Consider the following 57671-nt stretch of genomic DNA (forward strand, 5'->3'; position numbering starts at 1 on the left):
CATCATTAAAGAAAATCGCTCTTGCTATTGGTGTAGAGCCACAATACTTGGAAAAATTGAAATCTGGGCGATATGGCTATGATAACTGTTTGGCTTATTTAGTTCATGCAAAAGATGAATCAAAATATCAATACCATCCAGAGGAAGTTATAACATTGTTAGGCGAAGATTATACAAGTTTATATCATCGTAACATGAAAACTTGGGTCAAAGGTCGAGCGACTAAAAAAGCGAAAGAAACAAACCTTAGCATAGATTGGTTAATTGAAAAAATATTGGCTGGAGAAGTCACAAAAAGCAATATTATGTTGACTGATGATTACTATACCATTTATGGTCAGCATAAACGAAAAATAAATGAAGCTTTAGATACTGCTGGCGAAAGAAAAAGTTTTCAAGCAATTGAAGATATTGATTCAGGCAAATTCAAAAAAACTATAATTTTCTTACAAGGCGAAAGCGGGCAAGGAAAAACTAAACTCAGTAAATCTATAATCAACATTTCTCAACGAATTGCCTTTAACAATGGATATCCTTGGGATTCCTGCTCTACTGCTTCTACCAATGCATTTGATGAATACAATGGTCAAGATGTTCTATTTCTAGATGATATGCGCGGAGATAGTTTAACAGTATCTGATTGGCTTAAGCTATTAGATCCCTACACAATCAGTCCTATATCAGCTCGTTATCATAACAAAATGGGAGCAGCTAAGCTCATTATCATTACTTCAACAAAAGCACCCTTAGAATTTTTTAGCCTAGCAAAAGGTAATTTCGGAGAAGACTTAGGACAATTTGTTAGAAGAATTGATTTGTTAGCTGAAGTTGGTGACAATATAAAATTATCTAAACCAGTAAAATTGGAATCTATGACCTCGCCATTTTCTATACCACTATCCACATTATCTTCTCACTCATTCAATTTTCAAAACTTTGAAGTTTTTAATAGAAATATGGCTATTGATTACATTATAAAAACCATTATCCGCAATATGCAATGGAACAAAAAAGAACGTATCACTCACACCGACCAAAGTACGAAAGATACGCTCACTCAACCGAAATAGCAACAAATCTACTATCTCTGTTGCTATTATCTCAAAATACTAAAAAATAAACAAGAGGTGACAGCATGCAGGTCATTTTACCAGACGAGCAAATACATCAAATACAGCTTTTAATATCCGATTTAATCAAACAAGAAATTGAAAACAGACTAAATAATAGCAATCTCGAAAGTCCGTTTTTAAATAAACAACAAACTTGTATTTACTTAGGAATTTCCAATAACACGCTTGATAGTTGGATTCAAAAAGGATTACCAACAATTCGTATAGGAAAGACTGTTCGATTTGATAAAAATGAAATCAATCGTTGGATGCAAAAACAGTAGAAATTTTGCCGTGGTTTGTTTATAATAAAATCACGGTATTTTTCTAGCTCAATTCACGAGGAGAATACTATGTCAATTAAAAAAACCAAAAATGGAACTTATCGTTTACGAATCTATATTCCTGAAGAAGTCAAAACTTCTCTTGGAATTGATAAAAAAGTGATAGAAAAACGCTTCAAGTTAAGGAGTGAGGCTAAAAAATATGAACTCGAACTACAAAATAAAATAGATAAAATTCTAAGTGGCGATTCTACTTCACAACTTGAAAGAACTGGTTCTATACAATTCAAAGAGTTTTATCATCAAGTGTGGTGGGAATCCTACAAGGTAGGGCAGACAACCTCAACCTTAAAACCACCGTCACAAGCAACAATTGACGGAACAGAAATTGTCTTTAGAAAACATATCTTACCTATACTTGGAAATTATTCTATTGATTTTCTCAACCAGAACAAGCAAGTTGTTTTGAATCTATTAACCCAAAAAGCAGAAGAATATGCAAACTTCAAGGCCATTAGAAGCTATGTTAATTCTATCTTTGACTGGGCAGAAGAATTGGAATACATCGAAACTAACCGTATTTCTAAAACTATTAAACGTATCAAAGCTACTAAAAAAATTAAGTTACAAGAAGCCAAGAACGAGGAAGATTTATATCTTTCACAATCTGAACTTCAGGCTTGGTTTACTGCTTTTGAAGAAGACCTTGAAACAGATAAAATATCATTTAAAGATTATGTATTATTCTATACCACTTTCTTTCTAGGCGATAGAAAATCCGAAAGCTATGCCTTGCAGTGGAAACATATCAACACCAAGCAACAAGAAATTAAATTAGTCCAAGCTTTGGATAAGTATAAAACTGCAAAATCAACTAAAGGAAATAAAAAGACAACTTTCCACATTCCTAATGAATTAGCAGAATTGCTTAAAGCATGGAAAAAACAGCAGAAAGTTGAATTAGCAAAATTTGGCATTATCCAATCTGATGAACAATACGTATTTACCTATATTGATATGAAAGGCAATGTGAATAGTCCTTTACATGCTGATTATCTCAATAATAAGATGAAGTCTGTCAAACGCCGACACAAGGGGCTGACACACGCTACACCGCATAAGCTCCGCCACACGGGAGCAACTTTAGCTAAACAAGCGGGAACATCACTAGAAGCCATCTCAGAGGCTCTAACACATAGCGACACCTTTACTACCAAAACTTATGTTAATACTTCAAATGTTATTCCAATGGCAGTTGGCGAAATCGCCTACCGTAACCTAAAATAAATAATGGTGTGAATTTGGTGTGAAAAGTGGTGTGAATTTTGCTAAAAATCATCAAAAAAACACCCCATGGTGTGAACCATGAAGTGTTGTAAATGCTGTATTGTAGCTGGTTCTTAACGTTTTGAGAACTGGCTAGCTTTACGTGCTTTCTTAAGACCTGGTTTCTTACGTTCAACCATACGGGCATCACGAGTAAGGAGACCAGCGCGTTTGAGTGAATCGCGGAAGTCTGGATCTACTTGAAGAAGGGCACGAGAGATACCATGACGGATAGCTCCTGCTTGACCAGCGTAACCACCACCGATAACGTTTACAAGAACGTCGTATTGACCAACAGTTGAAGTAACTGCAAATGGTTGGTTGATGACAAGGCGAAGGTCAGCGTGTGGGATGTACTCTTCAACATCTTTTTTGTTTACAGTGATTTTACCAGTTCCTGGAACAAGGCGAACGCGTGCAACAGCGTTTTTACGACGTCCAGTACCTGCATATTGTGCTTGTGACATAGCTTATTTGTTCCTTTCCTTAGATAAGTCCTGAAATATCAAGAACTTCTGGTTGTTGTGCAGCATGAGTGTGCTCAGCACCTACAAATACTTTCAATTTCATACCTTGAGCACGGCCAAGAGTATTGTGTGGAAGCATACCCTTAACTGATTTTTCGATCAAACGAACAGCGTTCTTAGAGCGAAGTTCACCAGCAGTGATAGACTTCAAACCACCTGGGTACATTGAGTGAGTGTAGTAAACTTTATCAGTTGCTTTTTTACCAGTCAATTTAACTTTTTCAGCGTTGATAACGATTACGAAGTCACCTGTATCAGTGTGTGGTGTGAATGTTGGTTTGTTTTTTCCACGAAGTACGCTTGCTACAACTGCAGAAAGGCGTCCAAGAGGTACATCAGTAGCGTCTACTACATACCATTTACGTTCAACTTCACCTGGCTTAGCCATGTATGTTGTTTTGTTCATGATTTCTCCTATATGAATATCGTTTTTGTTTACAGGGCGGATGTTCCGGTCCGCGGGTTATTTGAAAGGTTCCGGGGCCTTACAAATGGGGTAAACAATACCGCCTACTATCATACCAAATTTTAGGGGTAAAAGTCAATATATTTGGTAAATTATTTATGAAAGAACGGTTTCATTCCGTTTAATCTTGATTTTCATGGGCAATACTAAATAATCCCAAAGTTCCAGGACCAGTATGGGTGGCAATAACGGGCCCTAATGATAGGATTAAAACCTCATTAACCTGATCTGACAGAAGAAGTTGCTCTTTTAATACTTGAGCCACATCCTGACTGTTTGACCCTGCATAAGCAATTACCACACGTGGATCAGAAATACCTTCCAAAGTCATGCGCACTACTTCAGCATGAGCTTTTTTCTTGCCACGAACTTTAGCCACAGAATCTAGCCTACCATCTGCTTTAACGGCAATAATCGGCTTGATATTGACCAAATTCCCCATGAGAGCTGCCGTTTTTGAAATCCGTCCGCCTCGCATGAGATGGTTCAAATCATCCACGAGGAAATAAGTACGCACTTTTGGCAGTAAGGATTCTATCAAGGTTACTACCTGTTCTAAACTTTGCCCAGCAGCTTTTGCTTCTACCGCTTTCATCACTAAAAGACCTTCTCCCATAGATGCAGCCTTGGTATCTATCATTTGGATGACAGCTTCTGGAAAATCTTCTAAAACTATATCCCGTGCCATGACTGCACTCTGATAAGTGCCTGATAAAAGAGATGCAAAAGCAATATAAAGGATTGGCATGCCAATCTCAGCATAGTGACGAAAGATAGCTTCAAACTGGCCAACATTGATTTGACTAGTTGTCGGCTGGCTACCAGCTTCCATTTTAGAAAGAAGCTGCTCACTCGTTAGTTTCTTATCTCCGACTGTTTCATACGTCTCTCCATCCAGCTGAATGGTCAAACCGAGAATTTGAACATCATTTTCTAAAGCCCAGCTTTCTGGAAGATCTGCTGTTGAATCCGTTAAAATCTTAAAAGTCATCTTTCTTTTTTCTCCATCATTTTCTGTAAATTGCGTAATTTTGCCTTACCCATAGGGTCACAAAGTGGGTTTCCGAATTTACATACCCAAACACGTAAAGTCCCTTAGGTAAAATTATCCCACTGCTCATTTAAATTGCTCATTACCACAGATGATTGAGCTCGTGGTTTGCTACTTCATATTCAATGCCATCATCTACCATTTCGTTCTCATCAATCAAAACGACTGTCACACTGAATAAGTTCTGACGAACACTAAGCATATCTTGAGCATTGAAGTCACAAATTCTTTCCAAATCTTAAAAATCAGCCTCATTCCTCAACTTATCAGGAAAAAATTTCGTTCTACACTCCGTTCGCTCTGGTTTAAAAATGGACCAATTTCCTTTCAAAAGGCAGTCATCTGGCAAGCATAAACTAGTAAAATTTGTCTTTTCATAAGCGATTTCTAAACACTTCATACATGAGAATGGCTGCAGCCACACTAGCATTAAGGCTCTGCACATGTCCATTCATAGGAATGGTAATCATTTCATCTACATGCTTTTTAATATTAGCAGAAATGCCTTTACCTTCGTTGCCGATAATCAGAGCGAGTTTGCCTGCTGTATTCCACTTAGTAGACGGAGTTCCATTCATATCCGTTCCAAAAATCCAAAAACCTGCATTTTTCAGCTTGTCCAAAGTTTGGCTGAGGTTGGTCACCCGAGCGATCGGAACGTGCTCTACAGCTCCTGTAGAGGTCTTAGCAACGACCGGCGTGACACCAACTGCTCGATGTTTCGGAATAATGATGCCTGTAACATTTGTCGCATCAGCCGTCCGTAAAATAGAGCCTAAATTATGCGGATCTGTTAGACCATCTAAAATGAGCAAGAGAGGATTGTCTTCCTGAGTTGCCATTTTCAACATCGCCTCAAAATCCGTATAAGCAAATTCTGAAACACGCAAGACAAAACCTTGATGAACGGCACCATCTGTCATTTCTTGTAGTATTTTTTTGGTAGTCCAAGAAATGGAAACCTTTTTTTCTGCTGCCAAATCTTTCATCTTAGCAACATTTTTCCCACGTAGATCATCTTGAATATAGAGTTTATTTCCAGTATTGGCCATGAGAGCTTCCGTCACAGCATGTACACCGTATACAATATCGTTATTTTCCATGACTTTAGTATAACATAAAATTTAAAACGCTTCTTCTTATTTTATAAATCACTTTACCGTTAAATCCAAATTTTCTTCTATAAAAAATGCAGGAGTCTTGTATTAAAAACAAGGCATCCTGCATTCTCTTATTAGTTATTCTAAAGGCATTGTAAATTAATAAACTGTCTTTTCTGTTTCTGGATCAAAGAAGTGTGCTTTGTTCAAGTCAAAGCCAAGGTCAATACCTGCTCCAGCTTTGAGGTAATCACGAGCATCTACTTTAGCAATAAATTCATTGTCAGCCACTTGGCAATACAAATGAGATTCCGAACCAAGCAATTCGGATACAGAGATTTTAGCATGTACTACTGAATCTGGGAAGGTTTCAAGGAAAGCAGCTTCTGTATTGATGTCTTCTGGACGAATACCAAAAATGAGTTTCTTGCCTTCATAGCCTTTTTCACGAAGTACCTTCAAGGCACCTTCTGGTACTTTCAGAGAAAGGTCTTGGGCTACAATTTCATCACCTTTCAAAGTTACATTGATGAAGTTCATCGCTGGGCTTCCGATAAAGCCTGCAACAAATTTATTAACTGGGTTTTTGTAAACTTCTTGTGGGGTACCGATTTGTTCTATACGTCCAATTGTACCCGTTCCTGAAGGATTCTTTGTTGCAGACATGATAACGATACGATCAGCCAAAGTCATTGCTTCTGTTTGGTCATGGGTAACATAGATAGTGGTTGCCCCAATACGACGGTGGATTTTAGCAATTTCTGCCCGCATAGATACCCGCAATTTAGCATCCAAGTTAGAAAGCGGTTCATCCATAAGAAATACTTTTGCATCACGAACAATAGCACGTCCCATCGCTACACGTTGACGTTGCCCACCAGAAAGGTCTGCAGGTTTACGATCTAAAAATTCTTTCAAGCCAAGAATCTCTGCTGCTTCATTTACACGTTTTTCAATATCATCCTTGCTGTATTTACGAAGTTTCAAACCAAAAGCCATATTATCATGCACAGTCATGTGTGGATACAAAGCGTAGTTTTGGAAAACCATGGCAATGTCACGATCTTTTGGCGCAACATCATTGACCACGCGACTATCAATTGAACATTCACCTTCCGTGATATCTTCAAGTCCAGCAATCATACGAAGTGTAGTAGATTTCCCACATCCTGAAGGACCAACGAAAACGATAAATTCCTTATCTTTTATATTCAAGTTGAAGTCTTCTACAGAGTAATGTTCGCTGTTTGGATATTTTTTGTAAATATTTTTTAAATTTAATTCTACCATAAAATAGAACTCCTTTGTTGTTATGATTTCATTCTATATGAAAACGCTTTATTTTTCTATGGCAATGTGAACAAATTTAAAAGAAAATGTCTTGTGCAGGGTGCACAAAACATTAGAATAAATCAGTTAAAATAACATGATAACATAGCGTCAAATCTGTTAGGTCTTTTAGCTGTAAACCCGTCAATTCTTCCCATTTATCGATGTGATATTGTAACGTGTTCCGATGAATATACAACTGCTGAGCAGCTTTTGTCACAACCGCTGTATTTTCCCACAAAGCGGCAATAATATCAACGAGCTGATCCTGACTTTCAATCAATTGATGAAGTTTCTTCGTTAAGATTGGCAATATGAAATCCTTTTGGCTAATCCCCCATAAAAAGAGTTGGGAAAAAGAATGGACATTAGAATGCTGAGCTTGTTCCCACCATTTAGCAAAAAGGGTATTCTCTGCTCGAAATAGCTCAGAGTAGCTTTCTTCAAACATTCTAGTCCAAATCTGTCCTATTTGAATTGTGAGAGCTAGGCTAAAGTCATATTCGATGGCTGATAAAGTATCATGAAGGACAGCTTTTACGGGGATAAGTTGCGTTTGATCTAGTACAAAGATATAATCCTGAGAAGACAGCTGAAAATCTGCTATTCTATTGGGCAGTATGGTCCGCATCATTTCTAACCAAGATCCGATTGTTTCATTTTCATAATGGAATAAATGACAATGAACAAATTGTATCTTTTGTACACTTTTTGGCAATTTGCCACGACTATGAACCAGATAATCGTACCAAGGTCCACCATCAAACGCTGACTCTTCTCCAGTCAGTAAAGAAACAAGCTGTTGTTCTCTTTCTGTCAAGCTACTCATTTTTAATAACAGCCATTGATTTTTTGATAAGGGAATTGCCACTTCATCTTCTTTTACGCTCGGATTGGATTGAAACTTCCCTTGAGGAAACCATTCTAACAAATTACTTTTTATCATGATTTGTGCTCTCCACTCTGACAATGCACCAGTCAATTAACTCTTCTAAGCGCTCAATAGCTCCCGTCATATGTAGGTAGCCCATAATAGCCTCAAATCCTGTAGACATGCGATAAGTAATGATATCGGCATTTTTAGCTTTTGTATGACTATTGGCATTGCGTCCACGCTTGTAGATTTCTTCTTCCTTTTCTGTCAGAAGTTTATCTTCACGCATTTGCGAAATGAGATTAGCCTGCGCACGTGCCGATACATATTTGGTCGCCTCTCTATGCAGCTGGTTGGGCTTGGTCAGTCCCTGAAAAATTAGGTGACGTCGGATATACATGGAGTAGACAGCATCTCCCTCAAAAGCGAGGGCGATGCCGTTAATCAAATTGACATCAGTCACGGGTCCACCTCACTCCGTCCTTCCCATCTAATAGCTTGATTCCTTGTGCTGCCAATTCATCACGGATCTTATCAGCTGTCGCAAAATCCTTGGCAGCACGCGCTGTTTGGCGCTCCTCAATCAAGCGTTCAATGTCCGCATCCAAGACTTCTTCTACAAAGACGATGCCAAAAACTTCCAAAAGCTTGGCAAAGGCTTCCTTGACTTCAGCGGTGTAGTTGCCTGAGTTGATCCACTTGGCTAGCTCGAAGACAACCGTGATGCCATTAGCTGCATTGAAATCTTCGTCCATAGCGGCAGTGAACTTATCCAGCAAGACTTGAAGCTGAGCTGAATCTGCCTGATCAGTGAAAGGCTGCTCATAGGTATTCTTCAAATATTTGAGATTAATCGCTGCATCATGGACAGCTTTTTCCGTGAAATTAATCGGCTTGCGATAATGCTGGGTAGCAAAGAAGAAACGCAGCACCTGACCGTCAATGGTCTTAAGAGCATCATGAACGGTGATAAAATTGCCTAGAGATTTGGACATCTTAACGTCGTCGATATTGACAAAGCCATTGTGCATCCAGTAGTTGGCAAAAGTCTGACCAGTTTTGGCCTCCGACTGGGCGATTTCATTGGTATGGTGAGGAAACTCTAAGTCTGCTCCGCCACCGTGGATATCAATGGTATCGCCCAAAATCTCTGTTGACATGACCGAGCACTCGATGTGCCAGCCCGGACGACCTGCCCCCCAAGGGCTATCCCAGAAAATCTCGCCCGGTTTAGCCGCCTTCCAGAGGGCAAAGTCCACTGGATTTTCCTTGCGGGTGGTCTCCTCATCTGTCCGACCAGAAGCGCCTAACTCTAAATCAGCCAAGGTTTTATTAGCTAGTTTGGCATAATTGTGAGACTTTTCCACTCGGAAATAGACATCACCCTCTGACTCATAAGCGTAGCCCTTATCCACCAACGTCTGCACAAAGTCAATGATATCCTCCATAAAGTCAATCACGCGCGGATGCTGAGTAGCTGGCTTAACACCTAGTTGTTCAACGTCAGCACGAAAAGCTGCGATGTACTTGTCAGCCACTTCTTTTGGTGTGATGCCTTCTTCCTTGGCTCGATGGATAATCTTATCATCTACATCTGTAAAATTGGATATATAGTTGACCTCAAAGCCTCGATACTCAAAATAGCGACGAACCGTGTCAAAAGCTACTGTTGAGCGGGCATTACCGACATGAATGTAATTATAAACCGTCGGACCACAGACATACATGCGAACTTTACCCTCCTCAATAGGCACAAATTCACGCAGGCTGCGAGTCATAGTATCATAGATTTTGATCATATTTTACGATACTGAGAGTGACTGGAAAGTAGATAAAATCAACTGCAGAAGCAGTCATCTAGTGTCAAACTTTCTATTCCTACTCAGTTCCTTTCTAGTTCCTTTGCTATTGTCAAAGCGATCGTGAAAAAAGTCATGGCATCAGCCTTCCGTTCGTTATGGCGGGCATCCCAGGTTCGGTTATGATGATCCACATAGTCAGCTGTGTAGCAACCATTTCTCACTACAATTTAGATGAGTAATAACTTTCTTCGCGGATTTCTTCTAAATTCTTGATAGTTGGAGTATCTTTTTGACCATGCACACGGACGATTTTAGCCGGTATACCAACAACTGTCACATCACTTGGTACATCTGCCACCACTACTGCACCCGCTCCTACCCTGGCATTTTCACCGATTTCAATCGGACCAATGAGCTGCGCATGAGCGGAAATGAGTGCGCCTTGGCGAACCGTTGGGTGACGTTTCCCAGCATCTTTGCCAGTTCCTCCAAGAGTAACACCATGATAAAGCATCACTCCTTTTTCCACAACAGCCGTCTCACCAATTACTAAGCCACTCCCGTGATCAATGAAAACACCCGAAGCAATCTTTGCTCCCGGATGAATCTCAATCTGGGTCCAAAAACGCCAAAATTGACTATGCATCCGAGCTAAGAGTTTACAACCATGACTCCAAAGAAAGTGAGAAATCCGATGAGCTGCTAAAGCCTTAATACCAGGATAAGTCAACAGCACCTCGAGCAAGGAGCGAGCTGCTGGATCATTTTCTTTTACAATCGCTATTGTCTCTTTCCACCAACCCATGATGACTCCTTTCTAGCTTTAGATTGAAAGTAAACACTTAGCTACCTTTCTAGTCTTGTGCCTTTTCTTCTCGAACAACTTTATGCTCTTTATGTGTTTTATGATGATGTTTTTTCTCCTTATCCTCTTTAGGAGGGCGCGGAAGCAATGCTTTCATAGAAGCATCCACACGACCTTTTTCATCAATCTTGATGATTTTGACATCTACTTCATCACCAAGTTGTACCAAATCTTCAACCTTATTAGTACGCGTCCAAGCCATTTCAGAGATATGCACTAAGGCATCTGTCTTGTCAAATAGATTGACAAAAGCACCGAATTTCTCAATTCGAACCACTTTTGCATGATACACTTCATCTACTTTCGCTTCACGCACAAGAGCTGTAATGATTTCCTTAGCACGATTAATCGCATCTTGATCGCTAGAGTAAATAGAAACATTTCCTTCCTCGTCTATATCAATCTTGACACCTGTTTCTGCGATAATCTTGTCAATCGTTTCACCGCCCTTACCAATGACAATCTTAATCTTATCAACATCAATCTTAATGGTGTCAATCTTCGGAGCAGTTGGAGCGAGTTCTGTGCGAGGAGCTGGAATCGTACGTTCAATCAAATCTAAAATTTCAAAACGTGCTTTTTTAGCTTGAGCCAATGCTTCTTGCAAGATTTCAGCAGTAATTCCTTCAATCTTGATATCCATTTGAAGAGCAGTAATTCCTTCACGTGTACCGGCTACCTTGAAATCCATATCTCCGAAATGGTCTTCTAAGCCTTGAATATCTGTTAAAATCGTGTAGTTGCTACCATCTGAAATGAGCCCCATGGCGATTCCAGCTACAGGTGCTTTAATTGGTACCCCACCAGCCATGAGAGCAAGTGTCCCAGCACAAATCGAGGCTTGTGAAGATGAACCATTTGACTCAAGAACTTCTGCTACCAAACGGATTGCATAAGGAAACTCTTCTAGACTAGGGAGAACTTGCGCAAGTGCACGTTCACCAAGAGCTCCATGACCGATTTCACGGCGTCCAGGTGCACCATAACGTCCCGTTTCTCCTACGGAATATTGTGGGAAGTTATAATGATGCATAAAGCGTTTCTTGTATTCTGGATCAAGTCCGTCCACAATTTGCGTCTCACCCATTGGCGCCAAGGTCAAGACAGATAAAGCCTGCGTTTGCCCACGAGTAAAGAGACCAGAGCCATGCACGCGTGGCAGGTAGTCGATTTCAGCATCTAGTGGACGAATTTCATCTACTTTTCGACCATCTGGACGAATCTTGTCTTCAGTAATTAAACGCCGTACTTCTGCATGCTCCATTTGCTCTAAAATTTCAGCCACATCACGCATGATACGGTCGAATTCTTCGTAATCTGCATATTTTTCTTCGTAAAGGGCTATTACTTCGTCTTTGACTGCTTGCGTTGCGGCTTCACGAGCTAATTTTTCTTCTACCTGAACGGCTTTTTGAAGATCAGCGTTATAGCCGGCTACTATTTCTGTTTGCAATTCTTCATCCACATGAAGAAGCTCAACTTCTGCTTTTTCTTTTCCAACTACTGCCACGATTTCTTCTTGGAAAGCAATCAATTCTTTCACTGCTTCATGACCTTTCAAAAGGGCTTCCAGCATCACTTCTTCTGATAATTCTTTGGCACCAGATTCCACCATGTTAATCGCTTCTTTAGTTCCTGCAACGGTTAATTCCAATAACGAAGCTTCTTTTTGTTCTTGACTTGGATTGATGACCAATTCTCCATTGACATAGCCAACTTGCACACCAGCAATTGGACCATTAAAAGGAATATCTGAGATTGATAACGCAAGAGATGAACCAAACATAGCTGCCATAGGTGCTGAAGCATCCGCATCATAAGAAAGAACGGTATTGATAACCTGAACTTCATTGCGGAAACCTTCCGCAAACATGGGACGAATGGGACGGTCGATTAAGCGAGCGGTCAAAGTCGCGTCCGTCGAAGGGCGTCCTTCGCGCTTGTTAAAGCCACCAGGGTATTTCCCAGCTGCGTACATCTTTTCTTCATAATTGACTTGAAGCGGGAAGAAATCGCCAGTCGCCATTTTCTTTGACATAACGGCTGCTGTCAGAACGGTACTTTCACCATAGCGCACCACTACGCTACCATTCGCTTGCTTCGCCACTTGTCCAGTTTCAACCACTAATTCTTTGCCAGAAAAAGTGGTTTTAAAGATTTGTTTTACCATAATTATTCCTCTTTGAGTCTATGCTCAATTTCTAATTTTTTATACGTCTTGCCTACAAAGATCAAGATAGATTTAGGATATTAAAAATGAATCCTGAGTTCCACTCCAAAAATTTCTGCTTGCATAATTAGGCATAAGCTTTGTTTCAATAAAACAACTCATTATCCTGTTCAACACACCTTTTGCCATAGCCACGACTGTTGATAGAAAGTTTAAGCGTTTTTTATACTTTGTCTATCCTCATCTTTGTATCAAGCACGTATAAACCTTATTTTATCATATTTTACACCAAAAGAAAAAGCCTTAAAATAGCTTTTTAGCAAGAATTTTTGAAATGTTATCTATTATTCTTATTTTTTGCTATACTAGAAAGAAAGCTAGTAACAAGGAGAATAGATATGGTTGAACAAAAACAACGTTCTGAATTTCCAGAAAAGGAACTGTGGGACTTAACAGCTCTCTATAAGGACCGTGAAGATTTCTTGAGGGCGATTGAAAAAACTCGTGAAGACATCAACCAGTTCATACGGGATTATAAGGACAACCTTCATACTTTTGAGGATTTTGAAAAGGCCTTTGCTGAATTGGAACAAATCTATATTCAAAGAAGTCATATCGGCAACTACAGTTTTATGCCACAAACAACGGACTACGGTGATGAAAATTTTGCACAGATTGCGCAAGCTGGTACAGATTTCGAAACAGAAGCTAGCGTTGCTCTCAGCTTCTTTGACGACGCCCTGGTCGGCGCAGATGAGGCTGTCTTGGAGAGACTAGGCCAAGAAGCCCATTTGACCTCAGCTATCCGCCAAGCTAAAATTAAAAAAGCCCACTATCTGGGAGCGGATGTCGAAAAGGCACTAACAAATCTTAGTGAAGTTTTTTACAGCCCACAGGATATTTACACTAAGATGCGGGCTGGCGACTTTGCCATGGCTGACTTCGAAGTAAACGGCAAAGTTTATAAAAACAGCTTTGTTACCTATGAGAATTTCTATCAAAACCACGAAAATGCAGAAATCCGTGAAAAAGCTTTCCGCTCTTTCTCAGAAGGCCTTCGTCAGCACCAAAATACTGCTGCTGCTGCCTATCTGGCTCAGGTCAAATCTGAAAAGCTTCTAGCAGATATGAAAGGCTATGACTCTGTCTTTGACTATCTTTTGGCTGAGCAAGAGGTAGATCGCTCTATGTTCGATCGGCAAATTGACCTCATCATGACTGAATTTGCACCCGTTGCACAAAAGTTCCTTAAACATGTCGCCAAGATCAACGGCCTCGAAAAAATGACCTTTGCAGATTGGAAGTTGGACTTGGATAGTGCACTCAATCCTGATGTCACTATTGAGGACGCTTATGACTTAGTGATGAAATCCGTTGCTCCACTCGGAGAAGAATATACACGCGAAATTGCCAATTACCAAAAAGAGCGCTGGGTGGATTTTGCAGCGAATGCTGGCAAGGACTCTGGCGGCTATGCCACTGATCCTTATCGCGTGCATCCTTATGTTCTTATGAGCTGGACAGGCCGTATGAGTGATGTGTATACTCTGATTCATGAAATTGGTCACTCTGGTCAGTTCATCTTCTCTGACAATAGTCAAAGCTATTTCAATACCCACATGTCGACCTATTACGTAGAAGCTCCTTCTACCTTCAACGAACTCTTACTTAGCGACTATTTGGAACACCAATTTGACAATCCACGTCAAAAACGATTTGCACTCGCTCACCGTCTAACGGACACTTACTTCCATAACTTTATCACCCATCTCTTGGAAGCAGCCTTCCAACGCCGGGTTTATAATCTCGTTGAAACAGGCGAAACTTTTGGTGCTGCGAAGCTTAACAGTATTATGAAAGAAGTTCTGACCGATTTTTGGGGGGATGCAGTCGAAATCGACGATGATGCTGCGCTCACTTGGATGCGGCAAAGTCACTATTATATGGGACTATACAGTTATACCTACTCTGCTGGACTTGTCATCTCTACTACCGGCTATCTTCATTTGAAAAATGACAAAAATGGCGCTCGCGATTGGCTCAACTTCCTCAAATCTGGTGGAAGTAAAACGCCACTTGAGACTGCTCGTATCATCGGAGCCGACATTTCCACAGACAAACCACTCCGCGACACAATTCAGTTCTTGTCTGATACAGTTGATCAGATTATTACCTACAGCGAGGAATTAAGAGAATAGATTATCTACACAGCTTCAGATTTCAATTTGAAGCTGTTTTATATGAATTGATTTAAAACAAAATTTTTAAGTTTGTGGTAATTTGAAAAATTTCACTTCCTAGTTATTGAAAGCGATAACAAGTTGTGATATGATATTTTCGAAAACCAATTTATGTGAGGGAAATATGAAAAAGTGGAAAAATAATTCTAGGCTCAACATCGTTCTTGCTATCATGAGTGTTGTTCTAATCATCTTATTGGCTCCAATTACAATGCCATTAATGTTTCTAGGTGGTGTTTTTGGTATTTGGTATTTCGCAAAGCGAAATCCAAGTGTTTTCAAAAGAAATATAGCAATTGCTGCAGCGATAATAGGAATACTAGGAAGCTATACAGTAAGTAAATTCAATCTTGAATCCTCCGAAAGCCAACAAAGTCAAACTCAAGTAGTTTCTTCTACATCTAGAACTTCATCTTCAAACTCTTCAAAAGCAAGCAGTTCCTCCTCAAACTCCGATTCTAGTAGAGAAAAAGAAGAAAAACTCGAAAAAGAAAAGAAAGAGAAGAAAGCGGAGGAAGAGCGAAAACAAAAAGAGGCGGCAGAGAGAAAAGCTAAAGAAGAACAGGCTCAAAAAGAAGCTCAAATTCAGAGCATCACCCAGCAAGGTGAACAGGCTGTTAAACAACTTGAGGATAATCAAGTAGCCGAGAACATTGCTCCAGCTCAAGCTGCCGTTGAGCAAATTACCGATCCAAATAAAAAAGGAGCTCTTCAACATCGAATTAATCTTGTACAAAATGCAATTCAGCAACGAGCTGAGCAAGCTCGACAAGAGGCAGAGAGACAAGCAGCATCTCAACAACAAGAGACTATAGCTGCTAGTGGCTATTTTAGAGATAAGAGGGGCAGGTGGCATCGCCCAAATGGTCAATATGCTTCAAAGAAGGAAATCGCAGAAGCGGGATTGCCTTGGTAAAATACATCTCTACAATATATTAAAAAGAGAAATGAGATCTTGTAACAAGGGACATTGTTTTCCATCATAATTCCCATCAAACAGGTAGTTTACAAGCACACATGATTGGAGACTGGGGCGATAGTCTCTAGCTTCAAAGGAGACCGTTTAATAAATTAACGATGCTACAGCTAACCACTCCAATAGTCTACTGGATTATTGGATGTCGGAAATAAAACATCCATAAGGATGTGTCAAAAACACGACTTTGAATTGGTGGATTTTGCAAAGCAAATCCTCAAGTCTATTGCTTTTCAAGCTCGGAAGAGCGCCTAATCATCCTCGTAGGAGTAAGACAACGGACTAGATTTTTTTCAAAATGGGTTCTGTCTCACTCCCTTTTATTTTGTATAAGATAAACTATATACCTTTTTACGTCATATTTTCTCCTTTCGCTTTATCGTAATCCTGAATATCTTTATTGTATCGCATTTGGAGTTTTTGGGTATAACCAACATTGCGCACCCGCATAGCAAGTGGTTTAACCTTACGGAGCGAGACGGATTAAAAAGTCACAAAATAAAAAAACTCTCTGAAATCAGAGAGCTAATTTGAACTTGGGCTAAAATCCTAGTGAAGAAAAAGATGAAACTCCTTGTGTTCATCGAACACTATATCGTTTCCCTATTTCATACGGATTTTTGGCGCCCTTAGCATCATGATTCTTGCTGGATAAAACGTTTATAGACAAGGCAACGAGCCGAAGATTGTACTGATGGTACATCGAGGCGAAGCCAACGAAGTATAGAAACGTTTTAGACGCAAGATTAGCGACGAAGTCCAAGAGAGTTGATTAACTCACGGTAACGGTTAACGTCGTTCTTACGCAAGTATGCAAGAAGGTTACGACGGCGACCGATTTTTTTCATCAAACCACGGTAAGTAGCGTGGTCTTTTTTGTGTTGTTTGATGTGTTCGTTAAGGTGGTTGATTTCCCAAGTAAGGACAGCTACTTGTACCTCTACTGAACCAGTGTCACCTTCGTGACGTGCATATTGTGCAATGATTTCATTTTTTTTCTCTTTTGAGATTGCCATGATAAGCTCCTTTTCTTTACGCTTCATCCGAGTGACAGGTTTGGCATGGCCTGCAACCAAGAAGAAGTTATTTGTCTCTATGACATTCTTATTTTACCAAGAAGGAAAATTTTTGTCAACTGATACAAATTATAAGAGTTCTACGCCAAATCGTTTGAAACTTTTTATTTCTTCCTGTGTCAAACGACGAAAAGTTCCTGTTGCCAACTCTTTATCCAAACTTAATGGTCCCATAGCAAGGCGCTCTAAGTCTGCTACTTTTTTACCACAAGCTGCAACCATTCGCTTCACTTGATGAAATTTTCCTTCAGAAATTGTAATCTCCACCAGAGAAGTTCCCTGTTTTTCGTTTGTTTCCAATATGGTCAATTGCGCAGGTTTACAGGTAAAATCCTTAAGCTCTATTCCTGCTTCAAAGCGTGTCCTATCTTCTTCAGTCATGATGCCATCTACTTTTGCATGGTAAACTTTTGCTACATGTTTTTTAGGAGACAACATCGCATGTGCCAAAGCACCATTATTGGTTAATAACAAAAGTCCGTGAGTGTCAATATCAAGTCGTCCAACTGGAAAAACTTCTTTCTGGCGTGCACTTTCATCTAACAAATCCAAAACTGTTTGATGGTTAGCATCTTCAGTAGCTGAAATGACGCCTTTCGGCTTATTTAAAAGATAATAGACAAATCTTTCATAGTCCAATACTCGATTATTGACTGAAATTTCATCTTGATATTCATCTACTTGTACTTTCGCTGATGTGACAGCCTTCCCGTTGACCAAAACTTGTTTCTTCTTTAAAAGTTGCTTGACTTCTGTTCGTGAACCAAGCCCCATTTCTACTAAAAACTTATCTAATCGCATCTTTTTCCTCGTTTTGTTTATGAGTGACAAAAGCCGCTAAAGTTGACGTTGCCATCATGAAAACTCCTAATACACTAAAAATAAAGATTGGGGCAGAAGAAATGATTCCAATCAAAGATAAGACGAATGTTGATACCGAAGCACCGCTACTGCAACCCAAAACGACAATCGCTGTTGCACGATTTACCAAATGAGTAGGGATTTTCTCCGATACAATATGAAACACCGCTGTTAGAGATACACTATAAGCAAAGCCAGCCAAAAGAGCACTCAAACTTAAGAGCCAAATCTGACTTGAAAATCCAATCATCACTTGACTTAGACCAAAAACAATTCCCGTTACTGTCAATAAGCGATTTTTCAATACGCTCACTAGACTGGCAAAACTAACACCAGCCAAAATTCCCACTAGTTGCATACAGCTAAGAATCCAGCTGGCTGTTTCAGCGTTGCCGATCTCTGCCTGTAAGACTAGACTAGGGATCCGTAAAGTGATAGCGACATTAGCACAAACAATCATACCAGCTATGAAAGCTAAAAAGATACTCAAATTTATTTGTTTTCTAGTCATTTTACGAACAGATTTGAGACGTTTATGCTTATCGGATTCATTCTTTTCATAAGGAACAAACATAAGATACAGTGCCAAAACGATGAAACCAACTGTATAAACCAAAAATGTAGTTGTCCAACCAAAGTGTAAGAGTTGTCCGACCGCTAAAGTCAACAAGGCCATCCCAACAACTTCCGCTGAACCACGATACCCCAACATTTGCACACGTTCTCTTCCCTGAAACCGCTCACTAATAATAGCAATTGCTCGAGGATTCATCATACCTAAACCTAACCCAAAAACAAAGCGCGAAGCAAAAACGAGATTATAAGATTGATTGAAAAATGGGATAAGACCACAAATAGAATACAGAATTAGCCCTAGTATAATCATGAACCGCTCAGATACAAAGCGTTCCAAAACACTATTAAACATCAACAAAGACATGATCCCAATGGACGGTAAGGAGACTAATAATTCTACTTGGCTGGAAGAGTAATTCTTATAATACTGGAACATAGCCGGCAAGCTACTAGAAATTGAAAATGCCGTTGTTAAAACCAATGATAAAGCCAAAATGCTAGCTTTTTCCATGAATCTTTTCATCTTATCTTCTTTCTAAAATCACACTACCACTATCATACAGTTTTTTATGAAAAGACGCAATCTAGCAACGTATGAAAACAAAAAAGAAATCAAGACTGCGCATAAGATACAACATTGATTTCATTTTACATTTGTCATACACTCAAAGTAAAACTCACGACATAAGGCATGAGGACTATGAAGCAGAAATGCATAATCTCCTTGAATAATTTTCTCTGTTTCCTCGCGTGTTAGAGAATCTGTTTCTTTATATAATTTTCAAATTTTCTCTTTCTTTCCAACTTGATACTACGTTCACGAAAATTATACACTCGGATGCAGTATTTTTTGCGATTATAAGCTGCATCCTCATATGAGATAGATAACAATTCATTTCTTTCATTTAGCAACTGATTTTCTTTTTCTAACATTTCCTTCTCATCTTGGTATTTCATCTGGATAATCCCACAAATAAGAGCGACAAACATATAAGCCGCAAAGGAAATCCATCTATCTGTGTTATAGACGATTGATTGCCAATTTCTCCCAGAAAAAAATAGTTGCTACAAATAATCCGATTATAGAAAGACTTCCTGCAAAAATTCCATAGATTGTTTCAAAAATAATACTAATCAAAGTAACAAAAAGCAAACAGATGTCAATTAATTAAAAACGTTCAACATTGCGCTCAATACCCTAGGCAAGAAAAAAGCAAATAAAATCTCAGCTATCTTTTGATAAGTCTTATTCGATTTTTTACTTTCTTTAATAAAATTTTTATACAAATCGGCTAGATCATCTAAAAGTGAATAATGAATAAACCATCCATAAGTTGTCTTAAATTATCTTCATCTTGTGGAGTGGTAAAGACAAGGTTCAGGCGATTTGGAATCAATCACTATTTTACTGTTAGAGAATGCCAGCTCTTCTAACTTTTCTGCAACATGCTGAAAAGTAATTTCAAACGGATTATAAATGTTTAAAATTTCTGTTTGCTCATTCCAGCTATCAAAAATTTTGCTGATCAGCTCTACTAAATCTTCTGAATTGATAAAATTCGCAATTTCATTGGGGTGCTTTTCGACATGAGCGGTTGTACCTTTTTGAACCTTATCAAATAAACGATAGAAATAATCTTCCAGCAGTCTGGAAGAATACAAATAAGGACTACAGACTATTTTAAGAGATTGTCTGTTCACTTTAGCCCAGTGTTTACAGAGACTTTCTGATGCTATTTCTAACTCTTGAGGATAGTTAAGCACCTCTGGACCTGTTACATAAAGAATCTCAGAATGAGATAATTCCTCGGTACAATTTAAAAAGTTTGCAGTCGTTCTGGTTCCCCTACTTAAAAAGTAATCTTATTTTTTACTAGTAATATTTTATGTGCCCAACTACATGTCATACATATTTTTGCTAGAAACTTTAAGCAAAATAAACTAATTTTTTACTAATTTATTTGTACACACATTCTTTACATTGCTATTTACTTGTATTTCTTTCTCCTTTCTTTCTCCTCTATTTTATGTTATATTTAACGTATATCAAAACAATTTAACTTGGAATAAAAATCCAATTTGAAAACAAAGGAGAAAAGATGTCTGTTATTGAAAAATTAACAAAACCGGCTCATTCAATTGATATGAATGACATCATTCGTGAAGGGAATCCAACGCTTCGAGCAGTAGCAGAAGACGTTACTTTTCCACTTACAGATCAAGAAATTATCTTGGGTGAAAAGATGCTTCAATTTTTGAAAAATTCACAAGATCCTGTAATAGCTGAAAAAATGGGGCTTCGCGGCGGGGTTGGTCTAGCAGCTCCACAACTAGATATTTCTAAGCGAATTATTGCCGTCTTAGTTCCAAACATGCCAAACAAAGATGGCAATCCCCCTAAGGAGACCTATGCTTTACAAACAGTTATGTATAATGCTAAAGTAGTGGCACATTCTGTCCAAGATGCGGCACTTGCTGAAGGAGAAGGATGCTTATCAGTTGACCGCGAAGTTTCTGGTTATGTTGTTCGCCATGCACGTGTCACTGTTGACTATTTTGACAAAGAAGGCGAAAAACACCGCATCAAACTAAAAGGGTATAATGCTATCGTTGTGCAACACGAAATCGATCATACAAACGGTATTATGTTTTATGACCGTATCAATGAAAAAGATCCTTTCGCTATCAAAGAAGGAATGTTAGTGATCGAATAGAAAAAGTAGGGTGAGAATCATTCTCACCCTACTTTTTCTATATTAACTCCCTCTCTTCCAGAAAATAGCAAGGAGAATAATGGCTCCTAATACAGATGGAATAATGGCTGTTTCTGATAAATGAGGTCCCCAATTTCCAAATAGGGCTTGACCAATCCATGCCCCAAACCAGCCTAATAAGATCTTTCCAATACAGCCCATTTTCTCTCCACGATTGGTGATTGCTGCTGCAATCAGTCCAACAATGAAACCAACAAACATACTACCAATCATATATACCCCTTCTTTCTATGTTTCCAGCAAGGCTTCTCAAGAAGCAAGTGGAAGCTGTCATTATGGAAAGCGCCATTTAAGGCAACTTGAAATCTTAGATTGCCCAGTCCCCATTGCGGAAGATGGCTACACGACTGCCGTCTTCACGGATACCGTCAATATCCATCTGATTTGAGCCAATCATAAAGTCCACATGGACATCCGAGCGGTTTAGACCCGCTGCTTCTAGCTCTTCTTCAGAGAAATTCTCTCCGCCGACTACACTGGTCGCATAGGCTGCACATTGATACCATTAGCAACCAATAGTTTAGCGTATTTTTCTAAGTTTTCTTTAAAATTTGGCAGAACCATGCTGCTTCTCCTTTTCTTTTGTTATTTTTCTTTAAACAAGGACAGAAGGCTAACCGCTGCCACCGTACCGCAAATCAAAGCAGTCATTTTCAAAATCGTATCTGGGTCAAGATCCAGCTGGTAATCAAACACTTTTTGCGCTGGCTTATCTTGAGCGGAAATGGTAAGTTTCATGATAGAGTCCTTTCTGCTTAGTTCAAATACTTCAATAAAAATCTTATAATCATACAAAATCTTCAAGTAACTTTTCATCAATCTCGTAAACAACTGGAGAGGATTTGATTTTTACAACGAATTTTTTCTTTTCTAGCTTCTTCATAATTGTATCAATTTTTGTACGCTTATATTTTCCCTCAAAAACTTCTACTAGTTGTTTGTTACTAATTCCCATATGTAAAACATCAAACAATTTATCTTGTCCTAAGATAAATAACACTTCATTCTCTTGCTCAGATAGAGACAATTTATTGATTATTTCTCTCAGCTGTTCAACCTCAGTGGTTAATTTAGATAATTTTGATAACATAGTCTCTTGAGCTTGAATAATAATCCTCAACAACGCATCTACAAAAGGAGTTAGATCACCTTTATTTTTTGGATCTGAAGTTATAGAAAAAGCCTCTTTGTAAGTTTTCTTATTCTGCAAAACAGATTCCGAAATAGATAACCCTGTTAAAAAGTCTAGCTTTCTCGCCAAATACGAAGAAAGTAAAAACCGTCCCATTCTTCCATTACCATCATAAAAAGGATGAACATATTCAAAAAAGTAGTGCGTGATGATAGCTTTAATAATTAAAGGAACTTCTGGATTATTCATAAATAGTATGAGTTTCGTTAAATTTTCATCAATCTTTTCTTCATTCGGATCGCCCTGATGAACATAAGAATTGCCATCTCCCACAAATATTGTTTCTTTTCTAAATAATTTTCCGTCTGGCTTCTTATCTTCAGGCATCTCATCAAGAAATAGCTGATCATATATCATTCTAAACTTAGCTGGTAAATCAATTTTTTCAAATTTATTTTCTAAAATGCTTTTATACATTTCCACAATACCAGAAAAGCGTTTTGTTTTTGAAGGCGATATATAGGCATCGTTGATTTCCTTACGTGTCGACTTTACACCTTCCATATCGTTAGTGCTCTTTATCTCATCTATAATTTGCGAATAAAATAATTTTGGTGCCAATACACTAGACAAAGAAAACGAGGATAATTCAGCACTCATTTTATATATTCTTTCAATCATCGATATATGGCTAGGTATGGATAAATAAAATAACTGATATCTATCTGATAGTCTTTTCTGCTGGCGTTTTGAAAATGGATGGAGTGATAATTCCGTTTTCAACGCAGCCGGACTATTATATCTATTCTCGTATTCTTTATCATAATTATCAAAATCTTGATAACTCACTATTTCTAATCGTTTATACATAATATCACCACGCTATCAATTTGAATTTCAAATATTTTATCATTTTATCAACTTTAGAATGTAACAAATGAAAACAATATAACAGTATTAGAAAAACTCATCAAACAAACTCAACTGGTTATCCTCAGGCATATTGCCTAGGATACCCATGTCGTCCATTTTTTCAACTAGGGTGCTAGAGAGACCGCCACGTTTGCGGAGTTCTGTCTTAGAGAGGAATTCGCCTTCTTCCCGCGCTCTGACCAATTGGCGGGCAACGTTGTCACCCAGACCGTCCATCGCAGAGAAAGGTGGGATAAGGGTATCTCCTTCGATGAGAAACTCAGTCGCATGGCTCTTATAGAGATCCAGCTTCCCGAACTTGAAGCCACGCTCCAGCATTTCATTGACGATTTCCAGAGTCGTATAAAGGTCAATTTCTACATTGGAGGCGTCATTATTCTTGCGCTTTTCAGCAATTTCGCTCATCCGGCGCTTGACAGCATCAAGTCCGCCACTCATGGTCTTAATATCAAATGCCTTAGCCCGGATGGAGAAATAAGCACAATAGTAATAAATCGGATGATGTACTTTGAAATAAGCTACCCGTAGAGCCATCATTACGTAGGCAGCTGCATGGGCTTTAGGAAACATGTACTTGATTTTTCCGCAAGATTCAATATACCATTCAGGGACATTGTTTTCTTTCATAGCGGCAATATAACCATTACGCTCTTCGTCAGAAATTTTCAACCATGCACCTTTCCGCACACGCTCCATAATGGTAAAGGCCATTTTTGGTTCTAAGCCCTTGTGCATGAGATAGACCATGATGTCGTCCCGACAACCGATAACGGTAGATAAGTCCGCAATTCCCTGCTTAATTAAATCTTGTGCATTTCCAAGCCATACGTCCGTACCATGTGACAGACCTGATAGCTGGAGCAATTCTGCAAACGTTGTTGGATGCGTCTCATCAACCATTCCCCGCACGAAATTGGTTCCAAACTCAGGAATCCCCAGCATACCAGTTGCCGTACCTATTTGCTCTTGTGTCACTCCCAGAACATCTGTTCCTGAAAAGAGTGCCATAACTTCCTTATCATCCATAGGAATATCATTAGGGTCAATACCTGATAAATCCTGCAATTTCCGAATCATAGTCGGATCATCATGACCGAGCACATCGAGTTTCAGGACATTTTCATCAATATCATGAAAATTAAAATGGGTCGTTTGCCATTCGGCAGTCAGGTCATCTGCTGGATATTGAACCGGCGTGAAATCGTAAACGTCCATGTAGTTTGGAATAACAACAATCCCACCAGGGTGCTGTCCGGTCGTTCGTTTAACACCTGATGCACCTTGCGCCAATCGCTCGACTTCTGCATCGCGATAAAATTTATTGTAATCTCGCTCATAACCTTTCACGAAACCATAGGCTGTCTTAGCTGCAACTGTACCAACAGTACCAGCCCGAAAAGCATATTCCTCCCCAAAAATGTCTCGAACATCTAAGTGGGCACTAGGCTGATCCTCTCCAGAGAAATTCAAGTCAATATCAGGGACCTTGTCTCCGTCAAATCCAAGGAAGGTCTCAAAAGGAATATCCTGGCCATTCTTGCTCAGCTTGTGGCCGCATTTTGGACAGTCCTTATCCGGCATATCAAAGCCAGAACCATAGGAGCCATCCGTGATGAACTCGCTGTATTGACATTTACCACAGACATAGTGGGGTGACAAAGGATTGACCTCAGTAATCCCAATCATGGTCGCCACAAAACTGGAGCCAACCGAACCACGCGAACCAACTAAATAGCCTCGTTTATTAGAACGCTGTACGAGCATTTGTGAAGCCAGATAAATCACGGCAAAACCATTCCCCAAAATAGAGGATAATTCCCGTTCAATTCGATGATCTACAATATCTGGTAGTGGATTACTATAGATTTCAAAAGCCTTTGCGTAAGTCAGCTCAGCGACTTTTTCTTCAGATTTATCAATAAATGGTGTATAGAGGTCCCCTTTTACCACTTCAATTGGTTCAAAGCTTGACGCCAACTGATTGGGATTCTCAATGACTACTTGTCGAGCCAGTTCATCACCTAAAAAAGCGAATTCATCCAGCATTTCATTGGTCGTGCGGAAGTGTGCTTTGGGAAGCGGTGCCGGCTGGGCGTTTTCACCGTGACCTATGGTCCGGTTAATCATGGCACCTTGTCCCAAACTCCTAACGATAATCTCCCGATAAATTTCTTCCTCAGGCTCAATATAATGCACATCTCCCGTAGCCAGAACTGGTTTTTCTAAGCGTTCACCCACTTCAATCAAATTCTTGATGATCGTGTGCAGCTCCTCCATATCCTTAACCTGCTCTTTGGCAATCAATGGAGCATAAATCGCTGGAGGCATGATTTCGATAAAGTCGTAATATTTCGCTACTTCGACAGCTGCATCCAGACCCTGTGAAACAACCGCATCAAACACTTCTCCTTCTGAACAAGCAGTTCCTAGAATCAAGCCTTCTCGATGCGCATCCAAAATCGTTCGCGGAATCCGTGGTACAACTTCAAAATATTTAGTATTGGACAGACTGACCAATTTGAAAAGATTCTTCAACCCTGTTTGATTTTTCACATAAATCGTAGCGTGTTTCACTCGTGCTTTTTTATAGGAATTTTCATCCACCAAATCCGTATTCAACTTATTAAGATTGGTAATTCCACGCTTTTCTGCTACATCTCTGATGAAGATAAATAGCAGTCGTCCTGTTGCTTCCGCATCGTAATTGGCCATGTGGTGATGGTCAAGCGATACTTGAAAACGCTTAGTTAGAGGCCCCAAACCATGCCGCTTGTATTCTGGATAGAGGTTGCGGGCAAATTCCAGCGTGTCAATGACTGGCTGGGTGATTTTCGGCAAGCCATGACGCTCATAGTTGACATTCATAAAGCCCATGTCAAAGGTAGCATTATGGGCGACAAGTACCGTATCTTTGCAAAATTCCTGAAATTCCTGTAAAACTTGCTCAAGTGGTTTCGCATTTTTAACATGTTCATCTGTAATTCCCGTCAAATCTGTCGTAAACGCACTCAAAGGGTGTCCTGGATTAATAAATTCGTCAAATTCCGCGATGACATTGCCCTTGTACATCTTGCTGGCTGCCACCTGAATCAAATCATTATAAATAGCAGACAAACCAGTCGTTTCTACGTCAAAGACAACATAAGTGGCTTCTCCCAACTCCATATCTATTTCATTGTAAGTAATAGGCACACGATCTTCAACAATATTGGCTTCCATACCATAAATCAACTGAATCCCGGCTTTTTTAGCAGCTTTATAACCATGAGGAAAGCTCTGCACATTGCCGTGGTCAGTAATCGCAACTGCTTTATGCCCCCACTTCGCAGCTGTCGCAATCAAGTCTTCAACTTCTGGTAGGGCATCCATAGTTGACATATTGGTATGCGCGTGAAATTCAATCCGTTTCTCACCTTCAGGCATGAGATCTTTACGGTCATAATGCACCACTTCCTGTACATCTTGTACATTCATAGTCAAATCATGCGTGAAGTTATTCATTTCAATATTTCCACGTACACGCAACCATGAATTTTTCTTAATCATGTCATATTTCTTAGCTTCTTCTTCATTTTTAAACCATTTCTGAAGCGCAAAGCTAGAAGTATAATCGGTCATCTTAAAATTAATGAGTACGCGCCCTGTGCGAGTAACCTTTTTTTCAAGATCGAAAACCATTCCTTCAAAGACAATCCGATTTTCCTCAGTCTGAATGGCATTCATCTGCGTGATTTCAGCTTTATCCAATTTTGGTCGTGCAGTAGCTTTTTTCGCTTGAAAACCAGAGTAACTTGTCTTTTCTTCAACAGGTGGAGCTGCCATTTTCTGCAGCGCTTCTATGGCTTTTAGAGCTTCATCATTCGCTGCTTGTACAATCTTTTCTTTCTCAGCTTGGAAAGTTTCAACTTGTTGCTGTGTTAAAGCATCGCTTGCCTTAACCTGACATTGAAACTGTGGAAAACCAAACTTGACCAACTGTTTTGCCAAATTTGGCAAATGAATCTTCCGAAAATGATCCGTATCAATGCTTGAAGGACCTTCAATCACTAGCTGATTCTCCTCAGCATGCACCTTCAACCGGTGATATATACTGTGAAATCCCTGACTAGTACAAGGACCTTCTGTAAAAGCTTCTTGATAATAAGCCTGCAATAACTCATCTGTGAAATCTTTGTTTATTGTCCTTATCTCAAAAACTGCTTGATTCCCCGTTTTAGAAAATTCTTCCTTCAAGCACTTTTTCAATTCTTGAAATATGTCAATCGGCAAAATTTCTGTAAAAGCAAAATGAAATTCCCAGATATGGCTGACTTTATGCACCAGAACTTGCTCAATTTCTGCATGTAAAAAGGCACTTGATTGTCTCATATCAAGTGGCATATTGATCTGATTCATTAAAATTTCAAACGTTGATGACATCTTTTTCCCTCGCCTTGTAATGACACTATTCTACCATAAAACAAAGGATTTTTCGATTAAAAAATAAAGAATCCCCTTTGTCTTGCCATTAGTATAAACCATTTTTATTTTAAGTCACATCTTGCTAGCTAGCTTAAGAGTAAGTATCTGGAAAATATAAGCACCTTTACTATAATAAAATCGGAAAATCTTAGTCCACTTTTTCACACATTCACAAAGCACAAGCTAAAAGACAAAGAAAAAACAGAATCCCTCAAAATAAGGGCGTTCTGTTTTTCCTTCCTATTATTTATAACCTTGTAACGCTTTTTGGCGTTCTTCAGCTTGGCCTTTCGCATCTAATTTTTTGCCTTTGTAAACTGTGCTTTCCCATGAACCATACATTGGATTTGGGAAGATAATGAATTTTTCGCCAAATTCTTTCTTTAATTCTTCCAATTTCTTGCCACGTTCATCAGCTGATGTCTTTGAGAAATCTGCAAAGTCAACCAGATTATCTCCTAGCAACATAACTAGATTCGTTTTTTCCTGAACTTTTTGACGGCGACCTTCTTTTGATTTCACGCCTTTTTCTAAAAACATCAAATGATCTTTCCCTTGTACAGGAATACCTTCTTTTTCTAAGTTCTTAATCGTTGCATCTACTTGATTTGCCGCACGGTCAGAAATATAGTAGATTTGAACACCATTTTGATGAGCATATTGAAGAAATTCTTTCGCACCAGGAACAGCTTTAGCTGAAGCTTTCTGTACCCAAGCATCCCAATTTTTAGGATTAAAAGCTGTGCCGTCTTTGACATTCTGTACTTGGTAAGGGCTATTGTCTAAGACCGTTTCATCCAAGTCAAGAACGATTGAATAGGGCTTATCTGTCGGCTTTTGCAGTAATTCTTTCAATTGGTTCGTGGCGACATTATAACCTTGTAGATACAGAGCCTTCGCTTCATCAGACTTTTGATACCAAAGTGTGCCCATGGTATTTTCTCTTGAGCGCAATTGATCATAAGTCATCGTAACTTTATTGTCAGATGTGTTGCTTTGCGTAGCCTTATTATCAGTTGCTTTTGTCCCACAACTAGTCAATAAAATAACTGAAGCAAGAGCTGAAAAAATTGTGATTGTGGCTTTAGATGATTTCATAAAACCAATTCCTCCTAATATTAATCTATCAAAATTATAGCGTTTTCATAAAAACATTTCAAGTTATCTGACCAATTATATAGACGAAAAACAGATTGGCAGAAAAATGTCCAATAAATCCATCAAAAAATCGAGTAGGAGCTAATTTCTAGTTACTCTCACACTACCCGTACGTGCCGTTCGGCATACGGCAGTTCAACTAACTTTTAACGCATGTCGTTCAAAATAATAATCTAAACAGCTAACCAGTCCTCGTTTTGCGAGGGCTGGTTTTGATATAGCTTGCTTGAATACCGACTTGGTCGCAACCAATTGATAGTACTCACCCCAACCTGAGAATTTATCCGCTATCCATTTAGGAACGCCTAATTTTAGTAATCCCCATAGTCGTCTCGATTTCTTCTATTGTTTCCAGATAATCACTTGGATACGAGTTCTCAAACGCTCATCTATTTGAGTTACTACCTTTTTCATGTCGCCAAGAGAAAAATAGTTTATCCACCCTCGTATAACCCAGTTTAATCGCTCAATATGTGTTGTTAGGTCCATACTCCACTTTCTAGTCGTCAGTCGTTTCAACTTTCGTTTAAAACTCTGAACACTATCCTGATGAGGACGACTCTTCCAACCTTGCGGAGATTTCCAAAAACCAAAACTTAGGTACTTGAGTTGGCTAGGTTTCACGATTTTAGTTTTTGTCATGTTCACTTTCAGCTCCAATCGCTTCTCAATAAAGCGACTGACTAAGTACATAACTCACTTGACAACTGCTTCTCTCCTAACCGTGATTACGCAATCATCTGCGTACCGAATGCAATGAAGACCTCGTTTCTCTAGTTCCTTATACAACTCATTAAGCATGATATTTGATAACAGCGGAGATAAGTTACCCCCTTGAGGTATCCCTACAAGAGTCTTGTGACGTTGATCATTGATAATTACCCCCGATGAAGGTATTTCCGAATCAGTAATTCTGTATCTCCATCATGAATAATATTCTGCACTAGAGACATGAGTCTATCTTGCGGTACTGTGTCGGAGAATTTCTCTAAGTCAATATCCACAATCCGCTCATAACCATCATAAGTAACTTGACAATGGCTGTCTCACAAGAACGATTTGGTCTGAAACCATAGCTGTATTCTGAGAAACGAACTTCACAGATTGGACTCAGGACTTGAACGATAGCCTATTGTATCATTCTGTCCGTGACAGTTGGGATTCCTAGGTTGCGGATGTCTCCATTGGGTTTCGGAATTTCAACTCTGAGTACGGGCTGAGGTTTATCCTTCCTCTCCTTGATAAGCTGTTTTGTTTCTCGCCAGTTTTGACGGAGATAGCCGTCCATCTGTTCGATAGTAATTCCAGCAATACCATACGAGATAATATCATACTTAGCAATTCTGACATGTGTGGATTCCCTTTCTGTTTTGTTGCCTGTAGGCTATCTTATATCGGCGAGCTGTCCACTATCAATACGTACTAACTTTCAGTTCTATCAGACTGTTCGTTTTACAGACACAAGTGTCTAGGATTACTTCGATTAGTTATTTACCCCTTCACTCCATCTCCATTACAGAAACTTCTTCACTACTATGGATTCGACTGACTTCTTGTCGTTCGCTGTTACTAGGTTTTACCCTCGACAAGACCTCACGGGATAAGTCATACATCTTTCCTCGTTTACTCTCGTGATTTACGCATATAGGTTACGACTGCCTATTTGGATTTTAAGGTTATAAGACCCATCATCCGCTATATGCGCCTTCATATCACGTTTCTATTCGTACAGTCACGATTTCGCTATCCCTTCCTCTCCCTGCTACCTCACGATAGTCAAACTTAGGAGTCACTATTGGGTTCACCGGTAGCGGATGCCCCAGATGACTTGCACCTCAGATGTATGACATGCCCGTCGTACACAAAAAATCTCTGTTTTTTCACAGAGATTTCAATCATTTTTATTTCATTTATAAAAAACAGTAATAATGCTCGCTACAATAATTAGCAGCAAACCTACAATTAAAAATCAATATCTGTCAGCCATTTGATAGCATCTGTTGTGCTAGACAATGCACGCCCTTGAGTACTATTTTTCATCATTTGATCAATAACAATTTGTGCCTCACTATAAGTCGAACCACCTGAAGTTGCAAAAGTTGCGACTCGTTTACCAGCTAAATCTAGACTTTCCATTACTGTTTGGATAAGGTGTGGCGGACGTCCCCACCAAATCGGATAACGCAGACCAATCATCTGTGAATGTGTTGGACAGACCTAATACCATAACCATCCGAACCATCATAAAGGAAATGTTCACAAAGGAATTCTCCCCATAGCGGTTCGTATACCGTCTGAATCATCCAAGTGTTACCAGCACGATGAGACAAGCTATAAAGGACATAAAACTCGTATAACTAATCATCCTATGATGCAAATGATGGATTAGCTCCATCATTTTAGAAATAGCATAAACAAAAGACTAAGTCATAGAAAAGCTCAATAAACTCTACTTTTTTGCTTGTATGATAACTCCTTAAAAATAATATTCATAAAGAAAGAGAATGGATTGTTCTTATAAACTAGTCATCATTTTCTTACTTTTTACCATAATTTTCAAGAGCAAGTGTAGCAAGTTTTTATTCGAGGTATAGTGTTTATAAACAGAAAAAGGCTTCAGCTAACATACGCTTTTCTAAGCTTATAAAAATTCTAGCAGAAATTAACTTCTGCTAGAATTTTTTATTTCACAACAATATTAACCAATTTGTTAGGTACGACAATGACTTTGATGACTTGCTTGCCAGCAATTTCTACTTGAATTTTTTCGTTGGCAAGAGCAAGTTTTTCAAGTTCCTCACGGCTTGAGTCTTTTGGTACAACAAGTTTCGCACGAACTTTACCTTTGATTTGAACAACGATTTCTACATCGTTTTCAACCAACTTGGCTTCGTCCCATGTTGGCCAAAGAACATATGAAATTGATTCACCAGATTGTGTCAATGTTTGCCACAATTCTTCTGAAAGGTGTGGCGCAAATGGTGCTAACAATTGTATAAAACCTTTAGCGTAATCAGCAAAAAGTTTGTCTTCTTTGTTTGCAGCATTAATGAAAACCATTAATTGAGCGATAGCTGTATTGAATTTCATGGCTTCAAGTTGTTCTGTAACGGATTTGACAGTTTCATTATAAACTTTATCCAAATTACCATTATTTTCAGCCACAATTTCTTTTGTTGTCAACAAACGATAAACACGATCGAGGAATTTACGTGAGCCTTCAAGTCCTTCTTCAGACCAAGCAATAGATGCATCCAGCGGCCCCATAAACATTTCGTAAACGCGAAGAGTATCTGCACCATACTGCTCCACTACATCATCTGGATTAACAACATTCTTCAAAGATTTAGACATCTTAGCTGGAGCTTGTTCCAATTCTTCACCTGTTTCGATATTGAAGAAAGAACCATCACGTTTTTCAACTTTATCTGTCGCTACAAGGGCGCCACGGTGATCGCGGTAGCTTGTTCCCAAAATCATCCCTTGATTAAAGAGTTTTTGAAAGGGTTCTTTAGTTGGAACGACACCTAAATCATAAAGGAATTTATGCCAGAAACGAGCGTAAAGAAGGTGAAGCACAGCGTGTTCTGCACCACCAATGTAAATATCAACTGGTAACCATGCCTTAAGCAGTTCTTCATCAGCTAATTTTTCCGTATTGTGTGGGTCAATGTAGCGCAGATAATACCAGCTTGAACCTGCCCATTGCGGCATGGTGTTAGTTTCGCGACGGCCTTTGACACCATCTTCACGCGTAACTTCCAGCCAGTCTGTCAAGTTAGCAAGTGGACTTTCACCTGTTCCTGAAGGTTTGATGTCTTTTGTTACTGGCAATACAAGTGGTAGTTGATCTTCTGGAACAGCTGTTGTTGTGCCATCTTCCCAATGAATGATTGGGATTGGTTCCCCCCAATAACGTTGACGTGAGAAAAGCCAGTCACGCAAACGGTAAGTGACTTTCTTGTTGCCAACGCTTTCTGCTTCAAGCCATTCAACCATTTTATCAATAGCTTGCGCTTTATCAAGACCATCTAGGAAGCCAGAGTTGATGTGAAGACCGTCTTCTGTATAGGCTGCTTCCTCAACATTTCCACCTTCGAGAACTGGAATGATATCCAAATCGAATTGTTTTGCAAATTCCCAGTCGCGATCATCATGCGCAGGAACTGCCATAATAGCTCCTGTCCCATAGCTAGCAAGCACATAATCGGCAATCCAGATTGGAATTTCCTTACCATTAACCGGGTTAATAGCATAGCTACCAGTCCAGACACCTGTTTTTTCTTTGGCAAGATCTGTACGAGCGAGGTCAGATTTAAGGCTAGCCGCACGTTTATAATCGGCAACGGCTTGAGCTTGCTCAGGACTTGTAATAGCATCAACAAGAGCATGTTCTGGTGCTAGAACAGCATAGGTAGCACCGAAGAGTGTATCTGGACGAGTTGTAAAAACGGTGAAGTCTTTATCAGTATCTTTTATTTTGAACGTTACATTTGCACCAGTTGATTTACCAATCCAGTTCCGCTGCATATCTTTGATAGATTCTGGCCAATCAAGGTCATCTAGATCTTCCAAGAGGCGTTCAGCATAAGCTGTGATTTTAAGCATCCATTGACGCATTGGTTTACGAACAACTGGATAACCACCACGTTCAGATGTTCCGTCAGGCAGCACTTCTTCGTTGGCGATAGCTGTCCCTAATTCTTCAACCCAGTTTACTGGCACTTCAGCTTCGTATGCCAAACCTTTTTCATACAATTTTGTAAAAATCCACTGTGTCCACTTATAGTAGTTAGGGTCAGTTGTATTGACTTCACGATCCCAGTCATATGAGAAACCAAGGCTATTGATTTGACGTTTGAAGTTGGCAATATTTTCTGCCGTAAACTCAGCAGGGTCATTTCCCGTATCCATTGCGTATTGTTCAGCTGGAAGACCGAAAGCATCCCACCCCATTGGGTGAAGAACGTTATAACCTTGAGCACGTTTGAAACGGCTAAGAATATCAGTTGCAGTATAGCCTTCTGGGTGTCCTACGTGAAGACCAACACCAGATGGGTAGGGGAACATATCCAACGCATAAAAGTTTGGTTTTGCACTATCCGTTCCTGTTTTGAACGTCTGATTATCAGCCCAATAGGTCTGCCATTTTCTTTCAATTGATTTGTGATTATAAAAAGTCATTGATTCACTCCAATTTTGTGATGTTATTATTATACCATTTTTAAGCGATTTTAAAAGGCATAATTAGAGAAAAGCGTGCTTTGACTAACTGAATTTATTATGTGACTAATCTCAATTAACTTTTGCTGGAGATTTTACTTTAAATTTTTTAAACTTCCCCCTTGATATGGATTTTGTCTTTGTAACTTAATTCATAAAAAATACCCCAAAAGTTAGATTTTTTATCTAACTTTTGGGGTACAGGTCAATTTTCATTTGAGAACTTTTTATATTCTTCTGCTACTAACAAACGTTGAAATTACCAAATAATCACGCGATCTTCTGGTTTGCGCCACATGCCGTCGCCTTCTTTAACATCAAAAGTTGTAAAGAAATCATCAAAGTTTGGCAATTGAACATTCGTCCGAAGTTTTCCGGGAGCATGCACATCTACACTTGCTAGCATTTGCATATATTCTGGACGAGCTTTCATGCGCCAGATACGAGCAAAGTTGGTGAAAAATTCTTCCGCAGAGAAGTCAGCTTCTTTCTTAGCTGCTTCCAGCGCTGCCGCAATCCCACCGAGGTCTGCAATATTTTCTGAAACAGTCAGCTTTCCATTGACTTTAGCTCCGTAAGAATCTTGTCCGTCAAATTGCTCAATCACCTTCTGAGTCCGAGCTGTGAAAGCTTCGTAGTCTTCTGGCTTCCACCAATTTTTAAGGCTACCATGCTCGTCAAAGGAAGCACCGTTTGAGTCAAAAGCATGAGAGATTTCATGCGCAATTACTGCACCGATTCCGCCATAGTTTGCTGATGAAGATTGATGCAAATCATAAAAAGGTGCTTGAAGAATAGCGGCTGGAAAAACAATCTGATTTTGTTGTGGATCATAGTAGGCATTTACCAGATGAGCTGGCATGTGCCATTCACTGCGATCCACTTCTTTGTTCCATTTACTCCAAGTGTGTGCAATGGCTACTTTCGCTAAATTTTGAGCATTTTCAATTAAACCGAGCTGTTCATCAATCACTTTTTTCGCATAAGTTTCTGGCAATTTCTCTGGATAACCAATATGTGGAGTGATAACATTGAGTTTGACAATGGCCTTGTCCCGTGTCTCCTTAGCAAGCCAATCAGCTGTTTCTAAGCGTGATTTATAGACATCAATCATCGTCTTGACCTTATGTTCCACATCTGCTTTGGCTTCTGGTGAGAATTTCTCTTCTGCATACCAAAGACCGAGGGCTTGGTTATAAGGTGCTTGTGCTAGTTGATAAGCTGCTTTTTCTTTTGGACGAGCTTCTGGAACGCCTGAAATAGCACGCACATAGGTGCCTGAAAGGACGCGAATTTCTTCTGTTAGCAAGGAAGTCCATGCTCCAGTAGAGAATAATTTCAGTGCTGCATGCAAATATTCCCAATTTTCTTCTGAATAATATTCCGCTGCAAACTCTTTCCAAAAACGCTCTTGAGGAACAATCACCTTGTCTGGGCTTTGTCCCAAAATCTCTGTAAAAATTACATCAAGTGGCAATTCTGGAGCGAGCTTCGTGAAATCTGCCCAATCATAAGGGTGATATAACTTCACATATTCTGAAGTTTCTTCATTGGAAAGGACATACTTAGCTAATTTAGCATCTAATTCCAGATATTTATCCAAAATATCTTTTGTTTCTTCTGCTGAAAAGCCAAATTTAGGTAATAATTCTTCCTGCATCTTGCGCCAGATTGTCAGCAATTCCTTGCCTTTTTCATTTCCTTCTTCATAATAGGTCGTATCTGGTAAAATGATTCCAGGTGCATCGGCCCAGAGAACATTCATTTTAGCATTCATAAAGTCTGGCGCGACGTCAAAAGTAAAAGCATTCGGCTTTCCAGCCATTTCATACTCAGCAATCTTCGCTGCAAACTCCTTGAAAGAACTTAAAGCTTTATATTCTTCCACAAGCGGCATTGCAGGGGTAACTCCTGCTTGTTCCCGTCCGTCAAAATCTGCCACCAAACGGTGGTATTTCACAAAATTTTGCAAAATTGGATCTTCTGGAACATCTTGACCTGCTAACCATTTATCAGTTGTTGCTAGCATCAATTTTTCAATATCTTGATCCAAATCCATAAATCCACCTGTCACAGGCTTGTCCTCAGGAATCACAGCAGTTTTTTCCCATTCACCATTGACATAATTAAAAAAGTCATCTTGTAAACGTGTCATCTTGTTCTCGCTTTCATTGTTTTATCTTAATCCTATCAAAAAAGTTCTGAATAATCAAACTTTTATCAAAAGAGATTTTTATGCCAAATCTTGCTTCTGATTTTTCTTAAAAATTCTAAAAATTAACTTGACTTAATTTTTGTTTTAATGTATATTAACTGTAGGGGTGTATAAAATGATACGTATCGAAAATTTAAGTGTTTCTTATCAAGAAACACTTGCTCTCAATCAGATTTCTTTGGAAATCCAAGGCCCAACTATCATGGGAGTTATTGGTCCCAACGGAGCTGGTAAATCAACCCTTTTAAAAGGAATGTTGGGTATCATTGATCATGTTGGACAAACTTACCTTGATGATAAAGAATTCTCAAAAGTACTTAGCCATGTAGCTTATGTGGAACAAAAAATTCACATTGACTACAACTTCCCTATCAAAGTGAAAGAATGTGTGTCTCTTGGACTGTATCCAAAAGTGAAACTCTTCCACAGACTAACAAGCAAAGACTGGGACAAGGTGACAAATGCGTTACGCATTGTCGGCTTAGAGGATTATGCTGAACGCCAAATCAGCCAATTGTCAGGAGGGCAATTTCAACGGGTCTTGATTGCGCGCTGTCTAGTACAAGAAGCTGACTGTATCTTTCTGGATGAACCATTCGTTGGAATTGATTCAATCAGTGAAGAAATCATCATGACAACGCTACGCAGTCTAAAAGAACAAGGAAAAACGATTCTCATTGTTCACCATGACTTAGGAAAAGTCCCACATTACTTTGATCAAGTTTTAATTTTGAATAAAGAACTCATTGCCATTGGAGAAACTTCATCAACTTTCACAGAAGAAAACTTGAAAAAAGCCTATGGCTCTCAGCTTTTTGTGAATGGAGGTCTCTAATATGTTTTCAGAATTTATTGATGGACTACAAAATTTCCATTTTCTACAAAATGCACTGATTACGGCCATTGTCATCGGGATTGTTGCTGGAGCAGTTGGTTGCTTCATTATCCTAAGAGGCATGTCCTTGATGGGCGATGCCATTTCACACGCAGTCTTGCCAGGAGTTGCACTCTCCTTTATTTTAGGAATCAACTTCTTTATCGGAGCCATTGTTTTTGGACTTTTAGCTTCGGTCATTATTACTTATATTAAAGGAAATTCAATTATCAAAAGTGATACTGCCATTGGAATAACTTTTAGTTCCTTTTTAGCTCTTGGAGTCATTTTGATTGGAGTTGCTAATAGTTCAACCGACCTTTTCCATATTCTTTTTGGAAATATCTTAGCTGTGCAAGACATTGATATGTGGATTACAATTGGTGTAGGAATCGCTGTTCTAATTATTATTGGACTATTCTTCAAAGAATTATTGATTACATCTTTCGATCCACTTCTGGCAAAAGCGATGGGGATGCCAGTCAACTTTTATCATTATCTCTTAATGATTCTCTTGACGCTGGTTGCAGTTACAGCTATGCAAAGCGTGGGAACAATTTTGATTGTTGCTATGCTGATTACACCTGCTGCTACTGCTTATCTTTACGCTAACAGTCTTAAAACGATGATTATCTTGTCTTCTAGCTTGGGGGCAATTGCATCTGTCTTAGGACTTTTCATTGGCTATACCTTTAATGTTGCGGCTGGCTCAAGCATTGTACTGACATCCGCCATTATCTTTGCCATTAGTTTCTTTATCGCTCCAAAACAACGATTTAACAAACTAAAAAATAAACCCAAGCTAAAATAAAATTAGTATTTCATTTATTAAAGGAGAACCTTATATGAAAAAATTAGGTTTTATCGCCGTTCTGTTTTTAGCCATCGTCGGGCTTGCTGCCTGCGCTGGTCAAAAAGGAACTTCTACCAACAAATCTTCAAAATTGAATGTTGTTGCTACCAACTCGATCATCGCTGATATTACCAAAAATATCGCTGGTGATAAAATCAATCTGCACAGTATCGTTCCTGTCGGAAAAGATCCACATGAATACGAACCATTACCAGAAGATGTGAAAAAAACATCAAAAGCTGATTTGATTTTCTACAATGGTATCAACTTGGAAACCGGCGGAAATGCTTGGTTTACAAAATTGGTCAAAAATGCGAAAAAGACTGAGAACAAAGATTACTATGCTGTAAGTAACGGAGTGGACGTTATCTATCTGGAAGGTCAAAATGAAAAAGGGAAAGAAGATCCTCATGCTTGGCTCAATCTTGAAAACGGAATTATTTATGCTAAAAACATTGCAAAACGTTTGATTGAAAAAGATCCTAAAAACAAAGAAACTTATGAAAAGAATCTGAAAGCTTATACTGCAAAACTTGAAACATTGGACAAGGAAGCAAAAGCAAAATTCAATAATATTCCTGCTGAAAAGAAAATGATTGTTACCAGCGAAGGTTGCTTCAAGTACTTCTCTAAAGCTTATGGTGTCCCATCTGCTTATATTTGGGAAATCAACACTGAAGAAGAAGGAACTCCAGATCAAATCAAAACATTGGTTGAAAAACTTCGTAAAACAAAAGTGCCATCACTCTTTGTTGAAAGTAGTGTTGATGACCGTCCAATGAAGACTGTTTCAAAAGATACAAAAATTCCAATTTATGCCAAGATTTTCACTGATTCAATCGCTGAAAAAGGTGAAAAAGGTGATAGTTACTACGACATGATGAAATGGAATTTGGATAAAATTGCTGAAGGTCTTAGCAAATAAGAAATGGAAAAAGGAGCCGGAATTGATTGCCAGTTCCTTTTTACTTGAATTTTCCTTAAATAGCCAATACTTCATTCTACTAAGCAAATGGCTAACGGCTGTATTCTTCAGGTATTTTTGGTATACTTAATACGATAAGGAGTAAACAACATGACCCCAAACAAAGAAGATTACCTCAAATGTATTTACGAGATTGGTACGCATAGTCAAAAAATTACAAATAAAGAAATTGCTGCTCAAATGCAAGTATCTCCTCCAGCTGTCACAGAAATGATTAAAAAGATGATTGCTGAAAAATTAATTATCAAAGACAAGATTAAGGGCTATTTATTAACCAATCTTGGTCTTCACCTTGTCTCTGAACTATATCGCAAACATCGTTTAATTGAATACTTTCTAGTGCATAATTTACAATACACTACAACAGATCAAATCCATGAAGAAGCAGAAGTCTTAGAACACACTGTTTCAGAATTATTTGTCGAGCGATTGGAAAAAATGTTGGATTACCCAGAAACTTGTCCTCATGGCGGGACCATTCCCCAAAAAGGTGAATTACTGGTTGAAAAATACCAGTTAACGTTAAACCAAGTCCAAAATGCTGGAGTCTATCGCTTAGCAAGAGTTCATGATGAGTTTGAATTATTAAAATATTTGGAAAAACACGATTTACATCTGGGAGATACGCTGATTCTGGAGCAATACGATCCTTATGCTCAACTATATTTGCTCAAAGTAAATGAAAAAGAGCTGCAAATCAATTCAACGATTGCCCAACAACTTTATGTGGAAACGCTCTAAAAGGAAGAGGGACTGTCAAAGCTTCTAACATCAGTGCATTAGAGGTCACTCAACTACTTCGTATTGAGTTTTATTCTAGAAAGTAACCGAGTCTGGAACAAAAGTGTTCCAGACTCGGTTTTATTTATCATTTTCTCAACGATTCTTCGTATCTAACACAATCGTCACCGGTCCGTCATTGATTAACTCAACCTGCATATCAGCCGCGAAAACACCTGTTTTAACAGGTATTTCTCGACCTAGCAATTCGTTAAAATCATCATACAATTGACTAGCCAAGTCTGGTTGAGCAGCGCCTGTAAAAGCTGGACGATTCCCTTTTTTTGTATCTGCGTAAAGGGTAAATTGAGAAATAGAGAGAATTTCTCCTTTCACATCTTTGACAGATAAATTCATTTTATCTTCTTTATCTGAAAAAATCCGCATATTGGCAATTTTTCTTGCTGCATATTCTACATCTTCTTGAGCATCATCTGGTGCTACACCGACTAGTAACAGCAGTCCTTGCTGAATCTGATTGTAAAGTTCGGTATCAATTGATACCGAAGCTCGCTTCACACGCTGAATCACTATTTTCATTTTGAACTTCCTATTTTTATATTGAGAAAAAATCACAAGAGATTGCTTGAGTAGAATCTTTCTGCTCTGCTGTTCTCACTTAGCCATTTGTCCGTTTAACCGAATAGACTTCCGGCACACTCTTAATCTTATCAACTACTGTTGTCAGCATAGATAGATTAGCAATTCCGAAAGAAACATGGATATTGGCAAATTTCATATCTTTGGTTGGCTGTGCATTGACGGTGGAAATATTTTTGGTTGTGTTGGACAAGACTTGCAAGACATCATTCAAAAGGCCAGTGCGATTGAGACCATATATATCAATGTGAGCAGTGTATTCCTTAACAGAACTATTGTCTTCCCATTCGACATCAATCAAGCGCTGCTCATAATTTTCCTGCGCTCGTAGATTCATACAGTCCTTACGATGAATGGCAACCCCGCGCCCCTTTGTAATGTACCCGACAATCTCATCACCAGGAACTGGATTACAACATTTGGCAATCCGTATCAAAAGCCCTGACGCACCTTGGATAATGACGCCGCCCTCATGTTTGACCTTGAGGGTGTCCTTGTTTTCAACCTTGACTTCACCGCCCTTAACAAGCTCTTCTGCTTCAGCTCTTGCTTTAGCACGCTCTTCTTCACGGCGTTCTCTTTCTGTCAAACGATTAAAAATCGAAACAGCACTAACTTCACCAAAACCAATCGCCGCAAAAAGAGTTTCTTCTGTTTTGTAGCTCGTTTTTTGCAGGACTTCTTCCATGTGTCTTTTGTCCATATATTTGTTAGCCACATAGCCATTTTCTTGAAATTGTGCTTGCAGAAGTTCTCGACCTTTAGAAATGGATAATTCCTTATCTTGATTTTTGAAAAATTGACGAATTTTATTGCGTGCCTTGCTAGTCTTAACAAGGTTAATCCAGTCACGACTCGGTCCAAAGGAATTGGAACTGGTAATAATCTCAACTTGGTCCCCAGTTTTTAACTTCGTAGTCAAGGGCACCATGCGACCATTTACCTTTGCACCAACCGCTTTTTCACCCACTTTTGTATGGATTTCATAGGCAAAATCAATCGGTCCTGAGTCTTTTGGCAGCGAACGAACAGCACCATCCGGCGTGAAGACATAGATTTCTTCAGCAAGGTAATTTTCCTTGACGGAATCCACAAAATCCTGTGCATCATTGGACTGGTCTTGGAGTTCCATCATCTCCTTAATCCAATTCATCCCAATCGCCGATTCTTTGCTATCAACCTGCCCTTTAATACCTTTTTTATAGGCCCAGTGTGCAGCAACCCCGTATTCTGCCACTTCGTGCATTTCTTTGGTCCGAATTTGAAACTCAATCGGTCCCTTAGGCCCATAGACGGTCGTATGGATTGACTGGTAACCATTTGCCTTGCGATTAGCAATATAATCTTTAAAACGTCCGGGCATTGGTCGCCAGAGTTCATGAATGTAGCCCAACATAGCATATACATCACTTTGCGTATCTAAAATGCAACGAATAGCGATCAAGTCATAAATCTCATCAAAACGCTTTTTCTTGTCCTGCATTTTCCGATAAATGGAGTAAATATGTTTAGGACGACCATAGATTTGCCCATGAAGATTGCGCTCAGAAGCATAGGTTTCAATCTTGTGAACCACTTCGTCAACTAAATCCTCACGTTCCCGACGTTTTTCCTTCATCAGGTGGGAAATCTTATAAAACTCTGTCGGATTCAAATATCGAAAAGCCAAATCTTCTAGTTCCCATTTGACGCTCGAAATCCCCAAACGATGAGCTAATGGAGCATAAATTTCCATGGTTTCGCGTGAGATGCGTTCCTGTTTGTCTTTGCGCAGGTGCTTAAGTGTTCTCATATTGTGCAAACGGTCTGCTAGTTTTACCAAAATGACACGGATATCCTTGGACATCGCCATTAGCATTTTGCGGTGGTTTTCAGCCAACTGTTCCTCGTGAGACATATACTTGACTTTACCAAGTTTGGTCACACCATCGACAATCACGCGCACATCATGTCCAAATTCGCCTTCCAAATCGTCCAAAGTTGCAGCTGTGTCTTCTACAACATCATGTAAAAAACCGCAAGCGACACTGACCGCATCCAACTTTAGCTTAGCTAAAATCCCTGCCACTTGAATCGGATGGATGATATATGGCTCACCTGATTGGCGAAATTGCCCCCGATGCCGATCTACCGCATAAAAAAGAGCTTTTTGAATCAAGGTGACGTCTTCTGATGATAAATATTTTCTAGTAAGAGCGACCACTTGATCGCCCGTCAAATTCACTTCTTTTGGCATTTTCTCTCTCCAGTTCTTCCTACCATTTTATCATTTTTAGACCGATATGAAAACAAGGAAATACAGAAGAAAGCAATAGAATCATAAGAAATACCTAAAAGCTGCAGATTCAATACCATTTCCCCAATACTAGGAAAAAGAACATGGCACCATTTCAGGTAAAAAGCCCGCCTTTAAATAGGCGGATTGTGATGGAAGAAGTGATGTTTTTCAGTATGCAACATATCTCCGATAAATTCAACATAAGCATAAATGAGATAACAAGCTGAAACAACACCTAACATAGCAATCAACAACTCAAATAAGGTAGATAAAGACATGATGAACCTCCTCCCCTTATCAAGAAAAAGCGGTTTTCGCCATCTAGCTAGCAAATTTGTTCCTGTACTTCCATCCTTTCTAGCTAAGCTAGATATTTCACTTATATTATACCAAAGTTAGGAGTTAAGAACAATAAAGATCAGCCCTATTAATGAAACTTTCCGACTACATCAACTCTGTCAGTACACTGACTGCACTGAGTGCGTAAAGTGGAGCTGTCTCTGTCCGCAAGATACGTGGACCCAGCCCTGCAAGTATAGCTCCCATCTCTTCCAATGTGGCAATTTCTGCTGGAGACAGGCCACCTTCTGGACCAAAAATAAATAAAATCCGACTTCCTTTTTTGAGTTCTGTCACAGCCTTGACCAAAGCAGCAGACTCTCCCTCTTTAGCAGATTCCTCATAAGCTACAATAACACGGTCAAACTGGCTCAAACAATCTAAAAAATCAATTTTCTTCTCGAAAAGTCGAACTTCTGGTACCCAATTGCGTTTGCTCTGCTCTGCTGCTCCCAAAACAATCGTCTCTAGTTTGTCTGCTTTTTTAGCAAGTTTCTTACCGTCCCACTTGGCAACAGACCAGTCGGCCGGAAAGGCCCAGATAGCAGCTGCACCCAGTTCCGTCGTTTTCTGAGCTACCCATTCCAGCTTGTCTCCTTTGGGAAAGCCAGAAGCAATCGTCACATGAATCGGCAGCTCCGCGTTGTCTGGTAAATCTTCTACCAGATTCAGCACATGGCGCTCTCTATCTGCAACTCTTGCTAGGCGTTTAATACCATCCTCAAAAACCAGCACTACCTCATCATCTTCTACCAAACGCATAACAGAAAACATATGCTTCACTGTATCCTTGTCCCTCACAGTCAGTGGGGATTGGACGACTCCCTTGATAAAATACTGCTGCATTTAGCCTCCTATCACGCCGGAAATATCCTGTGTTTTCTTAAAGACACAGGCATTCCATTCGCCCTGAATCATATGCGTTTCCAGGAAAAATCCTGCTGCTTCTGCTGACTCGCGCACCATTTCCCATTTCTCAGAAATAATTCCACTCATAATCAGATAGCCCTCATCCTTGACCAGACGATAAGCATCCTCTATCAGATGGATGAGAATATCGGCCAAAATATTGGCAACGATAACATCTGCCTCGATTTCTACGCCTCGGAGAAGATCACCCGGCGCCACATGAATATTTTCCATACCTGGATTGAGCTCAATATTCTCCTGCGCCACACGTACAGCTATTTCGTCTAAATCATACGCATAAATCTTTTTTGCACCCAAGAGTGAGCTTGCTATAGAAAGGACTCCACTACCTGTCCCTACATCCAGCACCGTCTCACCACCTCGTAGTACTTGTTCTAAGGCAAAGAGACTCATCTTGGTCGTTGGATGAGTCCCTGTGCCAAAGGCCATGCCAGGATCTAGCTTGATAATCTTCTCACCAGCTGTCGCCTCATACTCCGTCCATGATGGCACAATAGTCAAATCATGGGTAATCCGAGCTGGTTCAAAATATTTTTTCCAATTATCCACCCAATCTTGCTCTGCCAATTCTTGCTGAGTCAAACAGACCTGACCCGTTTCTAAGCCAAACTCTGTCAGCTCTTTCAGCCGGGCGTGGACCTGGGCCTTGACCACCTCCATATCTACCGTATCAGGATAGTAGCCAGTGATTCGGACCTGTCTCTCTTGCTTAACCTCTGGGAAAATCTCCCCATAGATACCCACCTGACCCAAATAGTCTGCACTGTCATCAATAACCACGCCCTGACAGCCTGACTCAATCAAAATATTGGCTGTCGCTTCCTCGGATTCCCTATCTACCTCAATCGTTAACTCCTGCCATGTATCCATTGCTCACTCCTTCTTTCACTCAATTGTTTTGGTCATATAAACCATATCCATATCCTCTTTTTCCGGCTTGATATGGGTTTTCCGGTAGCCATTTTTCTCATAAAAGGCCACCATACCCTCATCCTGCAAGACAGTGCACAAATCCCATTGTTTGGCAGCTGAGAACTGTTCCTCTACAAGTTTCAAACCTGCTGAACCAATTCCCCGGCCTTGATAATCGGGCAGAATCGCCGCTGTTCCCAGCCAACACTCTGTCTGCTCATCGTTGGTCTGGATACGGATAAACCCACACACTTCCTCATCATCCTTGACAAAATAATAAAAGCTATTAGGACGTTCTGCCAACTTCCACTGGATGCGCTCCCGTTCTTCCAGATAAGGATCATACTCATCCTGATATTTGTCATAAACTGCCTTAAAAGCAGCCCGCTGAATACTGACAATGGTTTCTAAATCTGTAGCTTCTGCTTGTTCTATATAAATCATCTTTGAACCTCCTCCAAATAATCTCTCAATCTACTTTTCAACTGTGGAATGACGTCTTCGTCTGCTAATAATTCTTCTATATTTACCAATTTGTAGCCCTGTCCTTCATTACCAAAGACAATCTGATCAATCTCCTTCTGGCTAATCACTCCCACTATAAACACAGAGGTCTTAGCCGGATTGACAATGCCTTGGTAGGCTTTGATCCAAAGAATTGAGCTTTCCTTAATCGTAATGCCTAATTCCTCAAAGACTTCTCTTTTAATGCACTCAAAAGGCGTCTCGTCCTTTTCTCTCCCACCGCCGGGAAAATCCCACATATTCGGGTAAGGAATAGTCGAAATATCGTCTCTTAAAATGGTTAAAATTGTATCACCATGCAGCAAAGCAATTTTACAGCCTGATAAATCAAACGTTTGATGCAAAACAGTCATATCGCTCATTCTTACTTTCCTCCGCACAATTAGTCGTCTTCTTGGGACACCCTTGTGTTTTAGTACCTCGGATATGGATAAAATTCCGTCTCCGTCAGCCCTGCTCTGCCTTTTTCAAAAGCTTCATTATTCCAGACGATTTCAAATTCCTCTGCCGCTGGATCTGCCAGAAAATCCATGAGAGCATCTAATCCCTCTTCTGCTGTCTGCTTCAAAAAATCCACAAAGTAGGTCAAGAATTCACGAGACAAACCTTTTTTGGGCTCGTAAGGGACAATTGTTAGATAATCCTCTGTTTCAAGGTGAGACTTAGTAGGATTATAAAAGAGAACGCTTTCTTCAAAGAAAATGTCTTCTGTGCTACTTTCTCCATCCACATCTAACAGTTCGATGCCATTTGCATTTTGTACTTCTAATAGAAAGGACACTTCTACGGCATGATTCTTCTTATCCCAGTTTATCTCATAGTCAAATGGAAAGCATTGCCCCATTTCTTCATTTAATATATCCAAAAATCCATATTTAACCATAGCCAGCCTCTCTCCAATCCTTTAAAATGTGTTAAAATAGATACAACTATAGTAACATAAATCAGAACAGTTGAAAAGAATACCAGTAAGGAGGAAAACGTATGCCAGACAATTTAGCGATTCGCATGCGGCCTAAAAATATCAATCAGGTCATCGGTCAGAAACATCTGGTCGGTGAAGGAAAAATCATTCGTCGCATGGTGGAGGCCAATCGCCTGTCTTCCATGATTCTCTATGGTCCGCCAGGGATTGGCAAGACTTCAATTGCTTCGGCTATTGCTGGAACTACCAAATTTGCTTTTCGGACCTTTAATGCTACTGTTGATAGTAAGAAGCGTCTGCAAGAGATTGCGGAAGAAGCCAAATTCTCTGGTGGTTTGGTGCTGCTGTTAGACGAGATTCACCGCTTGGACAAGACCAAACAAGACTTCCTCCTCCCTCTGTTAGAAAACGGTCTAATCATCATGATTGGTGCCACAACAGAAAATCCTTTTTTCTCCGTCACTCCCGCTATTCGCAGCCGGGTACAGATTTTCGAGCTGGAGCCTCTGACAAATGACGATATTAAACAAGCTATTCAAACAGCCTTGGCAGACACCGAACGAGGTTTTGATTTTCCTGTCCAATTAGATGATGACGCACTGGACTTCATTGCCACTTCCACGAATGGAGATCTGCGCTCAGCCTTTAATTCTCTAGATTTAGCAGTCCTCTCTACCTCAGCGGATAATTCAGGCGTTCGCCATATCACTCTGGATATTATGGAAAACAGCCTACAAAAGAGCTACATCACTATGGACAAGGACGGGGATGGTCACTATGACGTCCTGTCCGCCTTACAGAAGTCTATTCGGGGGTCTGATGTCAATGCCAGTCTCCATTATGCAGCTCGCTTGATTGAAGCTGGAGACCTTCCCAGCCTCGCACGACGCCTGACGGTCATTGCTTATGAAGACATTGGTTTGGCAAATCCCGATGCTCAGATTCATACAGTGACCGCACTTGAAGCCGCTCAAAAAATTGGGTTCCCAGAAGCTCGCATCCTCATTGCCAACATTGTCATTGACCTAGCACTTTCTCCTAAGTCCAACTCGGCCTACGTAGCCATAGACAAAGCACTCTCTAACTTGCGCCAGAACGGAAATCTTGCTATCCCTCGCCATCTACGAGACGGTCACTACGCTGGTAGTAAGGAGCTGGGAAATGCCCAAGATTACAAATATCCACATAACTATCCTGGTAACTGGGTACAGCAAAACTATCTTCCTGAAAAAATAAAAAATGCCGATTATTTCACTCCGAACGAAAATGGAAAGTACGAACGAGCCCTTGGAATGACTAAAAATAAGATTGATCAACTCAAAAACCACTAAAAAATCGTGGTATCGTTTGCAAAAAATCAATTTTTTCTCTTGAATTTTTCAAAAATTGTGGTATCATAATTATAGAAACGCTGTGGTGTACGACTTCACACTTAAGTGTTGACCGACTATTTTTTGTATTATTAGGGAAACAAAAGACTTCTAACAGCTTGCAGGCCGTTTCACGCGGAAGCAGCTTCAGTTTGAGCGAGTTGCCCACCTGCTTAATTGCGCGGGTTCAATACAAATCGTGAAAGTTCGGCACCAATACAGCTTTTTCTGTTGCCTCCTTAGCTCAGTTGGTAGAGCAGTGGACTCTTAATCCATGGGTCACAGGTTCGAGCCCTGTAGGGGGCATCTAACTTCAAAAGTAAAAGCCTTGATTTACAAGGCTTTTTTGTTTGTCTAAAGAGCATTTGCTCCATCATTTGCCCCACATTTTTTTGAACTTCCTGTCCAGACATCTCTAATCCGATTACACTCTTCAAAAAATTTTAAAAAATTTAAAACAAAAGTCTTGCTTTTATTTTTATTTGTGTTATACTTGTTCTTGTATCAGATACAAGTAATTTTTTTAAAGGTGCTAACTATGTCAAAAGATTTCGATAAACGATTTTCACTTTCTATCTTACTATGGATGCGTAAAGATAAGCCACGTCAAGAGGGTATGGATTACTGGAGCGGAGGGCATGCACAGATTATTGCCTCTTCTCCTGGGCTACTAGAGTATCGCCAACAACACTTGAGCGAAAAAGAACACAGTTTCTGGCCAAGAACAGACGGCCTAGAAACAGTAATACCAGAAGATCGCCGTATTGATGGTATTGCCGAAGTAACCTATGAAAAACTCTTGGCTCCACTTGGAGGCCGCCAACAAACGGCTCTTGCCTTTGAAGATGAGGTAAACGTCTTCCGTCGCACATTGATGCACATGGGATTTCCATACACTTCTCGCTGGTATCACACAGAGAGCCAAACAGAAACATCCTTTAGAGATGTCCTCTATATTCGAAGAAAAGAGGATGTAAACAGCTCTAGTTTTAAAAACTATGTGAATGAGAGCTTGGCAAGTCAACTAGCTAAAGTTGCTGGTGTAACTGAGGTGCGTTCTCAAGTTTATCTTCCATGGAACAAAGCAACTTGGAATACTCCAAACGTTGCTCACGACAATCCTAAAGAAGATCACTTACATGCCTCAATTATCATCGGATTTGCGGATCAAGAAGCACGTCAGGATTTTTATAATAACCTAGCACCTCGGATGAACGTGGAATTAGTAAATTATGCTTCTGCCCTACATGCCTATCAAATTGATAAGACTCTGGCTTTCGTCCAAGACGGAAAACGCCAATAAAGGCAAAAAACCTTGGTAAGTTTTAAAAAAATACAAAAATCTTGCCAAGGATTTAGATTTATGATAAATTGGTTTTTGTATCAGATACAGGTTGACTAAAGGAGTTCATATGGATACAAAATTTTCAGTTGCTTTGCACATATTAACAATGATTAGCGAGAGTAAGAAAACCCTAAGCTCTCAAGCATTAGCGACTAGTGTTGGAACAAATGCTAGTTACATTCGTAAAGTGATTGCCTTATTGAAAAATGCAGGTTTGATTCGTTCTCAGCAAGGAAAAACAGGCTATCAACTCAGTAAATCTCCAAAGGAAATGACGTTACTAGAAATCTACTATGCTACTCAAGAAATCAAGCATATCAGTTTATTTCCTGTTCATCAAAATAGTAATCTCGATTGTCCCGTTGGAAAACATATCAAAGGAGCAGTCTCACCACTTTTCGCTAATGCCGAATCTCAATTAGAGAAGGAATTGGCAAATCAAACTTTAGAAGATGTCATTGACAATCTATATAAACAAGCTAAACAAGTCCGAAACTGATTTGCAGGCAAGTCAGTTTTTACTGGAAACAACATATACTTGTATTAGATACAGGTGCATAAAATCGAATTAAAAAAGAAAAGAGAAATCACATGAAAGTCGCACAACACACTACTTATAACAAAAACAATATCACACTGAACATCACAGAAGTCTCTAAACCAAGTATTACAGACAAACAAGTCTTGGTGAAAGTATCAGCAGCTGGGGTTAATCCTCTGGATAACATGATTTCTCGTGGTGAGGTCAAGATGATTGTTCCTTACAAGCTCCCTCAGACTGCAGGTAATGAAGTTGTTGGGATCATCGAAAGCATTGGCAAGAAGGTTGATAACCTTCAAGTAGGAGACCGTGTCTTTGGACGTCTACCGCTTGACCATATTGGCGCCTTTGCAGAATACGTAGCTGTCAATAGCCAAGCCTTAGCCAAGGTTCCAGACTATCTATCAGACGAGGAAGCGGCTGCTGTACCTCTGACTGCCTTGACCATCATGCAAGCCCTAGAACTCATGGGGGCTCAAGCTGGAAAAACAATCTTTATCTCAGGTGGCACTGGAGGTGTTGGTGGAATGGCTATTCCCATTGCCAAGGCCAAAGGCTTGAAAGTAATCACTAATGGTGCTGGAGATAGTGCCGAGCGTGTTTTGAAACTAGGAACAGATAGATTTATCGATTACAAAAAAGAGAATTATACAAAAACTGTCAGCGAGGTTGATTATGTTCTCGATACCCTCGGTGGTGCAGAAACAGAAAAACAAATGTCTATCATGAAAAAAGGTGGTCATCTTGTTTCTCTCCGTGCCATGCCAAATGGAGACTTTGCTAAACGCATGAATCTGCCAAAATGGAAACAAATTATTCTCGGCTTAGCAGGTCGTAAATTTGATAAAATGGCTGACAAATATGGCGTTCACTATCATTTCATCTTTGTAGAAAGTAATGGCGCTCAATTACAAGAAGTCACTGACCTCTTTAGCAAATTAGAAATCAAACCATCTATCGATACAGTTTATCCATTTGAAGAGGTGAATAGCGCATTAGATAAGGTCGCTAACGGTCGCTCTCGTGGTAAAACAGTTCTCAGCTTTAAGAAATAAAAAAAGAAAAAGGAAAATATTATGTCATATATTACAAAGAAAAACCAATACATCACTGTCCAAGGAAATCAAATTGCCTATCGTGAACTCAGTAAAGGCAAAGCAAAATTTCCCCTTCTTATGCTTGTCCATTTAGCTGCAACTCTCGATAATTGGGATCCAAAATTGATAGACTTGATTGCTGAGAAGCACCATGTAATTGTGGTCGATCTTCCTGGAGTAGGAGCAAGTCAAGGCAAAGTTGCTTCGACTATTCCTGGAATGGCTGAGCAGACCATTGCCTTTATCGAAGCGCTTGGTTACCATAAAATCAATCTCCTAGGTCTTTCCATGGGAGGTATGATCGCACAAGAAATCGTCAGAATCAAGCCTAATTTAGTTAATCGTTTAATCTTAGCTGGAACAGGATCTCGAGGTGGAAAAGAGGTTGACAAGGTAACAGGAAAAACCTTTAACTATATATTTAAAGCTGGACTCGAACGAATCGATCCTAAACGCTATATCTTCTATAATCATGATGAACAAGGGAAAATCGAAGCCTTGAAAGTTCTGGGACGAATGGGAATGCGAACCAAGGAATTTGCAGATAAAGACATGAAAGTGCCAGGATTCTTAACTCAACTTAGAGCTATTAAACGCTGGGGAAAAGCTCCTCAAGACGACCTTACATTCATCACTCAACCAACTCTAATTGTCAACGGGGATAAGGATATGCAGGTTCCAACTGAAAATTCTTATGACATGCATGAGAAAATAAAAGATAGTAAGCTCATCATCTATCCAAATGCAGGGCACGGTTCGATTTTCCAATATGCAGACGAATTTTCAAAAGAATTAAAAGCTTTCTTGGAGGACTAAGATGGTCAAAACGATTCTGATTACAGGTGCCACCGATGGTATTGGTAAGCATTTGGCAAAGAAACTAGCCAGTGAAGGCCATCATGTCATCCTCCATGGTCGAAATCCTCAAAAACTTGAATTGGCCACGCAAGAGGTTCGTGCAGTCTCCTTGAGAGCCAGAGTTTCTAGCTACCTTGCAGAGTTTTCAAAGCTAGAAGATGTCTACCAATTTGTGGAGGAAATCAAGCGAGACTTTCGAAGCATCGATGTCTTGTTTAATAATGCAGGACTGTATGCAGGGAAAGAACGAACAGCGAGTGCTGAAAACGTCGAACTAACCTTTATGTTATCTGTTCTGGTTCCCTATATTTTTACAACTGAGCTAAGTTCTCTATTAGAAGAATCGCCTGACGGTCGTGTCATCAATACCTCCTCCTATATGCATCATTTTGCCAAAGTCAAAGATTTGGATTTTGGGTTTGAGAAAAATTACAATCCTAGTTTAGCCTACAATAATTCCAAACTTTACACTATTTGGATGACACGCTATCTAGCAAGAGAGTTCTTTTTAAGAGGGGCAAACATCACCATCAATTCTTACCATCCTGGCTTGATTTCAACCAACTTGGGGAATGATTCCAGTGACAAACAAGCAAAAAAATCTCTATTTGGACGCCTGATGAAGTCATTTTCTAAAGATTTAGATGAGGGAATTGAAACAGGCTACTACCTTACATTATCAGAAGAAGTCACTGGTTTGACTGGCTACTATTTTGATGAGAAGAAAGTAAAATCTGTATCTGAAAAAGGATATAATTTTGAAAAAGCTCAAGATTTAATCACTTACTGCGAAAATAAAATTGAGATGTTTCAAAATAAGTCCAAAATACCTTAACATTATTATGACTCGATTGCTTAGCAAAGATAATATCAAAACTTATCTATTTTCTAATGCTAAAAAAATTTACCCCGCTTTTGCCCCATTTTGAAATAATCACATTTAAAATTACTTAAAGTATCTTCTGAAAATCACTTACATTTCAACATTTTTGATTAATTTCAATATGAAGATTTCTTACAAATGCATGTAGGGGGCATAATAAAATTTAAGTAGAAAGCCTATATGATAGGCTTTTTTGTTGTTCTCACTTATAATCTTCTAACCTTGTTATAGTTACAAAAAATAATAAAACAGCCTTTTTTGTTCCACAAAAAGCCATACTAAAATTCTCAAACTATCTATTTCCTTTCTTGACATCTCCCATCAAAAGAGTTAAAGTGCTTTCATTCTCAAACTATACTATATAGGGGATGTAGATATGAAATTTTCTAATTGTTTATTGCTATTTCTTGCAGGAACTGTTCTTGTTTTATTAGCACTTTTTCTATTTACAGATCCAGCAGCTAATCTTGTTGCTTACAGCTGGTGGATTGCATTTGGTTTATTGGTTGCTTCTATAGTGGCTATTTTAAGCTATTTCTCTGTGCCAAAAGAGCTTCGCTCACCTGTTTATCTTTTCCAAAGATTATCAACCTGCTCTTAGCTCTTTACCTCGTTGCCTATGGATTGTGACCTTACCTGTCATCATTCCAACCATTTTAGGAATTTAGTTAATTGTAGAAGCCATTATTGCTTTCTTTAAAGGTAATTGTCTAGGACTGATTTTCTCTGCTATTGGCAATCACATCATGTGGGTGGCACTACTTGTATTTCTGCTTAGATTAGTCATTTTGTTCAATCCAATAGCTACAAGCGTCTTTGTCATTTATGCCGTTGCTTTTGCATTTTTAATTGCTGGTTTTAGCTATATCGTTGATGCCTTTCGTAAATAATCTAGCTGCCATTTTGGGCATATTAAAATAGCTGGGAAGTTACATTCTCAGCTTTTTCATATCTTATTTGTCGCTTTTCGCATTCCATTCAGCATAGAATTGATCTAAGTATTCTTCCAAAAAGCGATGTCTACTTTCTGCCATTTTTTGAGCAGCAGCGGTATTCATCATGTCTTTTAATTTGAGTAATTTCTCATAGAAATGCATGATAGCTGAACTCTTCCCAGTACGATATTCTTCCAATGTCATGTTTTCTCTCGGCTGCAAATCTGGATCGTGAATCGGTCTCCCTATATGACCTGAATAAGCCATAGCTCGCGCTATTCCAATCGCTCCAATCGCATCCAATCGGTCGGCATCTTGAACAATTTTGCCCTCCAAAGTGCTGATATTCTTCTGTTGATGATCACCTTTAAATGACATTGTTGAAACAATCTCTAACACATGAGCTATTTCCGCCTCTGAAGCCTGATGATTCTGTAGCCATTGCTCAACCTTTTGCAAGCCCACTTCTTCACTCTCATTTAACTTCCCGTCAGCTATATCATGTAGCAAGGCAGCTAGCTCACAAATAAAAACATCTGCTCGTTCTTGTTTGGCAATTTCTACAGCAATATTTGTGACACGTACAATATGCCACCAATCATGTCCGCTTGTTTCGTCTTTCAGTTCAGCATAAGCAAAATCTCTAGCTTCTTGAAGAATTTTCGTTTGTCGATCAGCTATCATCTGTCTCTCTTTTTTATTGATGTATACAAAAATCTCGAAGCTATTTCGAAACTTTCTTGATTAGCCTCATTTTTCAAGCCCAATCGTTTTCATTTTTTGTTGAATTTGTTGGTAGACGTGATTCCAGTCATTTGGATTTGCAATATCTAAATCATCCGTTGCAATTCTCATTTTAGGACTGTAGTTGTAATCCTCATACCAATTTTGATAATGCTTATAAAGCAGTTGATAGTAGTCAGCTAGTCCATTTTCTTCATTTGGTTGCTCATAATTGCGACCGCGTTTTTTGATATTGTTCATAATATGGTCGAAACTACCATCTAAATAAATCAACAAATCTGGCGCTTTCTTAGGCAGACCTTGGATTTCTTCCATCATATTGTCCAAAAGTTCCAAGTAGATATCATACTCTTGCTCACTGATACTTCCCTTGAGTGTATTGATATAAGTAAACAAAGCGTCTTCATAAATAGAACGATCTAGAATATTATTGTCGTCATGATAAGCCGCTTTGATCATTTTAAAGCGTTTATTTAGAAAATAAATCTGCAAAGCAAAGCCATATTTATCTGGGTCTTCATAATATTTATCCAAAATAGGATTTTCTTCTACCGGTTCAAAAAATGGCTGCGTTCCTAATTCCTCGGCTAATCGATAAGTGTAAGTCGTCTTGCCTACCCCAATCATGCCCGCTAAAATAATCACTATCTTCCTGCACCTCCAAAATCTATCTAATATCAGGTCATCAACTTCAATAAAAACACCATATATTGTGCTAAAAAAAATAATAACACAATATATTGATGACGTCAAGATATAAAACTTCTAAATGTACAAACAAAAACAACCTTGTAAGAAGAAACACGATCAACTCTAGTACAAGTGTTATTTTTAGCATTCTCCATTTGTGACAGTAAATTTAATATGCGAATAATCTTTTTCTAAATCTTTCCCCTTCAAAAAAGCTACTGCATCTTTTTTTATCTGAATGAGGTCAATTCCTTGTGCCTGTGCTGCAAAAACACAACCACAATAGCATTGTCGATAAATGTCGTACTCTTCACACATTTCAACCGAGCGTTTATAACCCTGATTTTTCTTGAAATCACTAGGAAGATACTGCGTTGCATAAACTTTCTGTACTTCTATTCCAACACTATTGATCGTCTGCGAATTTTTATGAGGACTGATGGTCAGGGCGCTTCCAAAATAGTCAAATCCCAAATCAACAGCCACTTGTGCTGTCTTATCTAAGCGATAATCATAGCAAACTTTACAACGATCGCCACCTTCCGGCTCTTCTTCCAAGCCATGTACTGTCCGGAAAAATTCCTGTGGCTCATAGGGAGCTTCTAAGTATCGAACATGATTACCAGTATTTTCATTAAAATCATGAACAAACTTTTGTGCAACATAGGCACGGCGCTGATATTCTGCCTTAGGGTGAATATTTGAATTAGCAAAATAAACCGTCACATCCGCATACTGGGTCAAATACTCCAGAGTATAGGTCGAACAGGGTGCACAACAGGTATGCATCAAAATCATAGGACGCTTCTGATCTGATTCCCAAACTTTGACCATTTGCTGCATGACACGATCATAGTTTATTTTTTGGTTGGGATTCATTTTATTCAGAATTTCTTCAACATCAATCATCGTTTTCTCCTTAGAAATGTATCACTATTTTACCACAGAAAAGGAGCGGAGACAAATAGACAAAAGAGAATAACTTTTTCAAACAGCATTAATTTATCAAGCAAGAAAAATAAAGTTCTGGTTCTTTTGGCTCTCTTTGTATTGATCGTACATATACCCCAGCTAAAAACTTTAAAAAAAGTGAGTTTGGATTTATCAAATCCAAACTCACTTCGCTTTTTATATCCTTCAAAAGCACGTTTGCGCTTCAACATAAAAGCAATCTCGTGCAACATTAAACATCGTTAAGAGCTGTATGAGAAAAACAAATCTTCTCTTATTCATCAAATAATTCGTTGATTTTCTAGCTTGTTTTACTCTTTAAACTCTCTATATCTTAAATTACATCATCCCGCCCATCATACTTGGATCCATTGCTGGAGCTGGGCTAGCTGGTTCTGGTTGGCTGGCAACAACTGCTTCTGTTGTTAAAATAAGGCTAGCTACTGAAGCTGCATTTTGAAGGGCAGAACGAGTGACTTTGACTGGGTCAATGATCCCTGCTTCAATCATGTTAACCCATTCGCCAGTTGCAGCATTAAAGCCTGTACCAACTTCAGAGTTTTTCAAACGGTCAATGACGATCGAGCCTTCAAATCCTGCATTGAGAGCGATTTGACGAACTGGTTCTTCCAAAGCACGAAGAACGATATTACGACCTGTTGCTTCATCACCTGATAAGTCTAAGGCTTCAACAGCATTTAAAACATTCACAAAGGCTGTTCCACCACCTGAGACAATTCCTTCTTCAACAGCAGCGCGAGTTGCATTGAGGGCATCTTCAATGCGGAGTTTCATTTCTTTGAGTTCTGTTTCTGTTGCAGCACCCACTTTGATGACTGCCACACCACCTGATAATTTCGCCAAACGTTCTTGTAGTTTTTCTTTGTCAAATTCAGATGTAGCACTTTCAATTTGCGATTTAATGACAGCCACGCGGTTAGCAATCGCTTCAGCAGCTCCTGAACCTTCCACAATCACTGTGCTATCTTTGTCGACAGTCACTTTTGAGGCTTGTCCAAGTGCTTCAATGGTTGCATCTTTCAATTCTAGACCAAGATCTTCTGTAATCACTGTACCGCCAGTCAGAATCGCAATATCTTCTAACATAGCCTTACGACGGTCGCCGAATCCTGGCGCTTTCACAGCGACTACATTGAAAGTACCGCGGATTTTATTTAACACAAGAGTTGGAAGAGCTTCACCGTCTACATCATCTGCGATAATCAATAATGGACGACTAGTCTTCAAGATATTTTCCAACAAAGGAAGAATTTCTTGGATATTAGAAATCTTCTTATCTGTAATCAAGATATATGGATTATCTAAATCAGCAACCATTTTTTCATTATCTGTTACCATATATTGAGAAAGATAGCCACGGTCAAACTGCATACCTTCAACAACATCTAGCTCTGTTTCCATTCCTTTTGATTCTTCAATAGTGATGACACCGTCGTTGCCAACTTTTTCCATAGCTTCAGAGATGTATTCTCCGACTTTTTCAGAACGTGATGAGACAGCTGCAACTTGCGCAATCGCTTCTTTATTAGAAACCGGAACAGAATTTGCTTTTAAGGCTTCAACAGCTGTTGCAACAGCTGTTTCAATACCACGACGAATGCCAATTGGGTTTGCACCAGCCGTTACATTTTTGATTCCTTCGCGGACAATGGCTTGGGTCAAGACAGTCGCAGTAGTTGTTCCGTCACCAGCGATATCATTAGT

52 protein-coding genes, 1 tRNA gene and 5 pseudogenes (1 of these 58 running past the window's edge) are annotated in these 57671 nt (G+C 39.4%); 18 read left to right on the plus strand and 40 right to left on the minus strand.

The window, feature by feature from the left end; all coding sequences use genetic code 11:
* The 3 genes from HMPREF2963_RS01595 to HMPREF2963_RS01605 form a co-directional block, all read left to right on the plus strand.
* Positions 1-1070 (plus strand): P-loop NTPase family protein (locus HMPREF2963_RS01595; protein WP_148132050.1); only part of this gene is annotated, 1070 nt, incomplete at its 5' end.
* 65 nt (positions 1071-1135) lie between these two features.
* A complete protein-coding gene (locus HMPREF2963_RS01600) occupies positions 1136-1396 on the plus strand; it encodes a helix-turn-helix transcriptional regulator (protein WP_003035154.1) in 261 nt (86 codons plus the stop codon).
* A gap of 69 nt (positions 1397-1465) precedes the next feature.
* On the plus strand, positions 1466-2683 hold the full coding sequence (locus HMPREF2963_RS01605) for a site-specific integrase (RefSeq protein ID WP_070668221.1): 1218 nt from the start codon (positions 1466-1468) through the stop codon (positions 2681-2683).
* A gap of 113 nt (positions 2684-2796) precedes the next feature.
* On the opposite strand, the gene rpsI is transcribed toward HMPREF2963_RS01605, so the two are convergent.
* From rpsI to pnp, 12 genes and pseudogenes are all read right to left on the minus strand, one after another.
* The gene (gene rpsI, locus HMPREF2963_RS01610; protein ID WP_003026228.1) at positions 2797-3189 is read right to left on the minus strand and encodes a 30S ribosomal protein S9; all 393 of its coding nucleotides are present in this window, start codon (positions 3187-3189) and stop codon (positions 2797-2799) included.
* A 19-nt stretch (positions 3190-3208) separates the two neighbouring features.
* Positions 3209-3655, minus strand: coding sequence for a 50S ribosomal protein L13 (rplM, locus tag HMPREF2963_RS01615; RefSeq protein ID WP_003026230.1), 447 nt, complete (start codon positions 3653-3655; stop codon positions 3209-3211).
* Positions 3656-3836: 181 nt separating this feature from the next.
* Entirely contained in the window at positions 3837-4706 is an 870-nt protein-coding gene (locus HMPREF2963_RS01620) for a DegV family protein (protein WP_039677653.1), read from the minus strand.
* A gap of 142 nt (positions 4707-4848) precedes the next feature.
* Positions 4849-5001, minus strand: coding sequence for a hypothetical protein (locus HMPREF2963_RS09350; protein ID WP_155114447.1), 153 nt, complete (start codon positions 4999-5001; stop codon positions 4849-4851).
* Positions 5002-5140: 139 nt separating this feature from the next.
* A complete protein-coding gene (gene rlmB, locus HMPREF2963_RS01625) occupies positions 5141-5869 on the minus strand; it encodes a 23S rRNA (guanosine(2251)-2'-O)-methyltransferase RlmB (RefSeq protein WP_020998039.1) in 729 nt (242 codons plus the stop codon).
* A gap of 156 nt (positions 5870-6025) precedes the next feature.
* The gene (locus HMPREF2963_RS01630; protein WP_003070659.1) at positions 6026-7156 is read right to left on the minus strand and encodes an ABC transporter ATP-binding protein; all 1131 of its coding nucleotides are present in this window, start codon (positions 7154-7156) and stop codon (positions 6026-6028) included.
* 112 nt (positions 7157-7268) lie between these two features.
* Positions 7269-8141 (minus strand): helix-turn-helix domain-containing protein, encoded by an 873-nt coding sequence (locus HMPREF2963_RS01635; protein ID WP_049492631.1) that lies wholly within the window; start codon positions 8139-8141, stop codon positions 7269-7271.
* Positions 8128-8532, minus strand: a complete 405-nt coding sequence (locus tag HMPREF2963_RS01640; protein WP_070668224.1) for a Mini-ribonuclease 3 — start codon at positions 8530-8532, stop codon at positions 8128-8130. Before HMPREF2963_RS01640 ends, HMPREF2963_RS01635 begins: the two co-directional genes overlap by 14 nt.
* On the minus strand, positions 8525-9868 hold the full coding sequence (cysS, locus tag HMPREF2963_RS01645; RefSeq protein WP_070668226.1) for a cysteine--tRNA ligase: 1344 nt from the start codon (positions 9866-9868) through the stop codon (positions 8525-8527). Before cysS ends, HMPREF2963_RS01640 begins: the two co-directional genes overlap by 8 nt.
* An 83-nt stretch (positions 9869-9951) precedes the next feature.
* A pseudogene (locus HMPREF2963_RS09195) lies at positions 9952-10077 on the minus strand (phosphorylase); the annotation flags it as partial.
* Positions 10078-10091: 14 nt separating this feature from the next.
* Positions 10092-10676 carry a serine O-acetyltransferase gene (gene cysE, locus HMPREF2963_RS01650; protein WP_070668229.1) on the minus strand — a complete coding sequence of 195 codons (585 nt, stop codon included), beginning with the start codon at positions 10674-10676 and terminating at the stop codon, positions 10092-10094.
* Positions 10677-10725: 49 nt separating this feature from the next.
* The gene (gene pnp / locus HMPREF2963_RS01655; RefSeq protein ID WP_070668231.1) at positions 10726-12906 is read right to left on the minus strand and encodes a polyribonucleotide nucleotidyltransferase; all 2181 of its coding nucleotides are present in this window, start codon (positions 12904-12906) and stop codon (positions 10726-10728) included.
* 398 nt (positions 12907-13304) lie between these two features.
* Between pnp and pepF the strand changes: the two genes are divergently transcribed.
* Both pepF and HMPREF2963_RS01665 read left to right on the plus strand, forming a co-directional pair.
* The gene (pepF, locus tag HMPREF2963_RS01660; RefSeq protein ID WP_070668233.1) at positions 13305-15104 is read left to right on the plus strand and encodes an oligoendopeptidase F; all 1800 of its coding nucleotides are present in this window, start codon (positions 13305-13307) and stop codon (positions 15102-15104) included.
* 166 nt (positions 15105-15270) lie between these two features.
* Positions 15271-16062: a mitofilin family membrane protein gene (locus tag HMPREF2963_RS01665; RefSeq protein ID WP_070668236.1), complete on the plus strand. Its 792-nt coding sequence runs from the start codon at positions 15271-15273 to the stop codon at positions 16060-16062.
* Positions 16063-16868: 806 nt separating this feature from the next.
* On the opposite strand, the gene rpsO is transcribed toward HMPREF2963_RS01665, so the two are convergent.
* The 5 genes and pseudogenes from rpsO to HMPREF2963_RS01690 form a co-directional block, all read right to left on the minus strand.
* Positions 16869-17138: a 30S ribosomal protein S15 gene (gene rpsO / locus HMPREF2963_RS01670; protein WP_001018251.1), complete on the minus strand. Its 270-nt coding sequence runs from the start codon at positions 17136-17138 to the stop codon at positions 16869-16871.
* 129 nt (positions 17139-17267) lie between these two features.
* Positions 17268-17999 carry a pseudouridine synthase gene (locus tag HMPREF2963_RS01675; protein WP_070668239.1) on the minus strand — a complete coding sequence of 244 codons (732 nt, stop codon included), beginning with the start codon at positions 17997-17999 and terminating at the stop codon, positions 17268-17270.
* A complete protein-coding gene (locus tag HMPREF2963_RS01680) occupies positions 17986-19158 on the minus strand; it encodes an MFS transporter (protein WP_070668242.1) in 1173 nt (390 codons plus the stop codon). Before HMPREF2963_RS01680 ends, HMPREF2963_RS01675 begins: the two co-directional genes overlap by 14 nt.
* A gap of 126 nt (positions 19159-19284) precedes the next feature.
* Positions 19285-19490: pseudogene (locus HMPREF2963_RS09700) on the minus strand (transporter); the annotation flags it as partial.
* Positions 19491-19985: 495 nt separating this feature from the next.
* A complete protein-coding gene (locus tag HMPREF2963_RS01690) occupies positions 19986-20399 on the minus strand; it encodes a hypothetical protein (protein WP_070668245.1) in 414 nt (137 codons plus the stop codon).
* 335 nt (positions 20400-20734) lie between these two features.
* Here HMPREF2963_RS01690 and def point away from each other — a divergent pair, with 335 nt between their 5' ends.
* Entirely contained in the window at positions 20735-21349 is a 615-nt protein-coding gene (def, locus tag HMPREF2963_RS01695) for a peptide deformylase (RefSeq protein WP_003070685.1), read from the plus strand.
* Between the two features lie 42 nt (positions 21350-21391).
* On the opposite strand, the gene HMPREF2963_RS01700 is transcribed toward def, so the two are convergent.
* The 11 genes and pseudogenes from HMPREF2963_RS01700 to HMPREF2963_RS01745 form a co-directional block, all read right to left on the minus strand.
* On the minus strand, positions 21392-21622 hold the full coding sequence (locus HMPREF2963_RS01700; protein WP_070668248.1) for a GlsB/YeaQ/YmgE family stress response membrane protein: 231 nt from the start codon (positions 21620-21622) through the stop codon (positions 21392-21394).
* A gap of 94 nt (positions 21623-21716) precedes the next feature.
* A pseudogene (locus HMPREF2963_RS08965) lies at positions 21717-21902 on the minus strand (aminopeptidase); the annotation flags it as partial.
* A complete protein-coding gene (locus tag HMPREF2963_RS09425; RefSeq protein WP_247948121.1) occupies positions 21881-21973 on the minus strand; it encodes an aminopeptidase in 93 nt (30 codons plus the stop codon). The gene HMPREF2963_RS09425 and the pseudogene HMPREF2963_RS08965, both read right to left, overlap by 22 nt.
* A 21-nt stretch (positions 21974-21994) precedes the next feature.
* The gene (locus HMPREF2963_RS09355; protein WP_000778898.1) at positions 21995-22147 is read right to left on the minus strand and encodes a hypothetical protein; all 153 of its coding nucleotides are present in this window, start codon (positions 22145-22147) and stop codon (positions 21995-21997) included.
* A gap of 49 nt (positions 22148-22196) precedes the next feature.
* Positions 22197-23411 (minus strand): Fic family protein, encoded by a 1215-nt coding sequence (locus tag HMPREF2963_RS01710; protein WP_083312518.1) that lies wholly within the window; start codon positions 23409-23411, stop codon positions 22197-22199.
* 87 nt (positions 23412-23498) lie between these two features.
* Positions 23499-27893: a PolC-type DNA polymerase III gene (locus HMPREF2963_RS01715; RefSeq protein WP_070668255.1), complete on the minus strand. Its 4395-nt coding sequence runs from the start codon at positions 27891-27893 to the stop codon at positions 23499-23501.
* A gap of 285 nt (positions 27894-28178) precedes the next feature.
* A complete protein-coding gene (locus HMPREF2963_RS01720; protein ID WP_070668258.1) occupies positions 28179-29033 on the minus strand; it encodes a 5'-nucleotidase, lipoprotein e(P4) family in 855 nt (284 codons plus the stop codon).
* A 195-nt stretch (positions 29034-29228) separates the two neighbouring features.
* Positions 29229-30414: pseudogene (gene ltrA, locus HMPREF2963_RS01725) on the minus strand (group II intron reverse transcriptase/maturase); the annotation flags it as partial.
* Between the two features lie 641 nt (positions 30415-31055).
* Entirely contained in the window at positions 31056-31289 is a 234-nt protein-coding gene (locus HMPREF2963_RS01735; RefSeq protein ID WP_070668264.1) for a flavodoxin, read from the minus strand.
* Between the two features lie 486 nt (positions 31290-31775).
* Positions 31776-34277: a leucine--tRNA ligase gene (gene leuS / locus HMPREF2963_RS01740; protein WP_070668267.1), complete on the minus strand. Its 2502-nt coding sequence runs from the start codon at positions 34275-34277 to the stop codon at positions 31776-31778.
* A gap of 298 nt (positions 34278-34575) precedes the next feature.
* Positions 34576-36471, minus strand: a complete 1896-nt coding sequence (locus tag HMPREF2963_RS01745; protein WP_070668270.1) for a M13 family metallopeptidase — start codon at positions 36469-36471, stop codon at positions 34576-34578.
* A 175-nt stretch (positions 36472-36646) separates the two neighbouring features.
* On the opposite strand from HMPREF2963_RS01745, the gene HMPREF2963_RS01750 reads away from it, so the two are divergent.
* From HMPREF2963_RS01750 to HMPREF2963_RS01765, 4 genes are all read left to right on the plus strand, one after another.
* The gene (locus tag HMPREF2963_RS01750; RefSeq protein ID WP_003070701.1) at positions 36647-37366 is read left to right on the plus strand and encodes a metal ABC transporter ATP-binding protein; all 720 of its coding nucleotides are present in this window, start codon (positions 36647-36649) and stop codon (positions 37364-37366) included.
* A gap of 1 nt (position 37367) precedes the next feature.
* The gene (locus HMPREF2963_RS01755; protein WP_003037625.1) at positions 37368-38216 is read left to right on the plus strand and encodes a metal ABC transporter permease; all 849 of its coding nucleotides are present in this window, start codon (positions 37368-37370) and stop codon (positions 38214-38216) included.
* 34 nt (positions 38217-38250) lie between these two features.
* Positions 38251-39183 (plus strand): metal ABC transporter substrate-binding protein, encoded by a 933-nt coding sequence (locus HMPREF2963_RS01760; protein ID WP_003070702.1) that lies wholly within the window; start codon positions 38251-38253, stop codon positions 39181-39183.
* Between the two features lie 150 nt (positions 39184-39333).
* Complete coding sequence (locus HMPREF2963_RS01765; protein ID WP_003070703.1) at positions 39334-39984, plus strand: metal-dependent transcriptional regulator; 651 nt, start codon at positions 39334-39336, stop codon at positions 39982-39984.
* A gap of 135 nt (positions 39985-40119) precedes the next feature.
* Here HMPREF2963_RS01765 and dtd read toward each other — a convergent pair whose 3' ends face one another.
* The 8 genes from dtd to HMPREF2963_RS01800 form a co-directional block, all read right to left on the minus strand.
* Positions 40120-40563 carry a D-aminoacyl-tRNA deacylase gene (gene dtd / locus HMPREF2963_RS01770; protein WP_070668273.1) on the minus strand — a complete coding sequence of 148 codons (444 nt, stop codon included), beginning with the start codon at positions 40561-40563 and terminating at the stop codon, positions 40120-40122.
* Positions 40564-40642: 79 nt separating this feature from the next.
* The gene (locus tag HMPREF2963_RS01775; RefSeq protein ID WP_039677638.1) at positions 40643-42859 is read right to left on the minus strand and encodes a RelA/SpoT family protein; all 2217 of its coding nucleotides are present in this window, start codon (positions 42857-42859) and stop codon (positions 40643-40645) included.
* 173 nt (positions 42860-43032) lie between these two features.
* A complete protein-coding gene (locus HMPREF2963_RS09360) occupies positions 43033-43179 on the minus strand; it encodes a hypothetical protein (RefSeq protein ID WP_003070706.1) in 147 nt (48 codons plus the stop codon).
* A gap of 166 nt (positions 43180-43345) precedes the next feature.
* Positions 43346-44086 carry a 16S rRNA (uracil(1498)-N(3))-methyltransferase gene (locus HMPREF2963_RS01780; protein ID WP_070668276.1) on the minus strand — a complete coding sequence of 247 codons (741 nt, stop codon included), beginning with the start codon at positions 44084-44086 and terminating at the stop codon, positions 43346-43348.
* Entirely contained in the window at positions 44087-45040 is a 954-nt protein-coding gene (gene prmA / locus HMPREF2963_RS01785; RefSeq protein WP_070668279.1) for a 50S ribosomal protein L11 methyltransferase, read from the minus strand.
* Between the two features lie 15 nt (positions 45041-45055).
* The gene (locus HMPREF2963_RS01790; RefSeq protein WP_003070709.1) at positions 45056-45526 is read right to left on the minus strand and encodes a GNAT family N-acetyltransferase; all 471 of its coding nucleotides are present in this window, start codon (positions 45524-45526) and stop codon (positions 45056-45058) included.
* Complete coding sequence (locus HMPREF2963_RS01795; protein ID WP_070668282.1) at positions 45523-45969, minus strand: NUDIX hydrolase; 447 nt, start codon at positions 45967-45969, stop codon at positions 45523-45525. The genes HMPREF2963_RS01790 and HMPREF2963_RS01795 overlap by 4 nt, the downstream gene beginning before the upstream one ends.
* A 50-nt stretch (positions 45970-46019) precedes the next feature.
* Positions 46020-46490 (minus strand): DUF3013 family protein, encoded by a 471-nt coding sequence (locus HMPREF2963_RS01800; RefSeq protein ID WP_070668285.1) that lies wholly within the window; start codon positions 46488-46490, stop codon positions 46020-46022.
* A 101-nt stretch (positions 46491-46591) separates the two neighbouring features.
* Between HMPREF2963_RS01800 and HMPREF2963_RS01805 the strand changes: the two genes are divergently transcribed.
* From HMPREF2963_RS01805 to HMPREF2963_RS08975, 8 genes and pseudogenes are all read left to right on the plus strand, one after another.
* On the plus strand, positions 46592-47863 hold the full coding sequence (locus HMPREF2963_RS01805; protein WP_070668288.1) for a replication-associated recombination protein A: 1272 nt from the start codon (positions 46592-46594) through the stop codon (positions 47861-47863).
* 272 nt (positions 47864-48135) lie between these two features.
* A tRNA-Lys gene (locus HMPREF2963_RS01810) sits at positions 48136-48208 on the plus strand.
* 232 nt (positions 48209-48440) lie between these two features.
* Positions 48441-49205, plus strand: a complete 765-nt coding sequence (locus tag HMPREF2963_RS01815) for a hypothetical protein (RefSeq protein WP_148132051.1) — start codon at positions 48441-48443, stop codon at positions 49203-49205.
* A 109-nt stretch (positions 49206-49314) separates the two neighbouring features.
* Positions 49315-49746, plus strand: coding sequence for an Rrf2 family transcriptional regulator (locus HMPREF2963_RS01820; RefSeq protein WP_070668291.1), 432 nt, complete (start codon positions 49315-49317; stop codon positions 49744-49746).
* A 92-nt stretch (positions 49747-49838) separates the two neighbouring features.
* Entirely contained in the window at positions 49839-50843 is a 1005-nt protein-coding gene (locus HMPREF2963_RS01825) for an NADP-dependent oxidoreductase (protein ID WP_070668294.1), read from the plus strand.
* Positions 50844-50864: 21 nt separating this feature from the next.
* A complete protein-coding gene (locus HMPREF2963_RS01830) occupies positions 50865-51701 on the plus strand; it encodes an alpha/beta fold hydrolase (protein WP_070668297.1) in 837 nt (278 codons plus the stop codon).
* A 1-nt stretch (position 51702) separates the two neighbouring features.
* Positions 51703-52578, plus strand: coding sequence for an SDR family NAD(P)-dependent oxidoreductase (locus HMPREF2963_RS01835; RefSeq protein WP_070668300.1), 876 nt, complete (start codon positions 51703-51705; stop codon positions 52576-52578).
* Positions 52579-53002: 424 nt separating this feature from the next.
* Positions 53003-53516: pseudogene (locus tag HMPREF2963_RS08975) on the plus strand (DUF308 domain-containing protein).
* Positions 53517-53579: 63 nt separating this feature from the next.
* On the opposite strand, the gene HMPREF2963_RS01845 reads toward HMPREF2963_RS08975, so the two are convergent.
* The 4 genes from HMPREF2963_RS01845 to groL all read right to left on the minus strand — a co-directional run.
* Positions 53580-54245 carry an HD domain-containing protein gene (locus HMPREF2963_RS01845; protein ID WP_037598111.1) on the minus strand — a complete coding sequence of 222 codons (666 nt, stop codon included), beginning with the start codon at positions 54243-54245 and terminating at the stop codon, positions 53580-53582.
* Positions 54246-54311: 66 nt separating this feature from the next.
* Positions 54312-54950 carry a deoxynucleoside kinase gene (locus tag HMPREF2963_RS01850; RefSeq protein ID WP_003070721.1) on the minus strand — a complete coding sequence of 213 codons (639 nt, stop codon included), beginning with the start codon at positions 54948-54950 and terminating at the stop codon, positions 54312-54314.
* Between the two features lie 186 nt (positions 54951-55136).
* Positions 55137-55904: an epoxyqueuosine reductase QueH gene (locus HMPREF2963_RS01855; RefSeq protein ID WP_070668303.1), complete on the minus strand. Its 768-nt coding sequence runs from the start codon at positions 55902-55904 to the stop codon at positions 55137-55139.
* A 381-nt stretch (positions 55905-56285) separates the two neighbouring features.
* On the minus strand, positions 56286-57671 hold the 3' portion of the coding sequence (groL, locus tag HMPREF2963_RS01865) for a chaperonin GroEL (protein ID WP_070668309.1). Its footprint extends 237 nt past the window's final position; 1386 of the gene's 1623 nt are visible here — the last part of the coding sequence; its start codon lies beyond the right edge, outside the window — the gene reads right to left on this strand; its stop codon occupies positions 56286-56288.

The sequence above is a fragment of the Streptococcus sp. HMSC067A03 genome (genome assembly GCF_001814295.1).
Taxonomy (GTDB): domain Bacteria; phylum Bacillota; class Bacilli; order Lactobacillales; family Streptococcaceae; genus Streptococcus; species Streptococcus constellatus.

What these genes read in the sequence shown, in the direction of transcription:
- HMPREF2963_RS01720 (WP_070668258.1), bottom strand. Translation starts at nt 29,033, where the DNA reads ATGAAATCATCTAAAGCCACAATCACAATTTTTTCAGCTCTTGCTTCA.
- HMPREF2963_RS01760 (WP_003070702.1), top strand. Translation starts at nt 38,251, where the DNA reads ATGAAAAAATTAGGTTTTATCGCCGTTCTGTTTTTAGCCATCGTCGGG.
- def (WP_003070685.1), top strand. Translation starts at nt 20,735, where the DNA reads ATGTCTGTTATTGAAAAATTAACAAAACCGGCTCATTCAATTGATATG.
- HMPREF2963_RS01825 (WP_070668294.1), top strand. Translation starts at nt 49,839, where the DNA reads ATGAAAGTCGCACAACACACTACTTATAACAAAAACAATATCACACTG.
- HMPREF2963_RS01635 (WP_049492631.1), bottom strand. Translation starts at nt 8,141, where the DNA reads ATGATAAAAAGTAATTTGTTAGAATGGTTTCCTCAAGGGAAGTTTCAA.
- dtd (WP_070668273.1), bottom strand. Translation starts at nt 40,563, where the DNA reads ATGAAAATAGTGATTCAGCGTGTGAAGCGAGCTTCGGTATCAATTGAT.
- HMPREF2963_RS01735 (WP_070668264.1), bottom strand. Translation starts at nt 31,289, where the DNA reads ATGATTGGTCTGCGTTATCCGATTTGGTGGGGACGTCCGCCACACCTT.
- cysS (WP_070668226.1), bottom strand. Translation starts at nt 9,868, where the DNA reads ATGATCAAAATCTATGATACTATGACTCGCAGCCTGCGTGAATTTGTG.
- HMPREF2963_RS01790 (WP_003070709.1), bottom strand. Translation starts at nt 45,526, where the DNA reads ATGATTTATATAGAACAAGCAGAAGCTACAGATTTAGAAACCATTGTC.
- HMPREF2963_RS01755 (WP_003037625.1), top strand. Translation starts at nt 37,368, where the DNA reads ATGTTTTCAGAATTTATTGATGGACTACAAAATTTCCATTTTCTACAA.
- HMPREF2963_RS01620 (WP_039677653.1), bottom strand. Translation starts at nt 4,706, where the DNA reads ATGACTTTTAAGATTTTAACGGATTCAACAGCAGATCTTCCAGAAAGC.
- HMPREF2963_RS01775 (WP_039677638.1), bottom strand. Translation starts at nt 42,859, where the DNA reads ATGCCAAAAGAAGTGAATTTGACGGGCGATCAAGTGGTCGCTCTTACT.
- leuS (WP_070668267.1), bottom strand. Translation starts at nt 34,277, where the DNA reads ATGACTTTTTATAATCACAAATCAATTGAAAGAAAATGGCAGACCTAT.
- HMPREF2963_RS01710 (WP_083312518.1), bottom strand. Translation starts at nt 23,411, where the DNA reads ATGTATAAACGATTAGAAATAGTGAGTTATCAAGATTTTGATAATTAT.
- pepF (WP_070668233.1), top strand. Translation starts at nt 13,305, where the DNA reads ATGGTTGAACAAAAACAACGTTCTGAATTTCCAGAAAAGGAACTGTGG.
- HMPREF2963_RS01680 (WP_070668242.1), bottom strand. Translation starts at nt 19,158, where the DNA reads ATGAAAAGATTCATGGAAAAAGCTAGCATTTTGGCTTTATCATTGGTT.
- HMPREF2963_RS01665 (WP_070668236.1), top strand. Translation starts at nt 15,271, where the DNA reads ATGAAAAAGTGGAAAAATAATTCTAGGCTCAACATCGTTCTTGCTATC.
- HMPREF2963_RS09425 (WP_247948121.1), bottom strand. Translation starts at nt 21,973, where the DNA reads ATGGTTCTGCCAAATTTTAAAGAAAACTTAGAAAAATACGCTAAACTA.
- HMPREF2963_RS01765 (WP_003070703.1), top strand. Translation starts at nt 39,334, where the DNA reads ATGACCCCAAACAAAGAAGATTACCTCAAATGTATTTACGAGATTGGT.
- rlmB (WP_020998039.1), bottom strand. Translation starts at nt 5,869, where the DNA reads ATGGAAAATAACGATATTGTATACGGTGTACATGCTGTGACGGAAGCT.
- rplM (WP_003026230.1), bottom strand. Translation starts at nt 3,655, where the DNA reads ATGAACAAAACAACATACATGGCTAAGCCAGGTGAAGTTGAACGTAAA.
- pnp (WP_070668231.1), bottom strand. Translation starts at nt 12,906, where the DNA reads ATGGTAAAACAAATCTTTAAAACCACTTTTTCTGGCAAAGAATTAGTG.
- rpsO (WP_001018251.1), bottom strand. Translation starts at nt 17,138, where the DNA reads ATGGCAATCTCAAAAGAGAAAAAAAATGAAATCATTGCACAATATGCA.
- rpsI (WP_003026228.1), bottom strand. Translation starts at nt 3,189, where the DNA reads ATGTCACAAGCACAATATGCAGGTACTGGACGTCGTAAAAACGCTGTT.
- HMPREF2963_RS01715 (WP_070668255.1), bottom strand. Translation starts at nt 27,893, where the DNA reads ATGTCATCAACGTTTGAAATTTTAATGAATCAGATCAATATGCCACTT.
- HMPREF2963_RS01795 (WP_070668282.1), bottom strand. Translation starts at nt 45,969, where the DNA reads ATGAGCGATATGACTGTTTTGCATCAAACGTTTGATTTATCAGGCTGT.
- HMPREF2963_RS01815 (WP_148132051.1), top strand. Translation starts at nt 48,441, where the DNA reads ATGTCAAAAGATTTCGATAAACGATTTTCACTTTCTATCTTACTATGG.
- HMPREF2963_RS09360 (WP_003070706.1), bottom strand. Translation starts at nt 43,179, where the DNA reads ATGTCTTTATCTACCTTATTTGAGTTGTTGATTGCTATGTTAGGTGTT.
- HMPREF2963_RS01855 (WP_070668303.1), bottom strand. Translation starts at nt 55,904, where the DNA reads ATGATTGATGTTGAAGAAATTCTGAATAAAATGAATCCCAACCAAAAA.
- HMPREF2963_RS01820 (WP_070668291.1), top strand. Translation starts at nt 49,315, where the DNA reads ATGGATACAAAATTTTCAGTTGCTTTGCACATATTAACAATGATTAGC.
- HMPREF2963_RS01745 (WP_070668270.1), bottom strand. Translation starts at nt 36,471, where the DNA reads ATGACACGTTTACAAGATGACTTTTTTAATTATGTCAATGGTGAATGG.
- HMPREF2963_RS01845 (WP_037598111.1), bottom strand. Translation starts at nt 54,245, where the DNA reads ATGATAGCTGATCGACAAACGAAAATTCTTCAAGAAGCTAGAGATTTT.
- HMPREF2963_RS01700 (WP_070668248.1), bottom strand. Translation starts at nt 21,622, where the DNA reads ATGATTGGTAGTATGTTTGTTGGTTTCATTGTTGGACTGATTGCAGCA.
- HMPREF2963_RS01800 (WP_070668285.1), bottom strand. Translation starts at nt 46,490, where the DNA reads ATGGTTAAATATGGATTTTTGGATATATTAAATGAAGAAATGGGGCAA.
- HMPREF2963_RS01675 (WP_070668239.1), bottom strand. Translation starts at nt 17,999, where the DNA reads ATGCGATTAGATAAGTTTTTAGTAGAAATGGGGCTTGGTTCACGAACA.
- HMPREF2963_RS01835 (WP_070668300.1), top strand. Translation starts at nt 51,703, where the DNA reads ATGGTCAAAACGATTCTGATTACAGGTGCCACCGATGGTATTGGTAAG.
- cysE (WP_070668229.1), bottom strand. Translation starts at nt 10,676, where the DNA reads ATGGGTTGGTGGAAAGAGACAATAGCGATTGTAAAAGAAAATGATCCA.
- HMPREF2963_RS01605 (WP_070668221.1), top strand. Translation starts at nt 1,466, where the DNA reads ATGTCAATTAAAAAAACCAAAAATGGAACTTATCGTTTACGAATCTAT.
- HMPREF2963_RS01750 (WP_003070701.1), top strand. Translation starts at nt 36,647, where the DNA reads ATGATACGTATCGAAAATTTAAGTGTTTCTTATCAAGAAACACTTGCT.
- HMPREF2963_RS01600 (WP_003035154.1), top strand. Translation starts at nt 1,136, where the DNA reads ATGCAGGTCATTTTACCAGACGAGCAAATACATCAAATACAGCTTTTA.
- HMPREF2963_RS09355 (WP_000778898.1), bottom strand. Translation starts at nt 22,147, where the DNA reads ATGAAACTTACCATTTCCGCTCAAGATAAGCCAGCGCAAAAAGTGTTT.
- HMPREF2963_RS01830 (WP_070668297.1), top strand. Translation starts at nt 50,865, where the DNA reads ATGTCATATATTACAAAGAAAAACCAATACATCACTGTCCAAGGAAAT.
- HMPREF2963_RS01630 (WP_003070659.1), bottom strand. Translation starts at nt 7,156, where the DNA reads ATGGTAGAATTAAATTTAAAAAATATTTACAAAAAATATCCAAACAGC.
- HMPREF2963_RS01805 (WP_070668288.1), top strand. Translation starts at nt 46,592, where the DNA reads ATGCCAGACAATTTAGCGATTCGCATGCGGCCTAAAAATATCAATCAG.
- prmA (WP_070668279.1), bottom strand. Translation starts at nt 45,040, where the DNA reads ATGGATACATGGCAGGAGTTAACGATTGAGGTAGATAGGGAATCCGAG.
- HMPREF2963_RS01780 (WP_070668276.1), bottom strand. Translation starts at nt 44,086, where the DNA reads ATGCAGCAGTATTTTATCAAGGGAGTCGTCCAATCCCCACTGACTGTG.